46 protein-coding genes and 2 pseudogenes (2 of these 48 cut by a window edge) are annotated in these 57,671 nt (G+C 57.8%); 18 read left to right on the plus strand and 30 right to left on the minus strand.

Annotated features, from left to right (window positions below; translation table 11 throughout):
• Positions 1-413, minus strand: the 5' portion of a protein-coding gene (locus JFU37_RS29575; RefSeq protein ID WP_242485864.1) for a saccharopine dehydrogenase family protein. The gene continues 679 nt to the left of window position 1, outside the view; only the first 413 of its 1,092 coding nucleotides appear in the window; the start codon lies at positions 411-413; its stop codon lies off the left edge, out of view.
• Positions 410-1,636 carry a zinc-binding dehydrogenase gene (locus tag JFU37_RS29580; RefSeq protein WP_201120659.1) on the minus strand — a complete coding sequence of 409 codons (1,227 nt, stop codon included), beginning with the start codon at positions 1,634-1,636 and terminating at the stop codon, positions 410-412. The genes JFU37_RS29575 and JFU37_RS29580 overlap by 4 nt, the downstream gene beginning before the upstream one ends.
• Before the next feature lie 124 nt (positions 1,637-1,760).
• Here JFU37_RS29580 and JFU37_RS29585 point away from each other — a divergent pair, with 124 nt between their 5' ends.
• Positions 1,761-2,627, plus strand: a complete 867-nt coding sequence (locus JFU37_RS29585; protein ID WP_201120660.1) for an AraC family transcriptional regulator — start codon at positions 1,761-1,763, stop codon at positions 2,625-2,627.
• Here the strand turns inward: JFU37_RS29585 and JFU37_RS29590 are convergent.
• Positions 2,556-5,174 (minus strand): AAA family ATPase, encoded by a 2,619-nt coding sequence (locus JFU37_RS29590; protein ID WP_201120661.1) that lies wholly within the window; start codon positions 5,172-5,174, stop codon positions 2,556-2,558. The genes JFU37_RS29585 and JFU37_RS29590 overlap by 72 nt on opposite strands.
• Positions 5,171-6,943, minus strand: coding sequence for a hypothetical protein (locus JFU37_RS29595; RefSeq protein ID WP_201120662.1), 1,773 nt, complete (start codon positions 6,941-6,943; stop codon positions 5,171-5,173). Before JFU37_RS29595 ends, JFU37_RS29590 begins: the two co-directional genes overlap by 4 nt.
• A 465-nt stretch (positions 6,944-7,408) precedes the next feature.
• Between JFU37_RS29595 and JFU37_RS31435 the strand changes: the two are divergent.
• Positions 7,409-7,543 (plus strand): annotated as a pseudogene (locus JFU37_RS31435) (short-chain dehydrogenase/reductase); the annotation flags it as partial.
• Between the two features lie 245 nt (positions 7,544-7,788).
• Positions 7,789-8,238, plus strand: a complete 450-nt coding sequence (locus JFU37_RS29605; RefSeq protein ID WP_201120663.1) for an antitoxin Xre/MbcA/ParS toxin-binding domain-containing protein — start codon at positions 7,789-7,791, stop codon at positions 8,236-8,238.
• Between the two features lie 193 nt (positions 8,239-8,431).
• Here the strand turns inward: JFU37_RS29605 and JFU37_RS29610 are convergent, their stop codons facing one another.
• Complete coding sequence (locus tag JFU37_RS29610) at positions 8,432-8,716, minus strand: helix-turn-helix domain-containing protein (protein WP_019649822.1); 285 nt, start codon at positions 8,714-8,716, stop codon at positions 8,432-8,434.
• Positions 8,717-8,800: 84 nt separating this feature from the next.
• On the opposite strand from JFU37_RS29610, the gene JFU37_RS29615 reads away from it, so the two are divergent.
• The 4 genes from JFU37_RS29615 to JFU37_RS29630 all read left to right on the plus strand — a co-directional run bounded on the left by JFU37_RS29615 (position 8,801) and on the right by JFU37_RS29630 (position 11,404).
• A complete protein-coding gene (locus tag JFU37_RS29615) occupies positions 8,801-9,328 on the plus strand; it encodes a hypothetical protein (RefSeq protein ID WP_242485865.1) in 528 nt (175 codons plus the stop codon).
• Positions 9,329-9,521: 193 nt separating this feature from the next.
• On the plus strand, positions 9,522-9,695 hold the full coding sequence (locus JFU37_RS29620) for a hypothetical protein (protein WP_177333689.1): 174 nt from the start codon (positions 9,522-9,524) through the stop codon (positions 9,693-9,695).
• A gap of 164 nt (positions 9,696-9,859) precedes the next feature.
• Positions 9,860-10,678 carry an inositol monophosphatase family protein gene (locus JFU37_RS29625; RefSeq protein ID WP_201120664.1) on the plus strand — a complete coding sequence of 273 codons (819 nt, stop codon included), beginning with the start codon at positions 9,860-9,862 and terminating at the stop codon, positions 10,676-10,678.
• Between the two features lie 150 nt (positions 10,679-10,828).
• Positions 10,829-11,404 carry a hypothetical protein gene (locus JFU37_RS29630; RefSeq protein ID WP_201120665.1) on the plus strand — a complete coding sequence of 192 codons (576 nt, stop codon included), beginning with the start codon at positions 10,829-10,831 and terminating at the stop codon, positions 11,402-11,404.
• Between the two features lie 588 nt (positions 11,405-11,992).
• Here JFU37_RS29630 and JFU37_RS29635 read toward each other — a convergent pair.
• The 8 genes from JFU37_RS29635 to JFU37_RS29670 form a co-directional block, all read right to left on the minus strand.
• A complete protein-coding gene (locus JFU37_RS29635) occupies positions 11,993-12,403 on the minus strand; it encodes a hypothetical protein (RefSeq protein WP_201120666.1) in 411 nt (136 codons plus the stop codon).
• Positions 12,404-12,871: 468 nt separating this feature from the next.
• The gene (locus JFU37_RS29640; protein ID WP_201120667.1) at positions 12,872-14,356 is read right to left on the minus strand and encodes an amidohydrolase family protein; all 1,485 of its coding nucleotides are present in this window, start codon (positions 14,354-14,356) and stop codon (positions 12,872-12,874) included.
• 61 nt (positions 14,357-14,417) lie between these two features.
• The gene (locus tag JFU37_RS29645; protein ID WP_201120668.1) at positions 14,418-15,617 is read right to left on the minus strand and encodes an amidohydrolase family protein; all 1,200 of its coding nucleotides are present in this window, start codon (positions 15,615-15,617) and stop codon (positions 14,418-14,420) included.
• Positions 15,618-15,695: 78 nt separating this feature from the next.
• Positions 15,696-16,463 carry an ABC transporter ATP-binding protein gene (locus JFU37_RS29650; protein ID WP_201120669.1) on the minus strand — a complete coding sequence of 256 codons (768 nt, stop codon included), beginning with the start codon at positions 16,461-16,463 and terminating at the stop codon, positions 15,696-15,698.
• A gap of 25 nt (positions 16,464-16,488) precedes the next feature.
• A complete protein-coding gene (locus tag JFU37_RS29655; protein WP_201120670.1) occupies positions 16,489-17,202 on the minus strand; it encodes a histidine ABC transporter permease HisM in 714 nt (237 codons plus the stop codon).
• Positions 17,199-17,888 (minus strand): ABC transporter permease, encoded by a 690-nt coding sequence (locus tag JFU37_RS29660; protein WP_201120671.1) that lies wholly within the window; start codon positions 17,886-17,888, stop codon positions 17,199-17,201. The genes JFU37_RS29655 and JFU37_RS29660 overlap by 4 nt, the downstream gene beginning before the upstream one ends.
• Positions 17,889-17,999: 111 nt before the next feature.
• Positions 18,000-18,770, minus strand: coding sequence for an ABC transporter substrate-binding protein (locus JFU37_RS29665; protein WP_201120672.1), 771 nt, complete (start codon positions 18,768-18,770; stop codon positions 18,000-18,002).
• 57 nt (positions 18,771-18,827) lie between these two features.
• The gene (locus JFU37_RS29670) at positions 18,828-20,051 is read right to left on the minus strand and encodes a cyanate transporter (RefSeq protein ID WP_201120673.1); all 1,224 of its coding nucleotides are present in this window, start codon (positions 20,049-20,051) and stop codon (positions 18,828-18,830) included.
• A gap of 192 nt (positions 20,052-20,243) precedes the next feature.
• Between JFU37_RS29670 and JFU37_RS29675 the strand changes: the two genes are divergently transcribed.
• A complete protein-coding gene (locus JFU37_RS29675) occupies positions 20,244-21,116 on the plus strand; it encodes a LysR family transcriptional regulator (RefSeq protein ID WP_242485866.1) in 873 nt (290 codons plus the stop codon).
• A gap of 329 nt (positions 21,117-21,445) precedes the next feature.
• Here JFU37_RS29675 and JFU37_RS29680 read toward each other — a convergent pair whose 3' ends face one another.
• Positions 21,446-22,372, minus strand: coding sequence for a LysR family transcriptional regulator (locus JFU37_RS29680; RefSeq protein WP_201120674.1), 927 nt, complete (start codon positions 22,370-22,372; stop codon positions 21,446-21,448).
• A gap of 492 nt (positions 22,373-22,864) precedes the next feature.
• Between JFU37_RS29680 and speB the strand changes: the two genes are divergently transcribed.
• The 5 genes from speB (at position 22,865) to JFU37_RS29705 (ending at position 31,986) form a co-directional block, all read left to right on the plus strand.
• Positions 22,865-23,827: an agmatinase gene (gene speB / locus JFU37_RS29685; protein ID WP_242485874.1), complete on the plus strand. Its 963-nt coding sequence runs from the start codon at positions 22,865-22,867 to the stop codon at positions 23,825-23,827.
• Between the two features lie 401 nt (positions 23,828-24,228).
• The gene (locus JFU37_RS29690) at positions 24,229-25,515 is read left to right on the plus strand and encodes an efflux RND transporter periplasmic adaptor subunit (protein WP_242485867.1); all 1,287 of its coding nucleotides are present in this window, start codon (positions 24,229-24,231) and stop codon (positions 25,513-25,515) included.
• Complete coding sequence (locus tag JFU37_RS29695) at positions 25,512-28,721, plus strand: efflux RND transporter permease subunit (protein WP_201120675.1); 3,210 nt, start codon at positions 25,512-25,514, stop codon at positions 28,719-28,721. Before JFU37_RS29690 ends, JFU37_RS29695 begins: the two co-directional genes overlap by 4 nt.
• A 1-nt stretch (position 28,722) precedes the next feature.
• A complete protein-coding gene (locus JFU37_RS29700) occupies positions 28,723-30,159 on the plus strand; it encodes an efflux transporter outer membrane subunit (RefSeq protein WP_201120676.1) in 1,437 nt (478 codons plus the stop codon).
• A 114-nt stretch (positions 30,160-30,273) separates the two neighbouring features.
• The gene (locus tag JFU37_RS29705; RefSeq protein WP_201120677.1) at positions 30,274-31,986 is read left to right on the plus strand and encodes a cation:proton antiporter; all 1,713 of its coding nucleotides are present in this window, start codon (positions 30,274-30,276) and stop codon (positions 31,984-31,986) included.
• On the opposite strand, the gene JFU37_RS29710 is transcribed toward JFU37_RS29705, so the two are convergent.
• The 7 genes from JFU37_RS29710 to JFU37_RS29740 all read right to left on the minus strand — a co-directional run bounded on the left by JFU37_RS29710 (position 31,987) and on the right by JFU37_RS29740 (position 43,315).
• A complete protein-coding gene (locus tag JFU37_RS29710; protein WP_201120935.1) occupies positions 31,987-33,651 on the minus strand; it encodes a long-chain-fatty-acid--CoA ligase in 1,665 nt (554 codons plus the stop codon).
• 51 nt (positions 33,652-33,702) lie between these two features.
• A complete protein-coding gene (locus JFU37_RS29715) occupies positions 33,703-35,481 on the minus strand; it encodes an acyl-CoA dehydrogenase C-terminal domain-containing protein (RefSeq protein ID WP_201120678.1) in 1,779 nt (592 codons plus the stop codon).
• Positions 35,482-35,543: 62 nt separating this feature from the next.
• Positions 35,544-38,033, minus strand: coding sequence for an efflux RND transporter permease subunit (locus JFU37_RS29720; protein ID WP_201120679.1), 2,490 nt, complete (start codon positions 38,031-38,033; stop codon positions 35,544-35,546).
• Positions 38,034-38,064: 31 nt separating this feature from the next.
• On the minus strand, positions 38,065-39,138 hold the full coding sequence (locus JFU37_RS29725; RefSeq protein ID WP_201120680.1) for a WD40/YVTN/BNR-like repeat-containing protein: 1,074 nt from the start codon (positions 39,136-39,138) through the stop codon (positions 38,065-38,067).
• 66 nt (positions 39,139-39,204) lie between these two features.
• Positions 39,205-40,563 (minus strand): DUF1329 domain-containing protein, encoded by a 1,359-nt coding sequence (locus JFU37_RS29730; RefSeq protein ID WP_201120681.1) that lies wholly within the window; start codon positions 40,561-40,563, stop codon positions 39,205-39,207.
• Positions 40,564-40,602: 39 nt separating this feature from the next.
• Positions 40,603-42,618: a DUF1302 domain-containing protein gene (locus tag JFU37_RS29735; protein ID WP_201120682.1), complete on the minus strand. Its 2,016-nt coding sequence runs from the start codon at positions 42,616-42,618 to the stop codon at positions 40,603-40,605.
• Between the two features lie 130 nt (positions 42,619-42,748).
• Positions 42,749-43,315: an alpha/beta hydrolase gene (locus tag JFU37_RS29740; RefSeq protein ID WP_201120683.1), complete on the minus strand. Its 567-nt coding sequence runs from the start codon at positions 43,313-43,315 to the stop codon at positions 42,749-42,751.
• Between the two features lie 267 nt (positions 43,316-43,582).
• Here JFU37_RS29740 and JFU37_RS29745 point away from each other — a divergent pair, with 267 nt between their 5' ends.
• Positions 43,583-44,638 (plus strand): AraC family transcriptional regulator, encoded by a 1,056-nt coding sequence (locus JFU37_RS29745; protein WP_201120684.1) that lies wholly within the window; start codon positions 43,583-43,585, stop codon positions 44,636-44,638.
• Between the two features lie 334 nt (positions 44,639-44,972).
• On the opposite strand, the gene JFU37_RS29750 is transcribed toward JFU37_RS29745, so the two are convergent.
• The 7 genes from JFU37_RS29750 to JFU37_RS29780 all read right to left on the minus strand — a co-directional run bounded on the left by JFU37_RS29750 (position 44,973) and on the right by JFU37_RS29780 (position 51,354).
• Positions 44,973-45,983 (minus strand): YeiH family protein, encoded by a 1,011-nt coding sequence (locus JFU37_RS29750; protein WP_201120685.1) that lies wholly within the window; start codon positions 45,981-45,983, stop codon positions 44,973-44,975.
• Complete coding sequence (locus JFU37_RS29755) at positions 45,980-46,306, minus strand: Rieske (2Fe-2S) protein (protein WP_201120686.1); 327 nt, start codon at positions 46,304-46,306, stop codon at positions 45,980-45,982. The genes JFU37_RS29750 and JFU37_RS29755 overlap by 4 nt, the downstream gene beginning before the upstream one ends.
• Complete coding sequence (locus JFU37_RS29760) at positions 46,303-46,965, minus strand: DsbA family protein (RefSeq protein ID WP_201120687.1); 663 nt, start codon at positions 46,963-46,965, stop codon at positions 46,303-46,305. The genes JFU37_RS29755 and JFU37_RS29760 overlap by 4 nt, the downstream gene beginning before the upstream one ends.
• On the minus strand, positions 46,962-48,290 hold the full coding sequence (locus JFU37_RS29765; protein ID WP_201120688.1) for an MFS transporter: 1,329 nt from the start codon (positions 48,288-48,290) through the stop codon (positions 46,962-46,964). Before JFU37_RS29765 ends, JFU37_RS29760 begins: the two co-directional genes overlap by 4 nt.
• Positions 48,291-48,382: 92 nt before the next feature.
• Entirely contained in the window at positions 48,383-49,435 is a 1,053-nt protein-coding gene (locus JFU37_RS29770) for a 3-keto-5-aminohexanoate cleavage protein (protein WP_201120689.1), read from the minus strand.
• A gap of 76 nt (positions 49,436-49,511) precedes the next feature.
• Complete coding sequence (locus tag JFU37_RS29775; protein WP_201120690.1) at positions 49,512-50,360, minus strand: TauD/TfdA dioxygenase family protein; 849 nt, start codon at positions 50,358-50,360, stop codon at positions 49,512-49,514.
• 13 nt (positions 50,361-50,373) lie between these two features.
• A complete protein-coding gene (locus tag JFU37_RS29780) occupies positions 50,374-51,354 on the minus strand; it encodes a quinone oxidoreductase family protein (RefSeq protein ID WP_201120691.1) in 981 nt (326 codons plus the stop codon).
• 175 nt (positions 51,355-51,529) lie between these two features.
• Between JFU37_RS29780 and JFU37_RS29785 the strand changes: the two genes are divergently transcribed.
• From JFU37_RS29785 to JFU37_RS29795, 3 genes are read left to right on the plus strand one after another with little or no spacing between them, the layout of a single operon-like run.
• Positions 51,530-53,086 (plus strand): efflux transporter outer membrane subunit, encoded by a 1,557-nt coding sequence (locus tag JFU37_RS29785; protein ID WP_201120692.1) that lies wholly within the window; start codon positions 51,530-51,532, stop codon positions 53,084-53,086.
• A complete protein-coding gene (locus JFU37_RS29790) occupies positions 53,079-54,203 on the plus strand; it encodes an HlyD family secretion protein (RefSeq protein WP_201120693.1) in 1,125 nt (374 codons plus the stop codon). Before JFU37_RS29785 ends, JFU37_RS29790 begins: the two co-directional genes overlap by 8 nt.
• Complete coding sequence (locus JFU37_RS29795; protein ID WP_201120694.1) at positions 54,193-55,236, plus strand: DUF2955 domain-containing protein; 1,044 nt, start codon at positions 54,193-54,195, stop codon at positions 55,234-55,236. Before JFU37_RS29790 ends, JFU37_RS29795 begins: the two co-directional genes overlap by 11 nt.
• On the opposite strand, the gene JFU37_RS29800 is transcribed toward JFU37_RS29795, so the two are convergent.
• The gene (locus tag JFU37_RS29800) at positions 55,221-55,679 is read right to left on the minus strand and encodes a YMGG-like glycine zipper-containing protein (RefSeq protein WP_201120695.1); all 459 of its coding nucleotides are present in this window, start codon (positions 55,677-55,679) and stop codon (positions 55,221-55,223) included. The two genes, JFU37_RS29795 and JFU37_RS29800, sit on opposite strands and share 16 nt — an antisense overlap.
• Before the next feature lie 84 nt (positions 55,680-55,763).
• Positions 55,764-55,904 (minus strand): annotated as a pseudogene (locus JFU37_RS31000) (Rieske (2Fe-2S) protein); the annotation flags it as partial.
• 335 nt (positions 55,905-56,239) lie between these two features.
• Here JFU37_RS31000 and JFU37_RS29805 point away from each other — a divergent pair.
• Positions 56,240-57,671 carry the 5' portion of a DUF3772 domain-containing protein gene (locus tag JFU37_RS29805; protein WP_201120696.1) on the plus strand. 956 nt of this gene lie beyond the right edge of the window, so only the first 1,432 of its 2,388 coding nucleotides appear in the window; its start codon is at positions 56,240-56,242; its stop codon lies off the right edge, out of view.

Here is a 57,671-nt window from a genome sequence, read left to right on the forward strand (position 1 = left end):
AAACCGGCTCCGGTGATGACGGTGATGCCGGCATGTTTTGCAGCGGCATCGTGCGCCTGGGCGGCCAGGATTACATCCACTTCACCGGTCAGGTCTGCGTAATGACAGCCAACGGCGAGACAAGTGTCCAGCATGGGTTTGCTTGTCGCCGAATACGGACCTGCGCAATGGGCAACCACATTCATATCGCTTAGTGCTGCTTGACTGGCGGCAGTGTCGTCAAGGTTGAACGCACGCCACGGCAAACCCAACTCGGCACCCAGCAATTCCAGTGCGACGGCATTGCGTCCGGCCAACACCGGGAGCAGTCCACGTTTCTTGGCCATGCGAGCCAATCGCAGCCCGGTATAACCCGTGGCGCCATAGATCATCCAGGCACCACCGCTGTTTTGGGAGTCATTGGCCTTGTTCATTTCACGCTCCCGACAGATTGCGCGGCGCTTTTCAGGCAATCGGGTTCTGACGTGATTGCATTGCTGTTGTGAAGCGTGGCTGAAGTGGCGGGCGCTATCAGGATCTTGGCGTGCTGCTCGGGATCGCCCAGGGCGGTGAACGCTTGTTCAACGCCGTTCAGCCCCACAGTGCCGGTGATAAGCGGCGCACAATTGAGTTTCCCATCGGCGATCATGTGCAAGGCGTCACGAAACTCCAGCGGCGTGTAGCCGATCACAAAGCGTAAATCGATTTCCTTGTTGATGGCGATGGCGGGTTCCAGCGTGTCACTTTGCATGCAGATACCCACGACCACCACGCGCGAAAACAGCGGTGCGCCGTTGATCACATTCTGCAGCAGCCCTGGCACACCCACGCATTCAAAGATCACCGGGCGCGGCGGTTTCGCGCCGAGCGCTTCAGCCAGACGCCAAGTGTGCCACCAAGGCAGCGGCAACTTACCCAGCTTCTCGCGCGTTCCGACGGCCAATTCCAATGCGCCATTCAGTTCGCCTATATGACCCATGGCCTTCCAGGTGGCAAACGGCGAGTCGGTGGCCGGATCGAGCACAATGTCTGCTCCGCATTTGGCTGCCAACGCGCGACGGCCAGGCGAAAAATCACTGGCAACAATGGTTTTGATACCGCGCGCCTTCAGCACACAGATCACGGCCAGACCCACGGGTCCGCAACCGATGACAATGGCGATGTCCCGTTGTTTGAGTTCGCCACGGTTCACCGCGTGCAGGGCGACCGCCATCGGCTCGGTCAGGGCTGCCAGATCGGGCGACAAACCATTGGGCACCGGCATCATCATGCTTTCCTGTAGCAGCATATGTTCGGCATAACCGCCGCCGGCCTGTGCCGAAAAGCCCAGCATTTCGATAGCGGCTCCGTTGCGCAAGAGAGGTACCGTGCAGACCGCTGTGCCGGGTTTAATCTTCTTGTCACAGCCGGGACCGTGCTCGACCACTTCCGCACAGATTTCGTGGCCGAACACCACTTCCTGTCCTGGTCTCACGAAACCGTGGTAACCGCTACGCCGCATCAGATCGCCCCAATGACCGCAGTGCTGGCGCGCATGCAGATCGGAGCCACAGATCCCGCAACGCAGTACTTGCACAAGCACTTGACCGGTGGCTGGCGTGGGCAAATCGAGATCGCCCAGGCGCAATTGCTGATCCTTACAGATGACGGCTCGCATAGTTTTTATTGGTCCGTGGTTGAAACAAGGTTGGCAGCAATTGTGCGCCACCACCCGGATACAATATTGTCCTAAAGCGAAAGAGTTTTGTCCTGAGACGAAAGGCCATGAAGGAAAGCATTCGATGCAAGTGATGGTGCGGAGTGCGTCGTTGACCGGCTACCGGGCGCTCGTGAGCGACCTGGGCGGTGACCCGCTGCCATTGCTGGAACGGTTTCAGATCGCGCCGGCCACACTCGACGATGACGAGAGTATGGTGCCCTACAGCAGTGCTATCCGACTGTTACAGGCGACGGCCGACTGCTTGTCGTGCGCAGATTTCGGACTGAGGCTGGCCGAGCGGCAAGGGTTGCAAGTGCTTGGGCCGCTGGCCATCGTCGGGCAGGGGGCGAAGACGGTGGGCGAAGCCTTTGGCGTGATTGGTCGTTACTTGCAGTACCACAGTCCGGGCCTGCGCATAGCAGTAGAAACCGATGATACGCCGGATCTGCGCCGCATCGGATTCACTATCGATGTCGAGGATTGTCCACAACGCAATCAGGTGACGGAGCTCACGCTGGGGGTTGTACACAATGTGTTGAAATTGCTCGCGGGCGAAACGGTCCGTCCCGCGCTCGTGCTTCTGCGTCATGCGCCCAGCCTGCCAGAACGACGCTACCGCGATTGGTTCGGTTGCGAAGTGCGCTTCGGCGAAACGATCAATGCGCTGCTGATCCACGCCGATGTCCTGGCGCAGCAGATCGACCCGACTCAGCCAGGCCTGGTACGCATGGCGCAATCCTATGTCGAAAGCATCATTGGGCAGCGCCCGATGAGTCTCGCCGACCAGGTCGGAATCCTGGTCGAGCGTCTGCTGGGGGTCGTTTTTTGCCGGTCACGGCCACGCAGTCTGATGGTCAAATCCGTTGGAAATGACTGGTCAGGTCGAATGCAAATGGGTGGGCAAGTCTCTGCAATTATCCACTTGAAGCTCTTCGGCCCTGGCGTTTAGCTCGGAACGCGCATTTATCTCAGATTTCTCCGCATGTTGGGCGCGGTCAAAGGCGTTAATGGTGTCAGCGATTGCCTGCAAAATAGGCTCTAATGGTTGATCATCTGCCAAGGTAATTACCCGAGAAGCTTCACCGAGTAAATCCAAGACTGCGTCGTGCGCCCCCATCGCTCGTTGGATCGCAATGTCCATGTCCTTCGGAGAGGCTCCATCCGCAGGTAGCCCTACAGAGAGAGCAATTGCGTTCACCTCGGAGTTCATAACCGTCAAAGACTCACGCGCCTCAGATGCGGCTTTGTCTGCCGCCTCTGCATCTTTACGTATTGTTGCTATGCGTGAGTTCACCACCTGCAGATTTGAAAGGTCTTCCTCGGCTCCCAGCAATTTGAAAGCTGCCGCCTCTGCGTTGGGGTAGCCAGCCCAGTCTGCACCATACTGACCGAGCGAATACGTCGCTGATTCCAATCTTTCCAGCTCGGACATCGCGTCGATGAGCTCACGGTGTTTTAAAATCAATCGCTCATGAATTTCGCGAACAGTTGCTAAATCCTTTACATCATTTGCCTCGGCGAAGCGTTGAAGTACTTGCAGGGTAGCTAGTGCATCACGCTCTCGTTGCGCGCGATCTCTGGCTACCTGTGCAGCCTGATGAAGCCCATTGCTCAGACCCGCATTGTCCGTCGCGGTGAGTGCCTCAATTTTGTGCAGCAGTTCCCCGTCTAGGTGAGGCGTCGCGCAAACAGGGCAATGCAGTGTGTCGCCCGTACGATCGATTATTGCCTGCGCAAGCCCACGCAGATCTGAGCGAAGTGCAGTCAATGATTGGCCGATCCGCTCCTGTTGCACCAGGCTGTCTGAAGCTGACTTCTCTTGCTGCTCAGCAAGCGCGAGGCTTTCCGAGGCGATTTGGAAGGCAGCGGATAGCCCACGAATAGCGTACTCAGCAGGAACCTCATGGACATCGTCGAGGGATATTCCTGAGAGGGCGATCCGCGCATTTGAAGTCGCAAGCTTGGCTTGCTCAATCGATTTGGCAAGAGCCGGAGCATCCGCTTCGCAGTAAATCGACCAGACCCCCAAGTCAGACAGCATTGGCTGATAGGCCTCTATCTGCGCTTCATGCTCACGAAGCTTCTGCCGCTTACTCGTGTCAGCCTCTACCAGGTTCCGAATCTTATCGAGCGCAGCCAACAGCGACTGCGCTTGCTGGCGTAGCGTTGTGATTTTCGCAGGCGTGTCTTGCGCTAAAGCGATAGCTTGGCGTAACCCGCGTGAAAGCGATTCAAGTCGAGATCGGTCGGAAGGTGCGAGTGCTTCATTGCCGTCGTCCTGAGCCCAGGAACAGCCGAGTTCGTGCAAACTTGCACGATATGATTTTGTGAAAGCGGTCGACTCGGTTGGTGAATCTTGCAGCCGCTTGACCTCATTACCGAGCAATTCAGTCTGCTTTTGGAGCGAGGGAATGCGCTCGCTGAAGCTCGTACGCTTTGACATGGCGTCGTCACGAAGTTTGCAGAGATCGGTCCATAGCGATGAGGTTTCGGCCCCGACCAGCAATAGACTCAGATCCTTCTTAAGCTGGTCCGGTGTTGATTCGCCCGAAAGTCGGAATGCGGCATCAGTATCTAGGAAGTTGAACCGGGTGAATGACTGGCTGATTGCTCCAGCGTTTTGGTTCGACTGTCCGTACCATGCGAGATTGCGTGCCCTTATGATGGCAGGCACAGCCGTGCTTTTTACAGTTACTACTTCACCGGCTGGGGTGAAGACATCGGCTTCGATGTTCTCAAACGTTGCTTCACGATCATGACGAACACGTCCGCAGTACAGGGCTTCTATGGACTCGAGTAATGAAGTTTTGCCTACTCCGTTTGGGCCGAATATCAGGTTCACATCGCCAAACTGAAACTTCTTATCAGTGAGGGCTGCCCGAAATTTTCCTACCCGAAAACTACGAAGCAGACCGGTACTCAGCGGGTCAGACAGGGGATTAGGAAGCGCACGCGCTACCGGGACGGTGTCGACGGCAAAGGCTTCTCCCGTGCCTATCAGTTCTATTAATTGGGTTCGAGGGCGCTTCTCTAACAAGATACTGAGCGCTGCAGTTCGTAAAATCTCTTCCCATTGGACACTGGCGTCGGTAGCGACTTGCGCGCTGTGCTTCCGAATCGAGACGTCCTCAAAACGCTCTAAAAGATCCTCTTCAGTTAGGACAAATTTTCTCGCAAAATGCCTATCCCCCTCAATACGCGCCTTCGCTTTCAAAAAGCTTTCGTCGTTCTGAGAGTCGGGGCCTGCCCAAAAATACAGATAGCTATTCCAGCGCTGGTCGCCATCAGCTGTGAAGAATTCACTCCCCAGCAACTCTTCTTGAAATTTCGCCAGGTTCGCTGCCCGTTGGATAACGTTATCCGATAGGTCAATGTAGGCCGTAGCAAAGGTTTTACCCTGGTAGATGCGCTCCCCACGAAAAATATCGTTACCCAAATCTTGAACCCGAGTGAGCTTTTCCGTGATCGTTCGACGCAAGGCGGCTGAGTCAATCATAAGGCTTCCGTGGTATCGAGCGGAGTAACGGCAAGGAAATCGGTCTTGTCTTCTGCTGGGTCATCAAAGCGGGTCAGAGCATCAATGCCTGCAAATTTGAGTAGCCCAAACTCTCGGTACGCTATGCACAACCTCTTTTGATGCTGCCCGCCAGCTCTTCGCAGTAACTCGTAGAGTTTGTCCGCAATGTTTTCTATGTGGCGGGGCTGAGGTGACTCTCCTAAATACGCGATGAGAGTTGGCTGGTTGCCCGCGGTCAGCACGTTGAAATTCGGATTGGCATCATCCCACCGCAGGGTGGATGCTGCATCCACTCCACAAACCTGAGGAGGCCATTCAATCCTGTTCAAAATTTCATGGTGGATCTGAGCTGCAGTATTGAGTCGCTGATGACGAAAATCTTGACCCTCGCGATCTTGAGCGACAGTTAATCTGCGCACCACCTCGTCTGGTCCCATCCTGCAGGAATCAATTTCTTTGAGTGCGCGCCAATTCGATTGGCCGGTTATCTGGCCAGCGCTTAATGCCAATATTCGCTCAATGGCTAAGGGATTGTGAGCTGCGATAATGTGCTGCAGCGCTATTTTCGTCGGCGGGCTGGCAGCAACCAGGTCTGCAAACCCCGCTTCGGGCGCGCCTGCTATTACCCATTTATCATCATCAGCCTCCCAAACGTATCGTTGGACTGCAGTGGGGCCATTTCGATTGGCCATGATTGCGATGCCAACCGTTAATACTTTCGGTACTCGTAGCTCGAATACCGCTTCGTCATAGTGAAAAAGAAGAGCATGGCGCCGCTCTGTCATATAGGCATAGTAAAGGCCTAAATTATGATTCGGCATGACCACCGCATCGTCGGAGGAGCAATCTTCCGCAGAGCAGTACCAAGTCGATGCGGCGATGTTCCTCCATGGGTAAGGAGGTGTTCCTGGTGCGCCATGTTGGACGATGGACTGCGCCCAGTTCAGGCAGACGATATGGCAAATGCTGGATCGCGGGTCCGTATTGAATGTTGTGGTTCGATAGTGACGGTATGCAGTGTTCCGCGGACTTGGATTGAGTTGGATATGAATCAGCGTCGAGCGATCATTGAAGTCAGCTAGCCAATCATCTCCGACAGCGAAGGCGTCAGAGCATATGATTACAGCTGCCGAGAGACGTCTACTGCGCCCTTGAAACCGGTAGATCTGGGTACCCCGACGCAACCACCGCTCCTCCAGAAAGAACTCGTCTCTCGACGGAAACGTCTTGAACTGGACCAGCGCGACTAATTGGGATGAGCCGTCTTGATGCTTGGCCTGAAACATAAGCACCGCAGGATCAAAGAGATCGCGATCCTGGGCTAAGCCTTCCAATGGTTCGTGAACAACCAAGCAATGAACGCTAACGTCCCGCGTAAACTGCTCAAGTGCTTCTTGTGTGATGCTTTCACATCCCAGAACCCAAAGCGCATCTTCAGCTGGTGTGATGCCGGCTGTTATCGCTTCGCTCAGCGCGACCCATGGCATGAAATATTCAGGTGTTATCGCAAGATGCGCGCCTCTCTCGCGAGCTAATGTCAGGAACGATAGACTTTTAGCTGTCGCAGTAGCCACATCGAAGCTGCCAATGCGCTGCTCTGATGCAAAAATTGGCCCGCTAGGTTGCAATAGCAGAGTCGTATAACTTGCCACTGTCGGCCGCAGCATTTCCAGATCCGGTTCAGCAAGTCCGAAGGGAAAGAGGGCTAATGATACGTCTTGCGTCGGCATATTATTTTCATCTTCCATGAAGAATCCCAACAATAGCTGCAAAATGGTGGCTTTGGGGAGTCAGTCTAATGAAACATTTTAGTACCGAGCGCAGCGCTCACCTTTCACGCACGGCTCTAAACGAAGACGCATGACACATGACGCAAGCGCAGAAATTATTTCTGAGCAGCTCAGACTGGAAGGTTCAAGACAGGAGTAGCGATGCAGATCGCATTGAAGGTCTGCTGGAGGTCACGATGAGCTGGCTTGACCGCTCACTTCACAGTGCGGTCGAATCTGGCTATTGGAAGAAAGCATCCGACCTTCGAAACCTATGTGGCCATGGTGATTTCCAAGTTGGAGATCATGCACTCGACGCTGACCACCGTCCTGGCAGTGCGCTATGGTCGTACGCCGGGAATGATTCCGAAAGGGGAGACTTATCCTGAACGTCAGCTCCGGAGGTGGCGTAATGGGATACAGGCATAACGCGCCTATTGCGCGACGAAATACGCCGTCGAGGGGTTCAAGCGATCCGTGGCTGCGGAGGTCGAGCAGTTCGGGATCAAGTCGACCGTGGTCGAGCCTGGCATGTTCCGCACAGATTTGTTGGACGCCAAGAATGTCAGTTACACCTAGCCCTCCATTGCCGATTATACCCATGAGAAACCGGTGGCCAATACCTGGTCGCGGATCGGCAGTACTCAGGCGGGTGCCCCCGATAAGTTCGGTGCCGCAATTCTGAAGATAGCGGCACTGGAAGATCTGTCGAGGTTCTTTGCGGCTGGCCTCGATGTCCTAGGCATCATTCAGGACGTCACGGAGCTGCGCAGGAAGGATGCGGCCGAGTACGAACCACTGTCCCGCTCAACCAAGGGTGCCCTATGTTTACTGAAGTTCTGCGCGAGAATGCCTATGGTGCCTACCGGGTACGTCTGGAAGCACTTCTCCACATCTCCACGGACGCTTCAGATCAGGACATCCACGAACTGATCGAGACGGGTTTCTCGGCTGGTAGTGTCAAAGCCCTTTGCGACCTTGGCGCAATAAGCCCGCTAGAGCGCGACCAGATCATTCCGCTCAAAGCTCTCAAAACGAGGTTGGCGCGCGGCCAGCGATTGACGGTGGAGGAGAGCGATCGCCTTTTCCGTATTGCACACATCATGGCCATGGCCCAGACGCTCTTTGGGGACGACGAAAAGGCCAAGCACTGGCTCTCCAAGTCCAAGGATCGCTTTTCGGGCAAAAGCCCTATTGCGATGCTTTCCACCACCCAGGGCACCCGCCTGATTGAGGAGATGCTGATTCAGACAGCAGATGGGTTCGCATTTTGATCCTGTGACGCATCGGTACCTTTGCAGATATCACAGGCCGCGGGGGAAGGGCTGGTCAACGATAGGGGTATATCGCCGGAAAACCAATCGTTTACCTAGCCGGCATGCCATCAAGGCCATGCTGGAGACTTTCGTATACCTTGAGTACTGAATAGGGAACTCTCTGCAATAGTTCGACATCACCGGCCCTTAGCTAAGAGTTTTGGTCCGTATTGATCTCACGCCGAATTCGTTCAAGCAGCGAATCTAAATCTGTATCCGGATCGAGGAGCAAAAAGCTCTCAAGGAGGAGGGTGAGTGGATGCACCCCCATTCTGTCGGCAAGCTCCGATGCCTTTTCCAATGTAACGTTCTTAAGGCCGCGCTCAAGCGTACTGAGATACGTCCTGCTACTGACGATTCCAAAATCTTCTTGAGTCAAGCCCCGGCGAAGCCGCGTGTTACGTAACGCAATGGCGAACGCTTCCTTCAGTTCCATTTTGCTTAATCCACAAAAGGAACGATGAAGCCTTTTTGAACTCTATAGAGCTACAATCTATAGTGTTCATTTTGAGAGAGATTTATGCCTGCAGTTCAGATTAGCACCCGTCAGTTATCTGCGACGAGTAATGAGCACAGCCCTTCAACCATGCTGATGGTCGCGGTGGCGAACGTTGCTCAGCCGGAGCAGGGCATAGAGATAGTCAAACGCTTCTCCGGCCAACATCTGCTCGACCTGTTCAACGAAATGGATCGGCCTGATTCAGATAAGGCCATCGTTGGTGTCCTGCTGGCAATACCTCCAAAACTTAACGGCTCCCCGCGATGGATCGCTGAGAATGTGTTTGATTTTGGCCGAGTCGAGCTAAGGTTAGCGGATGACGCTTGCTTGGATACATACGCCTACCGGCTTGCTTCAAAAGCTGTATTCAGAGACAACTCTAAGGTCGACCCCGCAGATATCCTGGGCTGGAGATCACTCTATGAAACGTCCAATGCGGATGGTGACGTTGATCCAGAGCTTGTCACCCATCAAACTTGGTTGTCTATCGTCATCACTCGAATGGTCAACGCAGTAAATCTACCTGATGAGGAGGATACCCCTGAGTAGTTGTCGACGCTCCATTCGTACCGTAGCTCAATCCCAAAGGAGACCTTTTTGCAGATCAAACCGGGGAGGAGGGTACGGATACTTCTGGCTTTCAAACTTATCGACCTCCACGCTAATCATCGCTGCTGGCGGTAGGCCACGACGAGCGCGACGACGAAGCCCCCTTACCCAATAGTGTTCACGAGAGGCGGCCATGAAAGGAAGACGTAAAGTCAAAACGTCTAAGTGGTTTTTAAAGGCTCAATTTGAGGCCGAAGCTCAGCGCATGATGGCAAATAGATCTAATGAAGCAGCACATAGATTTCTTGATGCGGCCTCGCAATTTGGAATAGAACATGAACCTAATGGGCGCCTTGCCGGCGGCTAGCATAACCCTAATCCTCAAGGTGACCGCGGCTCCACACGCCTATTATCGACCCATTACATGTGGTCAGATAATGCCCCCTGGATGCATAGATAAATCTGAATTGCCTAGCTGACAGCCTAACCCTCATCAAGCGCCCCAGTATTTTTTCCGATATTGAGAGCCCCATGCACAAATCAGATCTTCCAATGCTACTCACTCAGACTATCGAAGTCGTTATCCGAGCGGGACAGCTACTTATTGCAGAATGGGCGAGGGTAAATGGACCACGAGGGAAGGGTGATAAGGCCATAGTAGACATAGAAATCGAACGCGTTCTACGCCAGCAACTTCTAGGACTTTTTTCTTGTGACTTCTGGGGCGAGGAAACCGGACATAGCCTCACGGGACATTCCTGGTGTTGGGTCGTCGATCCTAACGATGGTACGAGTGATTTTCTCAAAGGTCTCAAAGGGTCTGCCATTTCTGTCGGCCTTCTGCATAAGCAAATTCCGGTATTGGGGGTGGTCTACGCACCAGTCACTGTTGAGGGCTCGCCTGATTGCATCGCCTGGTCTGAGGGACTACCCGATTTGTTACGCAATGGACAGCCAGTAACAAGAAAGCTTTCTGGACTGGCGTTGTCGAGCAGCTCCTACGTGATGGTGAGTGCCGCCGCGATCATCAAGCCAGAGATCAATCGCGAGCTCTGCACCCCCAGCAGTTTTGTTGCGATGCCCTCAATTGCCTATAGACTTGCAAAAGTCGCCGCAGGAGATGGCGTCTGCGGAGTTTCTCTGTACGCGGTTTCTGCACATGACGTCGTTGCAGGACACGCGTTGTTGCGAGGTGCGGGTGGCATTTTGCTCAATGAAAATGGTGAGTCAATTTACTATTTAACAGAAGCAAACATGCAGACGGTCTCAAGACGCTGCTTCGGGGGATCAGAGATCGCGTGTCGGACATTGGTGGTTCGAGATTGGAATCGTATTTTCACAGCGGAGTAGAGCGAAGCTTAAACGGTAATCATTGACTTCGGCGCTTATAATCAAGCCATAGCAATGTTGACGCCTGAGGTGTCAGGCACCTCGCCAGCTGCTCACCAGCAGCGCGCTTCGTGCAGCAGGAGAATTGGAAGGTAACTGGGAGGCCAACCCATGACGATTGATCCCGATAAAGATGTCAAAGCTACCGCGATCGAGGCATTCAGTCGGGTCGAGAGCTCAGCTCCTGCGGGTAAACCACTAAAGGACCATGGAATAGACGTGTGTCCTCGTCCAGGGGCGGCGCCTGCAGGAAGAGATGAGAAGCGTCGGACTATCGAAGAAAGAGAAGAGGAGATGGTTGCCCTTGCCAGAGCTCATATTCTGACGTGCGGCGACTTCCTGCTAGTTCAGGACTTGGCTAACCATCTGGGTATTCACGTTGAGCTCCTGAGTCCCGCACTCAAGGAGTGGGAAGCGGACCACCGAATTTTCTCGATCGATCACGATGGCTGCAGCTCTTTTCCAATTTACGCGTTCCCATTGCAAGGCGGCGCCAGCCCGATTCCCGGCCTTAGCGATGTATTATCTGTTCTCTGTCCCATGAAAGATGGTTGGGGAGTTTCATTCTGGTTTATCTCTCCCAACGGATGGCTTGGAGGCAAGCGCCCACAGGACCTCCTTTCCACCGAGCCAAGCCGCGTGATTTCAGCTGCACACGAAGAAGCTAGCGGTGTCATGCATGGCTAGGTCCGCGAGGGCCTCGCAATAGGAAGTCACGTAGTCCAGCGGTATCCAGTCGCCGGAAGCCCAAGAACTAAATTTCTATGACGGTAAACTCTTCGCCGTGCTGTCTGGATCGCACGGTGAAAACGTGGGAACTGAAATTCAGAAACGGTAACGTCGATCCCAGTTTTGAATTTTACATGCTGAAAATTTCGAGAGTTAGTTCGGTGCACTGCTGCGGATTGGCTCAGGACCGAAGCGAAGTAATTTTCCGAAATGGGGAATAAATTCCCCGTTTCGCATAATTAGTACCTCGGATTTCGGAGAATTACTTCGGGGTACTGGTGCACTAGAGAGGACCTTGGAAGAAGTTCCACTCTGACACATCATTTAACATAATATACATTATGCGAACCGTACTATATGGGTGTGGGAGCGTCTGGTGGTCAGATTTGAAGCCTGACGCGACTTATCACACACGCCTGCGAGATATCCTTCATCTGTTGGCAGATACCCGATCTGGAATGAACGACCCCTCGTTCATCTGTGTTAACGCTCAGATTTGAACGCTAACGATCATGCTTGAGCTACCCTGGTTCACCAGAGAGCTACTTATTCATATTTACCCTTGCCGAGTTCAGCGGCCGAATCTACAAGGCGCATCAGCAACGGATGTTTACGCTCGAAGGATACGACATCCTTATAAGCCGCCGATCGAAGCTCCTCGCAGGCTCGAACATCTGCCAGGTGCTGTCTTGCAGTTCTTTCACCGTATTTTTGAATGCGCTGATCCCACGACAAGCCGGGATCAAAAACGTCTTCACGGGCTTGCTGCACGGCTGCCAACGCTGCTGAATCCTTCTCACGCAATACGTCATATTCAGCGCGAAGTGCCCGACGCTCATGAGGCGTGTAGAACTCAGCAGATAGTTGAATGGTGGCCAAAGCCTTCAGCGAACCTTGAATACCCTGTAGAGCCCCCAAAAGCTCCGAGTGCTGTTTTGCCTGTTGGTCATCTGCCACAAAACCTCTCCTTGTAGTGAATAGAATCAGGCACAGGGTAAACGAACATGAGGGGTTTACGAGCGAGAAAAAGAACGGAATCAAAATTCCATTAGATTATAACTAAACTAAATGTCTGTTTAGTTTAGTTATATGTCAGGGCTTTCCTGAATCCTTCGATGGCCACCCTTCACGTCCAGCAGCCGGCATAACTTCGTGCAGTAGATGCGAGCTTGCTGCCTGTCAGAGGCAAATATTCGCGGACGTGAGATAACTTTTCCGTAACCACCCTTCTCCATCTCTACCCATTCCAAATCCAGAATCAACGCGCTTGAAACAAACCCAATTCCAGCATTAGAAATCTGGCTGCCCCTATCAACAATCCAACTCAACGATCCGAGCTCCGATCATCACTTGAGCCCGAGGAAAATCAACGGCCCTGAGATAACGGATTCAAGAAAAATTGAGCCGGCATTTCAGTCGCATTACTCAACCTGCCGCGTGATACCGTGCCGCCCGCCAGAGGTTTTTCGATTCTTCTGTCAGATGGCGCAAGCCACTACGGTCCAGCATGCGTTCCGACTCCTCTTGCACCGCAGCCAGCACAGCAGCCTCGTCGACGGCGCGTACGACGTAGTCTTCCATCAGGATCTTGCCATCGACGATGGTGGTACATACGTCCCCGCCGTTGGCGAAACAAGTGACACGGTGGACCGGCATGTTCATCGGCATCAGGTGCGGTTTGAACAGGTCGATCAGAATGATGTCGGCTTTCTTGCCAACTTCCAGCGAGCCGATCTCATGTTCCATCGACAATGCCTTGGCGGCGTCGATAGTGACCATTTCCAGCACTTTGCCCTGCGGCAGGATGTCCGGATCGCGGAAATGGCGGCGGTGGTAGTGCATGCACTGGAACATGTGGCGGAACATGTCGTAACCGCGGTCCGGGGCGGCGCCGTCGGAGCCGAGGGCGACGGTGACATGGGCCTCGATCAGTTCCGGTACCGGGCAGCGACCCAGGATCGACATGATGGCGCTCGGGTTGTGCACGATCTTGGTCTGTGTCTCGCGGCACAGGGCGATGTCTTCCTCGGTCAGGTCAATGCAGTGCGACATGAAGGATGTCGGGCCGAGCAGGCCCAGTTCGCGGTGGGCCAGCGCCAGCGTACCGGCGCGGTGGCCATCCTGGGTGAATGTAAGGCCATAACGGTGGGCCAGCGCCAGGTAATCCTGTGCTTGCTGGCGGAACAGAGGTGCCAGTTCCCGATGGCTGGGCTCGTATTGTGGCGCGTACACCGGCAACGTGATGGCGATGCGCACCCGGCCGTCACCCATACCGTCGCAGCTCCTGGCGATTTCTTCGCAGACCTCGAACATGGTCTCGAAATTGACGTCGCGCCGAGTGGGCGGTTCGGTCGACCAGTCCAGGTAGGTGCGCGGCGCTGGTGGTCGCGACGGCCCGACGGCCACCACCGAACGAGTACCGATTTCGGCGATAGCCTGGGCGTGGCGTTGCGCGTAAACCGGGTCGTCGACCCGCATGATCGAATCGCCTCCGCCCAATAGCGACACGCCGGTGGTGGTGCCGCATTTCAGCCGCTCCAGCGCCGACAACCTGGCATCGACTTCCCAGAACTCGACACCGGAGGCCGAGGTGTAGATGGTCTGGCAAGCCTCCATCCAGGCATCGCCCTCCCCGCCGCCGATGGTTTTCAGCATCGCGTGGCCGGCATGGGCGTGGCTGTCGATCAAGCCTGGGAGCACCGCCTTGTTGCGTGCATCGATGATTTTTTCAGCAGTGAAGCGAGCCCGCAGTTCATCCGTGCGCCCCACCGCTACGATGCGGTTGCCGAGCACGGCCACTGCGCCGTCTTTAATTACACGCCGTTGCTCGTCCACGGTGATGACCACGCCGTGCTCGATCAGCAGGTCTACTTTGTTGAGGGGGGCGTTCACGTCGTAGTGGTGTGTCATACAGGGCATCCGGTTCAGACTGGGGGCAATTGGAAAAACATCCGTGGGCGCGTGTTTTGAGTCACAAGCGGCTCTGGAGCAAACTGCCATTTTTCGCCACGACGTTTCCGCGGCTGATCACCGTCCGCGCTAGCGGACGAGCCACAACGGCTTCACTCAGTGTCTCTGCAGGCAGCAACAACAAGTTGGCTGTTTGCCCCGTCGCCAATCCGTAATCACTTCGCCCAAGTGCCCGAGCCCCATTGCTGGCAGCGGCTTCGAACGCTGCGCAGATTTCAGGGTCCGTTCTCATGCCGCAGCGCAATGCGAGCAGCATCGCGCGTTCAAGCATGTCGCCATTTCCCATTGGGGTCCAAGCGTCCCGAATGCCATCTGAACCGAGGCAGACGTTTACCCCCGCCGAGAGCAGCTCAGCAAAGGGCGGTATGGCAATATCAGAGGGTGCCGTGGTCATGAGTGAAATTTGATTGGCAGCCAACCGTTCAGCCAACGGCACCACTTGAGCCCAGTTTTTCATGCCCAGGCAAAAGGCATGGCTGATCATGACTCGCCCCTGACGCTGATAGCGCTCGGTGAAATCAATGATACGAGCAATCTGCCAAAGCCCCAGCTCACCACCGTCATGCAGATGGATATCGATACCGCGATCAAACTTATCCGCGAGTTCGAACAGGATTGTGAGGTGCGCGATGGGATCATTGTCTATGCCGCAGGGGTCCAACCCCCCTACTACCTCAACCCCCATCTCCAGGGCTTCTCGCATCAATGCCTCAACCCCAGGGCGGTTAACCAGGCCAACCTGAGGGAAGGTGACGAACTCAATGTCAACCAGGTCGGCGTAGCGTTCGCGCAGCTCCAACATGGCTTCCACATGCTGGATACCCAACTCGGGATCGGCGTCTACATGACAGCGCAACATCAGCGAGCCGCGAGCGATGCATTGCTCCAGCAGAGCACCCGCTCGCTCTGCAATGGGTGATGTGAGCTCGCGCAGGATTTGGCGCTCATTCGCTATGCGCGCTTTAAGCGTCGGGCCTGCACTGTGCGGCCGCCATGGTTGCCCCCACAGGGTCTTATCCAGATGGATGTGGCTTTCTACCAGTGACGGAACGAGTAATTGACCTTGTCCGTCAAGGTCAGCGTCAGCGACTGGATTGCCACTGGCTGGCTGACGATCGCCGATACGACCCTCAATAACCTGTATGTCTTCAATGTCGCCGCCATAGGGGCGGACATTACGCAACCAGAACGATTTGATCATTTGAACCTCATCACTGTTCGAGCGAGCCCCGCCGCCACATAGCCAACGGGGATACTGTTTACGGAGTCACCCAAAGGGCTACTTCAAGTTGCCGGCAAGGAACTGCTTGAGGCGCTCACTCTTGGTGTGCTTGAACAGTTGCTCGGGGCTACCTTCTTCCTCGATCTTGCCCTGGTGCAGGAAGATCACGTGGTTGGACACCTCGCGGGCAAAGGCCATCTCGTGCGTCACCACCACCATGGTCCGCCCCTCTTCGGCCAAGGCCTGCATCACCTTCAGCACCTCGCCGACCAGCTCGGGGTCGAGCGCCGAGGTCGGCTCGTCGAACAGCATCACTTGCGGCTCCATCGCCAAGGCCCGGGCGATCGCCACACGCTGCTGCTGGCCGCCGGACAGGTGCGACGGGTACTTTTCCTCCATGCTGGCTGGCAGGCCGACTTTGGCCAGGTACTTGCGTGCGCGGGCCACCGCCTCATCGCGGCTGAGGCCGAGCGCATGCATCGGCGCCTCGATAACGTTTTCCAGCACTGACATGTGCGCCCACAGATTGAAGTGCTGAAACACCATGGACAGCTTGGTGCGCATGCTTTGCAGCTGCTTCTGATTGGCCACGCGCAGCCCACCGTTCTTATCCTTCTCGGTGCGGATTTCCTCGGCGTTCACCGTGATTCGCCCGGCGCACGGCTGCTCGAGGAAGTTGATGCAACGCAAGAAGGTACTCTTGCCCGAACCGGAGGAGCCGATGATGCTGATCACGTCGCCTGCCTTGGCCTTGATCGAAACGCCCTTGAGCACCTCGTGGTTGCCATAGTTCTTGTACAGATCGTCTACGGTCAGTTTGTACATGGGTTTGTCCCTACGTATGCGGCCTTCAGGCGGCCTGGGGTTTCAGGAAGGCCAGCCAGCGGGTTTCACCGCGACGAAATAGCCAGACAAGCGACAGCGCAATCACCGCGTACAACAGTGCGGCGATGAAGAAGGCCTCGAACGAGGCGTAGGTCGCCGAGTTGACGTCGCGGGCGACCTTCAGGATGTCGGGAACCGTGGCGGTAAACGCCACCGAGGTTGAATGCAGCATCATGATCACCTCGTTGCTGTAGTACGGCAGTGCGCGACGCAGCGCCGAGGGCAAGATGATGCGGCGATACAGGTTGAACTTCGACATGCCGAAGGCCCGGGCCGCCTCTACCTCGCCGAACTGCACCGACTTGATCGCGCCAGCGAAGACTTCCGTGGTGTAGGCGCAGGTATTGAGCGCGAACGCCAGCACCGTGCAGTTGAAGCCCTCGCGAAAGAACATGTCGAGGAACTCGTGCTCGCGCACCACGCTCAGGCTGTAAACACCGGTATAGATGATCAACAGTTGTATATAGAGCGGTGTGCCACGAAATATATAGGTGTAAAACCAGACTGGAAGTCGGATAAACCGGTTTTTTGACACGCGAGCCACGGCCAACGGCACTGACAGTACGAATCCGATCGCGACGGACAGCACCAGCAGCCACAAGGTGATTGCCAGGCCGGAAAAGCTGGCGCCGTCCGACCACAAATACGCTTGCCAATATTCCTGGATAATAGCGATCACAGTTCAGCCTCCCGAATTCCGACAGAGTAATGATGCTTAAGCCAGATCAAGACGCCGTTCGAAACAGTGGTAATGAAGAGATAAATCAGCGCACCGATCACGGTAAAATAAAACAGCTGCATGGAACTCTTTCCGGCATCCTGAGTGGCCCTGACGATATCGGACAGACCGATGATGGACACCAGCGCGGTTGCCTTGATCATGACCTGCCAGTTGTTGGCAATACCAGGCAAGGCGAAACGCATCATTTGCGGGAATAAAACACGATAGAACGCCTGCCATGGGCTGAGGCCATAGGCCATGGCCGCCTCTGTCTGGCCGCGTGGGACCGCCTGGAATGCACCGCGGAAGGTCTCGGTAAAGTAAGCACCGTAGATAAACGCGAGCGTCGCTACACCCGCGAGGAAGGGATCAATATCAATTTGATCCATTCCAAGCCCTTCGGTGACCTGGTTGAGGAGTATCTGAATGCTGTAGAAAAGCAACAGCATGGTCACCAGATCGGGAACACTGCGGATCATCGTGGTATAGAGCGTGGCGATATTGCGCAGCCACCGATTACCAGACAACTTGGCACTGGCGCCTGCCAATCCAATCAGTACCGAGGCCAGCAGCGATAATGTGGCCAGTTTTAGTGTCATCCAGGTGCCACTCGCGATCAGCGGCCCATAGTCTGCCAAGGACATTGCACTCTCCTTGAATACGATAGTTCAGCCGATGCTGCCTATCTTGTTCAATAGTATTTTTGTTGTTTTTGAATGCCGCAAAAACCTGGAGTCGTATACGACGTAAATCAATTAGTTGTAGACATCAAAGGAGAAATATTTATCGGAGATCGTCTGGTAAGTTCCATCCTTTATAATCTCGGCAAGCGCCCCATTGATCTGTTCGCGAAGTTCGTTGTCTTCCTTGCGCAAACCAATCCCTGCACCTACACCGAGGGTTTTTGGGTCGCGCAGCTCTGGGCCGGCAAAAGCAAAATCACGTCCGTTCTCGGTTTTCAAAAAACCCAGGTCGGCCTGGACTGAGGATTGCAGTGCTGCATCCAGGCGGCCGGCCATCAAGTCCTGGTAAACCAGGTCCTGGTTCTGGTACGTCGTGATGGTGACGCCTTTCTGTGCCCAGTAAGTCCTGGCATAGGTTTCCTGGGTGGAGCCCTGCTCGATCCCTACACGCTTGCCTTGAAGAGATTCGACTGTCGGCTGAAGTTCAGAGCCTTTCTTCGCAATGAGACGGGGCAGGACATTGCTGATCTTGTCGGAGAAGGCTATCTGCGCCTGACGCTTCTCAGTCACGCTCATGGAGGAAAGAATGCCGTCGAACTTCTTGGCTTTCAGCGCCGGGATGATGCCGTCGAAGGAGTTCTCAACCCATACACATTTGACCTTCAGCTTTTCGCAGATCGCGTTGCCAAGATCGATATCGAAGCCCACAAGCTTGCCATCGGGTGCCTTCGACTCGAACGGCGCGTAAGTGGGGTCAACGCCGAAGCGAATGACTTGCAAGTCTTTCGCGTATACGCCGCTGGCGGTCAAGGCCAGAACAACAGAAACTGCGAACTTCTTCATATTATTCTCCGTAAGCACAATGTACTGAGGTTTTAAAAGTGGTCGACCCGACCTGGGTTACACGTCTTGCATGCTGTGTCGATAGCTCGCCGGGGAAAACTTGATAGTCAGCACTGCCATCGCCGCGAGCACTCCAATGTGCAACCACCAGCCGGTGATGAAGCTCCCGCCGGAGTCGCGCAGCCAGCCGATTAACCAGGGAGCACTCGATGCGAGCAAGAAACCGACGCCCTGAACGAAGGCCGCCAAGGTCCCGGCCGCTTGCGCACCGGACAAGTGGTCGAGGCTGACAATCAGGCTGAGCGAGAAGAACCCGCCGAGACCAAACCCGACCAGTGCGACCCACAACCAAGGCGCTGCGTTAGGGGCAAGCGCGAAGCCGGCAAAGCCCGCGACCTGCAGCGCTATCGTCAACCATAAGGCACCGCGCCGGTCAGCGCTGCGGCGGGCAAGCATCGGCATCGCGAACGCCGCCGTCGCCTGAAACATCGCCAACCACGCGAGCAAGTTGCCCGAAGCCTGCAAGCCCATGTTCTGCTGCTGGTAGAAGGAAGGCAGCCACGCCACCAGACTTGAGTAGCCGCTGTTGGTCAGTCCAAAGTAGGCGGCCAACTGCCACGCACGCCGATTCTTGAAGAACCTGCCGGTCAAGACCGGTGCCGGTCCGCAAGCGGCTATCGGCGGTGTGCGTGGCGCGCACACCAGCCAAAGCAAGAGCACAGCCAGCGCTGGCAACGCCCACATGGAAAGCCCTAGCCTCCAGCCGCCATACGCATTCAGCCACGTGCTTGCCAGCGAGCCAAGCGCCCCGCCGCCGACCAGTGCCGCGGAATAGAGCCCCATCACCATCGCTATCCGTTCAGGAAACCACCGTTTGGCAACACCCGGAATCAAGGCCTGGATCACCGCCACGCCGGTGCCGGCGATGCCGGCGCCGACAATCAACTGAGCGCCGTCCCTGACCACGGCGCGTGACGCGCACCCGAGCATCAAGAGCAACAATGCGCCGGCCAGCGCCCGCCGCTCGCCGATACGACGGGCGACACCGATGCCAATAAAAGCAATCAGGCCCATCAGAACGAAGGGCAAGGTGGTCAGCATTGCGGCGGCGCGAAAATCGAGGCCAATGTCGGCGCGCACCAGATCGAGCACCGGCCCAACCGAAGTCAAGAATGGCCGCAAATTCAAGCCGAGTAGCACCAGGAGCACCAATGCGGCCAGTGACACCTCATCCTTGCTCGATACGCCGGAAGCGATGAAAACCGATCCGCGGTCAGTCATGGCGCGCACTTCTTTCCCGCCGGTGCGGGGGCGGGCTCGGCAGCATCTGCTGCATCAGCGTCTCGTCACTTGTCATCACATTTACCTTGGGGATTCTGGTCAACAGGCCGCATCAGCGGCTGTTCTGAAGATTAAGAGCAGGTGCTATTATTCGGAAATTAAATGTTCGAATAACAATTAGTGGGGAACGTAATGACGTCGACGCTGATCGATCCTTTGCTGCTCAAGAGTTTCGTCGCGGTGGTCGAGAGCGGCAGCTTCACCCGCGCTGGCGAGCGCGTGCACCTGAGCCAGTCAACCATCAGCCAACAGTTGAAGCGACTTGAAGAGCAACTCGGCTGCGAGCTGCTCAACCGCAGCGGGCGCTACGTTGTCACCACCGAGGACGGCGAGCGCTTGCTCGGCTATGCGCGCCGGATCCTGGGGCTGATGGAAGAGGTGGTGGAAGAGTTTCGCAAGGGCCATGCACAGGGCGAGGTGCACATCGGCGTGCCGGAAGACTTCGCGTCAGACTTGCTGACGCCGACGCTTGGCGCCTTCGCACGCGCGCACCCGTCGATAAGGCTTGAGATCAGCAGCGGGCTCAGCAACACGCTATGGCAACAGTTTTGTGCAGGCGACTACGACTTGGTGCTGGTCAAACAGCGCCCGGGACAGGTGGTGGGGCACGCCGCCTGGCCCGAACCGCTTGCCTGGTTCGACAGCCTCAGCGAGCCGACGTACGAGCGCGACCCGCTGCCACTGGTGGTGTTTCCGGTTGGCGGTTTGTATCGCGATGAAATGATCCACGCGCTCGAGAGCGCCGGCCGACGCTGGAGCATCGGCTACAGCAGCGCGAGCCTCGCGAGCGTCCGCTCGGCAGTCGCCGATGGTCTCGGCGTCAGCGTGCTCCCCTCGCGACTTGCACTGCCCGGCCACCGACGGTTGGGCGTGGACGAATCCTTCCCGGAACTGGCGGCACTGGAAATCGCGCTGCACCTACGCCCCGACGCACCACGCCGCGTGATCGATCTGGCCGAACAGCTGACAAGGCTATGCGCCCAGGTGACCGGCCACGTCGGCTGACGTGCCCAAAAAACACATTGGGGTGCGGCGTCCATAACGCAGGGCGATGCAGCCGCCACCCTGACTGCCCCCCCACTTCAGGTAGTGTTTTCAAACCTGCTGACTGACCATAATCGGGAACAGACAAGCCGTTGCTTGCACCCAATGCGCTCGGTAGATCCCGCTGATTGGCGGGGGTATACGCCTTTCGTAGGAGCAGACATTCTTTTGATGATGTGGGCGGTCACCCTCCTCTATCAAAAATTGTCTGCTGCTACTTTTTATTCTTTGCTTCGCCCGGTTGGGTGTTTACATCAAACGGTCTGGACAACTCAGTCCGGGCGTATAGATTATTGCCCGACAGAATCTTGTGCATTGAATTTGTCGACCAGCCCAAATGCAGTATCGATTTCTTCCCTGAAGGCCTGGATCAACGGCTCTCTCGATCTGCCATTTTTAACGATCAATGAAAACTCAGCTGTGTAGCCAAAATTTTCTGGAATTATCCGAAGCAACCGCCCCTCATCTTCCCATCGTTTAGCGAGGTGATCTGGTAAATAGCCAATATAGTTGCCTGATAAAATCAATATCAGCTCGGCTTCCATGCTATCAATTGTGGCTGAATAACGAGTGAAGCCATGCCGCATCCCCTCGGAGTTGGACCAGTAGCCACGCTTTATCAATGCGTACTCTGTGACTTGTTCAACTGAACACTCTTTCATTGAATAGAGAGGATGACGATCACTGCAGTAAAGCCAGTGCTGTTCGATATAGAGTGGCATGTATTTAAGCCCGCTCATCTTCGTGGGCAACGAACCAATAGCAAGGTCGATCTTCCCCTCCAGAACCTCTTTCTGTAACTCAAAAGGGCTTGAAATCTTCAGGTTGACGTGAATCTTATCGCTTTTTTGGCTGAAGCTCCCAAGAAGATCGGGTATGTTGAATTTCTCATCGGTCAGCATGGAGTCTAGAATGCCGAACGTTATAGTGCCGCGCAACTCACCGTTTAGTTCCGCTACATAGTTTTCAAAGTTGTCTATCTGGCCAACCAGCTTCTTTGCCTCTTCATAAACCAGCAACCCTTTACTGGTCAAACCGAATCCAGCTCGCCCACGATTGCATAGCTGCATGCCCAACTGGGATTCAAGTTGATTCATATAGGTGCTAATGGCAGAAGTTGACATGTTTAAATCTTGTTGCGCGGCGGAAAACCCTTGGTTGTCAGCAACCGTAAGGAAAATTCTTAAGAGGCGGATATTGTATAGCGACTCTTTCATCAGCTTACCCATAAGTGCTTTTAATAATTTTAATTCACCCAGTGAATTTTTAATTGAGCGTAGATAAGCTGAGATTATAGATGACTGAAATGAGGAATGGTAAAAAAAGTCCCGCGCTTATCTTGGCGTTTTTTGCCTGAGTTCAGCTTTTGAAAACGTTAAAATACGGCTTGCGATGTATTGGTTTGCGCGACCAACGGTCGTGAAGGCGTGCCGTGGGGCTCACCTCCGGGATAGTTCAAGGAATCTTGAACTATCAAATCGAAAAACATGGATTTTACATCTCGCCGCTTTAGGCTTAAATCTGTCTTCAACAGATCTTTATGTACCGATAGTTACTCGCTTAGTGGCGTAAATACGCCAGTTATACATCATGGCGTTTGGTTTAAATTAAAATCATGCCTCAACAAGCCACTGATGAACTATACGCATAATATTCAGAATAAAAGCGCAGCTCCTAAAGCCAGAGGGAAGGTCATGCCTGAATCCAATATGAAAAAAGACGTTATTAGTGGTGAATTTTACGACCCGCAAAAGCGACCTCGTTTCAATGAAATCGCCTCCTTTATGCGTGCCCCCGTCGCGGAGTCGCTGGACGATGTCGATATCGGCTTGATCGGCGTTCCGTTTGACGGCGGGACTTCCTTTAGACCCGGCGCCCGTTTTGGACCACGTGGCGTACGACAGCAATCGTGCTTGATGCGTACCAAAAGCCATTTCTCTGATATTGCTCCGTTTGAGCTCTCTAAAGTCAGAGACCTTGGCGATGTCTTTATTGATCGTATGTATAACATCGAAGACGCACACGCCTGCATCGAGCGTTACTACCAGGAAATAGGTGCGCGAAATATCATGCCCCTGACGGTGGGGGGTGATCACTCCATCACCTATCCGATTTTTAAAGCATTGGCGAAAGACGGGCCAATCGGCATGGTGCACTTTGACGCGCACACCGACACGTGGGATAGCCTGTACGGTTCGAAATTTTTCCATGGGGCGCCCTTCAGACGGGCCGTTGAAGATGGACTGCTAGACCCTCATTGCACCATTCAAATCGGCATTCGTGGGTCCGAACACTCGGGAACCCCTAATTTCAGTCTTGAATGCGGTATGCGAGTGATCTTCATCGATGAATTTGATGAGCTGGGTGTCGAAGGCGTATTGAAGGAAATCAAGCGCGTTGTGGGGGACGGTAAAACCTATATCTCGTTTGATGTCGATGGATTAGATCCTGCTTATGCCCCTGGCACCGGTACACCAGAGGCGGGCGGCATTACGATGCGTGAAGCGCTTCGGATGATCCGGGGGATGCGTGGCCTGAACCTGATTGGCGGCGATGTGGTTGAAGTAGCGCCCGAACTCGATCCGTCGGGCATTACAGCGCTCAATGCTGCAACGCTCATGTTTGAAATGTTGTGTATTCTTTCAGAAGCTCGATCTAAACAGGCAAGATGAGTATCAGTCTCTGTTAATCGCCTTTATAACAAAGCAGCGAAACATTACCCCCATTGCAGTAGACATCTCACACCGGGCTTCCTGGTCATTTGAAGTACGGCGAAGGAAAAGTATCCATAGCGGCTAATGCCGATCAATTAAGCCGCAATGCGATCTGTAGCAGCTGGCGAAGCCTGCGTTCGGCGGCAAAGCCGTCGTGAAATCAGCCGACGCGGTGCATCAGAAACACCCCGTGCACAGGTTTTACGACGGCTTTGCCGCCGAACGCAGGCTTCGCCAGCTGCTACAGGAAGCTGCCGTGCTCTCATTCCCGCGTCAGCTTTTCAATCAACTCAGCATGCTCGGGAAATATGCAGCATTAGTAGCTACGCTTCGTTGATCGAGTTTCAGGGAGCACGGCCATGGGCGTGAACATTGCCGGATGGATCGAAGGAAACTGGCGGCTTTCGCTGTTCGTTGCCCTTGGCAATAAAAGCGTCAAGTGTTCGAGCCGTTTCGGCTTGCCAATGGCCTGTGTTATGGGCGTTTCCATCCTGCTGGCCGGCTGCGGAAAAGAGCCTGACTCCCCGGCGCGTCGGCCTCCGGATGTGACTGTCATGACCGTCACCGCCCGCGATACCCCGGTCACCTTCGAATTCGTCGCCCAGACCCAGAGCTCCCGAGAGGTGGAAATCCGCGCGCGTGTTTCCGGGTTTCTGGATAAACGCCTGTACACCGAAGGCGACTTGGTGAAGGCCGGGCAAACGCTGTTCCAGATGGACCGCAAGCCTTTTGAGGCCGCTCTGCTGTCGGCTCAGGGTCAATTGGCCCAACAACAGGCGCGCTGGGAAGTGGCCAAGGCCACCCTCGCCCGCGTCCGTCCACTGGCGGCGCAAAACGCGGTCAGCAAGATGGACCTGGACAATGCCGTGGGCCAGGAACGAGAAACCCGGGCCGCGGTGTTGGCCGCAGAAGGCTCCGTGCACACTGAGCAATTGAACCTCAGTTACACCACGATCACCTCTCCCCTCACTGGCCTTTCGAGCTATGCCAAAAAGCAGGAAGGCAGTTATGTAACGCCGGGTGAGTCGGGACTGCTGACCTCCGTATCGCAGATGGACCCGATCTACATCAACTTCAGTCTCTCGGAAAACGAAACGCTGAAATACCGCGACGACATTGCTGCCGGACGTCTCAAATTTCCGCCGCGCAGCGACTTTGTGGTCGAAGTGGTGTTGGCTGACGGCACCGTGGCGCCTGACCACGGGCGGGTTAATTTTTTAGCCCCCTCCTTCAGCCAGGAAACAGGCACCTTTCTGGTCCGGGCAGTGTTGGCCAATCCGGCGGGCTTGCTGCGTCCCGGCCAGTTCGTGCGGGCCTTGGCCAAAGGCGCATCGCGACCGAACGCCATTCTCGTGCCCCAGAAAGCGGTCCTCGAGGGTGCCAAGAGTCATTTCGTGTGGGTCATCAATACCGAAGGCAAGCCTGAGCAACGGGTTGTCGAAGTCGGTGAATGGAACGGCGATGACTGGTTCATCAGCAAGGGCCTGCGTGCCGGCGAACGCATTGTGGTCGATGGCGCGATCAGGGTGACACCCGGAGGACCATTGAATATCGTCGAAGCACCTGGCGCCGCGCCGGCAGGTGCGACAACTGGACAACCGGCAAAGGCCAGCCCGTCGAGTGCTGGTAGCGGGAATACTCCATGAGCATTTCCCACTATTGTATTGATCGGCCCATCTTCGCCTCGGTGATCTCTATCATCATTACCCTGGCCGGTGCAGTGGCCATGCTCAAGCTGCCGGTCGCCCAGTACCCGGATATCACGCCGCCGCAAATTACCGTTGCAGCGACGTATCCGGGCGCCGATGCGCAGGTCGTGGCCAATAATGTGGCAGCGCCCATTGAGCAGCAGGTCAACGGCGCCGACAACATGATCTACATGAACTCGTCGAGCTCCGCGACGGGCAACATGACCCTCAACGTCTTCTTCGAGATTGGCACCGACCCTTCTCTTGCCCAGGTGGACGTGCAAAACCGGGTTAATCTGGCACTGCCGCAACTGCCCTCCGCGGTCCAGAGCCAGGGCATACAGGTGCAGAAGAAATCGTCGGCGTTCATGATGGTGCTCGCCGTGTACTCCGCCGGCGACCGCTATGACAGCACCTACGTGGCCAACTACGCCAACCTCTACATTCTGGATGCGATCAAGCGCATTCCGGGTGCCAACCAGGCCAGCATCTTCGGCACCCCGGACTACGCCATGCGGATCTGGCTCAAGCCAGACCGAATGGCCCAGTTGGGAATCACTGCCGCCGACGTGCAGAAAGCCGTGGCCAATCAGAACCAGCAGTTCGCGGTAGGCCGTGTTGGCCAATCCCCCACGGGGCAAGCCGTTGAACAGTCCTTTGCCGTGACCACCAAGGGACGACTCACCGAACCCGAGGAGTTCGAGAACATCATCTTGCGCGCCAGCAACGGTGGCGCCGCCATCGTACGTCTCAAAGATGTCGGCCGGGCCGAACTCGGACAAAAAGACTACTCACTGCGCAGCACCTACCAGGGCCGTCCGGCGACGCTGATTGCGGTGTATCAACAACCCGGCGCAAACGCGCTCGACGTTTCAGCCGCGGTCACGTCGACCCTGGCACAAATGAAAACGACCTTCCCCGAGGGCATCGAATACAAGATCGTGATGGACACTACCGCGTTTACCCGCGCTTCGATTTCCGAGGTGATACACACCTTCTTTGAAGCCCTGGTGCTGGTGGTCATCGTTGTTTACATCTTCCTGCAGAGCTTGCGTGCGACGTTGATCCCGGTGCTGGCAGTACCGGTATCGATCGTCGGCACCTTCATCGGCATGTCGGCCCTGGGATTTTCGGTGAACATGCTGACGCTGTTCGGCATGGTATTGGCCATCGGCATTGTGGTGGACGACGCCATCGTGGTGATCGAAAACGTCGAACGCAACATGCACGTCCACAAGATGACGCCCAAGGACGCGGCCAAACGGGCAATGGATGAAGTGGCCGGCCCGGTGGTGGCCATCGTGCTGGTGTTGTGTGCGGTGTTCATTCCTGTGGCATTCATGGGCGGTATCACCGGCCAACTCTACAAACAGTTCGCAATCACCATCGCCATTTCAGTGGTGATTTCCGGCCTGGTCGCTCTGACCCTGTCGCCCGCTCTGGCAGCGCTGCTGCTCAAGCCTCAGCACGGCGATAAAAACGCTTTTTTTCGCTGGTTCGAGCGCAGCTTCGAGCGCATGACCGAGGGCTATTCCCGCTCGGTGGCGTTCATGATCAAGCGCTTCGTGCTGGCGCTGTTGCTGTTTGCCGGCATGATCGTTCTGATTCTGTTGATGGCGCAGCGCATACCCAGCGCCTTCCTGCCACCGGAAGACCAAGGCTACCTGCTCGGCGCCGTGATCATGCCCGATGCCGCGAGCCTGGATCGCACCGGCGACGTTGGCAAAGTGGCCAGTGACTTCTTCATGAACGATGAGGCCGTCGAAGGCGTCGCCATCGTTAACGGCTACAGCTTGCTGGACGGCCAGAACAAGAACAACGCGGGTGCCTTCTTCGTCGGGTTCAAGGACTTCGAGGGGCGCTACAAGGACTCGGAAACGATCAAGCAACAAAGCGCCCCGGCGGTGATTCAGAAAGCGGCCCGTGCTTTTTCCACGGTACAGGGCGGGATCATACTGCCGGTCAATCCACCGTCGATTCCGGGCCTGGGCACCACCGGCGGCATGGAGGTATGGATTCAGAGCAAGGGCGACGCCAGCATCGGTCAACTGGCCGAAATGGTCGGCAATCTTGTGGCGAAGGCCAAACAGCGTCCGGAACTCGGCGCCATTACCTCCACCTTCAACGTGTTCTCACGACAATTGCTGGTCGACGTAGACCGGGAAAAAGCCGAGACCCTGGGTGTGCCGGTCGAAGACGTCTACAGCACCATGCAGACCATGTTCGGCTCGTTGTATGTCTCGCAATTCAACAAATTCAGTCGCCTGTGGCAGGTCATCCTGCAGGCCGAACCTGCCTATCGCCTCAAGGCCGAGGATCTGCAACAGATCTACGTGCGCAGTAAAAACCTTGAGATGGTGCCGCTCAAAGCCCTGTTGACCACTCGCTATGTCACCGGGCCTGACCTGTTGACCCGCTTCAACAACTTCCCGGCGGTTAAGCTCACCGCCAACCCGGCCCCCGGCTACAGTTCGGGGCAAGCGCTCAAGGCTCTCGAGGAAGTCAGTGCTGAAATCATGACCAACGACTATGCGCTGGCGTTGAGTGGCGAGGCGTTCGAGGAGAAAAAAAGCGGCGGTGCTTCCTCCCAGGTGTTCATTTTTGGCCTGGTGATGGTGTTCCTGATCCTGGCGGCTCAGTACGAAAAATGGTCCCTGCCCATCGGCGTGCTGCTAGCGGTGCCCTTTGCATTGTTCGGCGCGCTGCTTGCCGTACTGATACGGGGGTTGAGCAATGACGTCTACTTCCAGATCGGCTTGACGATGCTGGTGGCCCTGGCCGCCAAGAACGCCATCCTGATTTTCGAGTTTGCGGTACTGAACCGGGAAAACGGCATGTCCGCCTACGATGCCGCGATGACGGCGGCGAAGGAGCGTTTGCGGCCTATCGTGATGACGTCGCTGGCGTTCATTCTGGGGTGTGTCCCGCTGGCCATTGCCGTCGGCGCCTCCGAAAACAGTCGCCACTCCATTGGTACAGGGGTGATCGGCGGGATGCTCGCAGCGACAGTGATCGCGATCTTTTTCATCCCCTTGTTCTACTACCTGGTGGAGCGAATGTTCGGGGAAAAGGACGGCGCCCAAAAGGCCCTTCCACCGGGAGAATCGATAGGGCCTGCACAGATTCCCGACGGTGCGGCGCAACACAGACATGAGGGGGATTGAGATGCGCAAGCCCCCTCTCCCCCTATTGCTGTGCCTGGGCCTGGTTGGCTGCATGGTGGGCCCGGACTACCAGCACCCTGAAATTCAAACCCCCGCGGCCTATCGGTATGCCGACAAGGAAGCAAAGAACCTATCCAATACGCTCTGGTGGGAGCAGTTCCAGGATCCCGTCCTGAATGACCTGATCCGGACCGCGTTGCTCGAGAACAAAGACATCAAGATTGCCGCCGCACGGGTCGAAGAATTCCAGGGTCGTTATGGCGTAGTGCACTCCGGGTTGTTTCCACAAGTCGGGCTCAACGCGCAAGGTCAGCGGACCCGATCGCCCCGAGACAACGGTCCTGTGCCCCTGGATCCGTCCGTCGATCCGGTGTTCAACAACTACCAGGCGATCCTCAGTGTGAACTGGGAGCTGGATGTCTGGGGACGCTTGCGGCGTCTCAACGAATCCGCCCGCGCTGATCTGCTGGCTTCGGAAGAGGGTCGCCGGAGCGTCATACTGAGCCTGGTATCGTCGGTAGCGTCGAGTTACGTGACGCTGCGCGATCTTGACCGGCAACTGGAAATTGCCCGCACTACGGCCAAGGCGCGGGGTGATTCATACGAAATATTCAAACTGCGCTATGGCGCCGGCACCATTTCAGAAATGGAATTGGCCCAGAACCAATCCGAGTACGAACGGACCCGAGCGGCGGTCGCGGCGTTAGAACCCCAGGTTGCACAACAGGAAAACGCGCTGGCCGTACTGCTGGGTCGCAACCCGGGCCCCATCATCAGAGGACGCGACCTGGCACAGTTGGCCTTGCCGTCGGTGCCCGCCGGGTTACCGTCAGACTTGCTGGAACGCCGCCCCGATCTGCGTCAGGCGGAGCTGAACCTGATCGCGGCAAATGCCCGTATCGGGGCAGCCAAGGCCCTGTATTTCCCGACCATTTCCCTGACCGGGCTGCTTGGCTCCGTCAGCAATCAACTCTCGAACTTGTTCACCGGCCCCGCCGCCACCTGGTCTTATGGCGTCGCGGCGAGCATGCCGATCTTCACGGCCGGTGGTATTGCCGGTGAGGTTCAACAAGCAGAAGCGTTTCAACAGCAAACGCTCCTGACTTACCAGCAAGCGATTCAGTCGGCCTTCCGGGATGTGGAAAATGCCCTGGTCGCGTCCAGCAAGTCCCGAGAGCAAATGGCCTACCAGGAACGGCAGGTCGAGGCATTGCGCACTTACGCCCGTTACGCGCGGCTACGCTATGACAACGGTTACACCAGCTACATTGAAGTCCTCGACGCTGAACGCACCCTGTTTGACGCCGAGTTGAATTACACCCAGACCCGCGGCGCTGTGTTCACCACCATGATCGATCTGTACAAGGCGACCGGCGGAGGTTGGGTGACCGAGGCGGACAAGCTGACGGCGACTGATGGGCCGGGAGTCCAACGATGATCAAGCACTTGATCCCCTGGGCAGGGCTGTCATTGCCATTGTCATCCTGATCCAGCGGATCGTCCCGTCCTTGGCGACACCGTTGCGCCCTGCCAAGACCGCCACGGAGTTTTTATGTTCGTCAGCCTGTTGATCATCTTCACCGCCTCCCTGGTCGTCATCGCCCTGTTCCATCGCCTGCGATTGCCGCCAGTGCTGGGCTACCTCTGTGTGGGGCTGATCGTCGGGCCGACGGCGTTCAACTGGGTGAACGACAGTGACGCGTTGCCACTGCTCGCCGAGTTGGGTGTGGTGTTTTTGCTGTTCTCCCTGGGGCTGGAGTTTTCGCTGTCAAAAATGATAGCGCTGCGTCGGGTGGTCTTTGGCCTCGGCAGCCTTCAAGTGATTGTATCCGGGGCAGTGCTTGGCGCTCTGCTGATGATGTTTGGCGTACCGACCACTTCTGCGTTTCTACTCGGTGCCGGCCTGGCACTCTCTTCCACCGCGATTGTCAGCAAGGAACTCGGCAGCCTCGGCGAGATTTTCAGCAGCCATGGCCAGAATGCCATTGGTGTGTTGCTGTTCCAGGACGTAGTGGCAGTGTTGTTGCTGACCCTGGTGCCAGTGTTCGCCGGCACCAGCGATCAGGCCTGGTATTGGGCGCTTCCCATAACGCTGGGCAAAACCGTCGTGCTGTTCGTCGGGCTGTCCCTGGCCAGTCGCTGGTTATTGCCACGCCTGTTTCATGAAGTGGCCGCGTCCCGTTCCGCAGAGCTATTCGTGCTGCTGACGCTGGTGATTGTTTTGCTGACGGCCGTGTTAACCCACTTGCTTGGTCTCTCCCCGGCGCTGGGTGCCTTTCTCGCCGGCATGCTGCTGGGGGAAAGCCACTACCGACATCAGATTGAGGCCGACATTCGCCCGTTCCGCGACATCCTGCTCGGGCTGTTTTTCGTCAGTATCGGCATGCTGATCGATTTGCGATTGTTTGCCAGCCACGGCCTGCTGATCCTCGGCCTGACCCTGGGGTTGCTGGCGATCAAAGGGTGCGTGGTCGCGTTGCTGGTCAAATGGCGCGGCAGCGACGGTGAAACCGCTTGGCGCAGCGGCCTGGCATTGGCCCAGGGCGGGGAGTTCTGTTTCGCACTGATGACGCAGATGCAGCAAAACCAACTGATGCCTGCCAATCTCGGCGGCCTGCTGCTGGCCGCAACCTTTTGCTCAATGGTGGTCACGCCGTCGTTGCTGCGCGCCGCCCCTCACATTGCCGCACGCTTGCACCGCAAACCCAACGAAGAAGCACGACTTGAGGAAATCAGTGCACTCAACGCGCAAGTGCAGGGGCATGTGGTGATTTGTGGTTACGGTCGTGTGGGGCAATCGATCGGGCGCATTTTGCTCAATGCCCAGCAGCCCTACATCGCCCTGGATAACGACCCGGTGAGGATTCAGGAAGCAGCGGTCGGTGAAAGCCATGTTCACTACGGTGATTCACATCGCGGTGATCTGCTGGTCGCGGTCGGGCTGGAGCGCGCCAGCCTGCTGGTGATCGCCGTGGACAAAGCTGACATCGCACTGCTTATCCTCAAGGAAGCACGCCGAATCAACCCGAGCGTGCCGATCCTGGTGCGCACTCGGGACGACAGTCAGGGGCCCGAGCTGAAGGCGGCCGGTGCCAGCGAAGTCGTGCCCGAGTTGCTGGAATCCAGCCTGATGCTCGCCGCTCATGCACTGGTCCTGCTGGGTTTCCCCGAGCAGCAGGTGCAGGACCGGGTCGACCAGATACGCCATGACCGCTACCGCCTGCTGCACGGTTTCTACCCCGGTGCTGAAGATGAGGAACTCTGATCAGCAGATGTCCAGTGCCTGTCGGCTCAGTTCCTGTTCGCGAATCAGCCGCTTGTTGATTTTCCCGACACTGGTTTTAGGGATCTCGGTAACGATCCTGATCTGCTTGGGAATCGCCCACTTGTTGATACGGCCACTCTCGACATATTGATGCAGATGGGCCACCAGCTTTTCAGGCGTGATGCCTTCTACTACCGCGCAAACGACCAGGGCCACGGGGCGCTCACCCCACTGCAGGTCGGGAATGCCGACGACCGCCACAGACGTGACGGCGGGATGCTCGCTGATAAGACTTTCCAGTTCCAACGAGCTGATCCACTCCCCTCCCGTCTTGATGACGTCTTTGATCCGGTCCTTGATCTCCACGACGCCCAAGGCGTCGATAGAGCCGATGTCACCGGTATGCATCCACCCGTTTTCCCACAGCTGCGCGCCCTGCTCAGGTTCCTTCAGGTAACCCTGGGTCAACCAGGGCGCGCGTACCACGATCTCACCCAGCGCCTCGCCATCCTGAGGCGCCTCGTTGCCGCTGGCATCGATGATTTTCAAGTCCACCATCGGCACCGCCACCCCGGTCTTGATGCGAGCGGCCACCTGCGCCGGCGCCGGTTGTTCAAGCTCGGCCTCAGTCAGGTGAGTCAAACACAGCAATGGACAGGTCTCGGACATCCCGTATCCGCTATGCACGCGCATGCCCCGTGCGGTCGCCTGGGCCGCCAGCCCGTGGGTCAATGCACTGCCGCCCAGGAGCATTTTCCAGCCGCTGAAGTCAGTGTCGGTCGCTTCGTCGCACTGCAGGATCATTTGCAGAATCGTGGGCACGCAATGGGAGAAACTGACCTTTTCCTCGCGGTACAACCTGACCAGGCTATTGGGTTCATAGCGACCCGGGTAAACCTGCTTGATCCCCATCAACGTCGCAACATATGGCACGCCCCAGGCATGCACATGAAACATGGGCGTGATGGGCATGTACACATCGTCGGAACGTAACAACGGCAAGCCCTGGTACACGCCCAGGGTGCCAACCGCATTCAGTGTATGCAGCACCAGTTGGCGGTGGGTGAAGTAAACGCCCTTGGGATTTCCGGTGGTGCCGGTGGTGTAGAAAATCGTCGCCACCGAGTTCTCATCAAAGTCCGGGAAATCGAAGTGAGGCTCCGCGTCCGTCAACAGACTTTCGTATTCACCCAGCACGGGCAGCGCGGCTGATGGTGCGCCGACGTCACTGAGTTGGATGTAGCTTTTGACGGTCGTCAGCTGATCCTGAATCTGCTCTATCAAGGGCAGGAAATCGTCATGCACCAACACCAGGTCATCCTCGGCGTGGTTCATGGTGTAGAGAATCTGCTCCGCCGAGAGACGGATATTGACCGTGTGCAACACGGCGCCAATCATCGGCACGGCAAAAAAGCATTCCAGATACCGATGGCTGTCCCAATCCAGCAACGCCACGGTGTCCCCGGCCTTGACGCCGGCTTTCGTCAGCGCGTTGGCCAATTGCTTGATGCGGTCATTCAGCGTTCGATAGCTGTAGCGCAGCTTGTCCGCGTAGACGATTTCCTGATCGGGCGCATAGCGCGCGCCCGAGAGCAACAGGCTCTTGATCAACAGTGGGTAGGTGTATGCGCCTTGCGCGGGGGAGATTATTTTTGTGGTTACCACGGTGAAGTCTTCCTGATTCTGTTGGTTGTAGATCATCTCCAGTTCACTGGATCAGAACTGCGTTGCATCGAGCAGGTAAAGCGAGTCGCTACCGGCCCGGACCGACGCCGCCAACGAATGGACACGCGGTAACAGACGAGCAAAAAAGAAACGTGCGGTGCCCATTTTGCTGGCGTAGAAATCGTCCTGCGTTTCCTTGCCGAAGGCGGCCTGGGCCATCAACGCCCACATGTAGGCGTAGGCGGTGTAACCGAAGACGTGCAGATACTCGACCGCGGCAGCGCCGATTTCATTCGGGTTGTTTTGCGCACGGTCCAGCAACCACGCGGTGAGTTCGTCGAGGTTGTCCAGTGCGCTGTTCAGCGGCTGGGTGAACTCAGCCAGCTCAGCACTGGCGGTGGCGGTAAAATGGCGGATCTCGTCAGCAAACAGTTGGTACAGCGCACCTCCCGTGCCGACCACTTTGCGTCCGACCAGGTCCAGCGCCTGAATGCCGTTAGTGCCCTCGTAGATCTGGGTAATACGCACATCGCGCACCAGTTGCTCCTGGCCCCATTCGCGAATGTAGCCGTGACCGCCAAATACCTGCTGGCCATGCACAGTGGATTCCAGGCCCAGGTCAGTCAGAAAGGCTTTGGCCACCGGCGTCAACAATGCCACCAGTGCCTCGGCGCGTTTGCGTGCGCTTGGGTCGTCACTGAACTTGGCCGTGTCGAGTTGCATCGCGACGTAGGTCGAAAACGCACGACTGCCTTCATTGCACGCTTTCATGGTCAGCAACATGCGGCGAACGTCGGGGTGCACGATGATCGGATCCGCGACCTTGTCGGTGGCTTGCGGGCCGCTCGGCGAACGACTTTGCAAACGGTCGCGGGCATAGGCGAGCGCATTTTGGTAAGAGCGTTCAGCCGTGGCCAGCCCCTGAATGCCGACACCCAGGCGCTCGTAATTCATCATGGTGAACATTGCCGCCAGGCCCTTGTTGGGTGCATCGACGATCCAGCCGGTGGCACCGTCGAAGTTCATCACGCAGGTGGCTGAGGCCTTGATCCCCATCTTGTGTTCGATTGAACCACAGGACAGCGCGTTCCTCTGACCAAGGCTGCCATCGGCGTTGACCAGGACTTTGGGCACCAAAAACAACGAGATGCCTTTGGGGCCTGCGGGCGCGTCAGGTAGGCGGGCCAGGACCAGGTGGATGATGTTCTCGGTCAGGTCGTGCTCGCCGCCGGTGATGAAAATCTTGGTGCCGCTGACTTTGTAAGAACCGTCGGCCTGAGGTTCGGCCTTGGTGCGGATGATCCCCAGATCCGTGCCGGCGTGTGGTTCGGTCAGGCACATGGAACCGGCCCAGACGCCGGCATACAGGTTTGGCAGGTACGTCGCTTTCAGCGTTTCACTGGCATGAGCGTTGAGGGCCAGGCAGGCGCCGGCGGTCAGCATCGGATACAAGCCAAACGACAGGTTGGCCCCGTTGACCATTTCCTCGACCTGGGCGCCGATCACTTTGGGCATGCCCATGCCACCGTATGCCGGTTCTCCGCCCACGCCGGTCCAGCCACCCTCGGCAAAGGCGCGATAGGCGTCCGCAAAGCCGTTTGGCGTGGAAACCTGCCCGTCGTTCCAGGAACAGCCCTGCTCGTCACCACTGCGGTTGAGCGGTGCGATCAGCTCTGCGCTGATCTTGCCGGCTTCTTCGAGCACGGCATTGGCGGTGTCTTCATCCACCACCTCGGCCAGGGCCGGCATGGCGGCCCACAGCCGGGAAACGTTGAAAACTTCGTTGAGTACGAACCGAATGTCGCGCAGCGGCGCTTTGTAGTCAGACATGTTTGAAATACTCAGGCAATGTCAGGGCATGGAACATGCCCTGGTCAGTGGAAGTGCAACCCTTATGGGTGTGCGCCAACAAGTTCCGCCGGGCGTTCGGTGGACTTTGCAGGAATGGGAGTGATGTTTCGCAGCAGGAAACAGGACAACGCCGGTATTAGAATCAGCGCACCGAGCATGTTCCAGATGAACATGAAGGTCAGCAGGATGCCCATGTCGGCCTGGAACTTGATCGGCGACCAGGCCCAGCACACAACGCCTGCCGCCAGGGTGATGCCGACCAGTCCGACGACTCGACCGGTGAAAGACACCGCGTTACGGTAGGCCTGTGCCAATGGCAGGCCTTGGCGCTGGAAGTGCAGCTGCACGCTGAGCAAGTACAACGCGTAATCCACACCGATCCCTACCCCCAGCGCGATCACCGGCAATGTCGCCACTTTGACGCCGATGCCCATGACCACCATCAACGCCTCGCAGAGGATCGACGTCAGCACCAGCGGCAGCAGCGCCACCAGCGTCGCGCGCCAACTGCGGAAGGTAATCAGGCAGAACAGCGTCACTGCCGCGTACACGTAAAGCAGCATCGTGTGGTTGGCTTCACGCACCACGATGTTGGTCGCCGCTTCAATGCCGGCAGTGCCGGCGGCCAACAGAAACTGGCGATCGTCGGTGCTGTTTTCCTTGGCGAATTTGTCGGCGATAGCGACCACGGCGTCCAGCGTTTCGGCTTTGTGATCCTTGAGGAAGGCGATCACCGGCATCACCGAACAATCGGTATTGAACAATTCCGGTGCATTGACCGACGCCTGCTGCGCGGCATAGTTCAGTACGTTCTGGTTGCGCTGGATGCTGTTGAGCTTGGGGTTGCCTTCGAACGAGCCAGCGGTGATCTGACGTACCGCATTGACCAGCGATGAAGTCGCTTGCACACCGGGGTATTGCTGGAGCTCCCAGGCCAGGCGATCGGCCAGAATCAACGTCTGATAATTCAGGCACCCTTCAGGCGGCGTCTTGATCATCACCGCGAACAGGTCGCTGGACAGCGCGTAGTGGCTGGTGATGTAGGCGTTGTCACGGTTGTAGCGCGAGTCCGCGCGCAGCTCCGGGGCGCCACTGTCGAGGTCGCCAATTTGCAGGCGTTGACTGACCACGAAACCTGCGATGCCCAACACCACCGCCCCGAGCACGATACCCGTGGCCCACTTGCGCGTGGTGAAACGGTCGAGGAAATCCCACAGTTTGCCGAACCCCCGACTCTGCGCGGCGCGAGTGTCGATCTTCAGCGCACGCTCTGCAGCCTTGGCGCCAACGCCGATGTAGGACAGGGCCACCGGCATCAACAACAGCGAGGTGAAGATCAGCACGGCGACGCCGATACTGGCGGTAATGGCCAGGTCCTGAATCACCGGAATGTCGATCAGCATCAACACGGCAAAACCGACCGCATCGGCCAGCAACGCGGTGACGCCAGCGATAAACAGACGACGGAAGGTGTACCGCGCCGCCACCAGTTTATGGGTGCCACGGGCGATGTCCTGCATGATGCCGTTCATCTTCTGCGCCGCGTGGGATACACCGATGGCGAAAATCAGGAACGGCACCAGAACCGAGTAGGGATCGATGGCATAACCCAGCCAGGCGACAATGCCCAACTGCCAGACCACAGCGGTCAGCGAACAAAAGATCACCAACAGCGTGCTGCGCAGGCAACGGGTGTAGAGATAGATGATGACGAACGAGGTGACCACGGCCAGACCGAAGAACATCATCACCTGAATCAGGCCGTCGATCAGATCGCCGATCAACTTGGCAAAACCGATCACGCGGACCTTGTACTTGCCTTTGCCCTCCGCCCCGGCCTTGCGTGCCTTGCTATCGCCGGCAAATTCGATTTTGTCTCGCAGCTGTTCTTCGAGCATCTGCGCGAACGAGTAGTAATTGATGCTGTGACCGGTCGCCGACGTTTTGTCCAGCAGCGGCACGATCAACATGGTCGACCTGAAGTCGCTGGCCACCAGGCTGCCGACAATGCCGGCGCGGTTGATGTTCTGGCGCAACTGTTCGATGTCTGCGGGTGAACCCTGGTACGCATCGGGCATCACCGGGCCACCCTGGAAGCCTTCTTCGGTGACTTCATTCCAGCGCACCGCCGGGCTCCACAGAGACTTCATCCAGGCACGGTCGACGCCTTCCGTGAGGAACAAGTCATCATTGACCTGTTTGAGTACGGCCAGGTATTGGGGGTCGAAAATGTCGCCCTGGGTGTTCTCCACCACCACCCGCACCGAACTGCCCAGGCCACGCAACGATTTGCGGTTCTCCAGGAAGTTCTGGATATAGGGCTGGCTCTGCGGAATCATCTTCTCAAAGCTGGGGCGCAGCTCCAGGCGGGTGGCCGCCATATAACCCAGCACCAGCGTGACCAACGCCATGACCAACACAAACAGCGGACGGTGGTTGAACACCCAGCGTTCCAGGCGGTTGCCGGAGTGCCGATCGAAGTCACGCAAGTGGCGGATCACCGGCATGGTGTCTTGCTTGATGTTGCCCATGTCAGGGTACTCGCTCTAATGGATCCAGTTCTTATTTGACGTTCTGTACGCGTGCACCACGGCTGCCGACCAACACCAGGCTGCCGTCGGGTGCTCGGGTGGCGCCGGCTGACGGGGACAGATTTTGTTGAGGCACCAACGTCAGTCGGGTGCTGTCGTCGCCGCGGACCAGCATTTGTCCTGCCTGGCTAAACAGCAGGTAACGACCCTTGGCGTCCACCGTGGCGGCCGTGATGCTGACCTGCAGACCCGTGCTGAGCGGGGTCCAGCTGGAACCGCCATCGATGCTTCGAAACACATGCCCGCGCAGACCGTACACCAGCACTTCGCCGGGCCTGCCGATCACGCCGAAGAAACTGCCCTGATAGGGCGACTCGAGCACCACGAAACGCTGCCCTGCCTCATCCCACTTGAGCAGCAATCCCTGTTCGCCAACGATGTAGAGCGCATCCCCCGTGGACGCGATTGCATTGAGGTGCAAACCTTGCGTGTTATCAGTGCGGTCCTGGAACGGCACCCAGTGTTCACCGCCATCTTCGGTACGCAGAATCAGGTTGAACACACCGACCACAAAGCCGACTTTTTCGTTGGCGAACCAAACGTCGAGCAGCGGCTTGTCAGCGCCCTCCTCGACCAGTCGCTCGCCATCAGCGGCGAGCTTCGCCCAGTGTTCGTTGGCGGGTTCACGAGTGGCCAACGCACGGTAATGCTTGACCAGCAAGGCGCCGATCTGGCGACCGTCCAGTTGTTTGTTCCAGGTCACGCCGGCATCGCTGGTGTGCAGTACCACGCCGTCGTTGCCGACCGCCCACCCTTGCGTGGCTGAAGGGAAGTTCACGGCATTAAGGTCGGCACTGACCGGCACAGCCGCCTGCTGCCAGTCTTTGCCGCTATCATCGGAATAAAGGATGTGGCCACGTTGTCCGACGACGATTAGTCGCTCACCTGCGCGAGCCGCGCCGAGCAAAGGGCTGCGAACCGCCAGGGCGCTGGCCTTGGCCGGCAGATCCAGCACGTCGACGTAGCTGGCCGCCTGAGTGAGGCCTTGCAGCAAAGCAAGCGTGATGCCCAGCGCGACCTGCAGGTACTTCGTGTACGAACACATACGGCGTCCCTCTTGAAAAAAAGCGCCGGGCGCACGTCGAGTGCACCCGGCGTTGAACCCCGGCGCTTAGCGAATGCCGGCGCCCGCCAGGGACTCCGGCGACCACTGCGCCTTGGACAGCGAGTCGATGTAGCGAATGCCGCCGTAAGGCCCTACGACACCATTGATGTTGTAGGAACCGCCGACCAGGTCGTAGATCATGAACGGCGTGGAGTCCGGCACCTGCTTGTCATAGCTCTGGCTGAGGAAGGCGAACGAGCCACGGTAGAGCTGACCGCGTGCGTCGTATTGATCGGAAGCCAGAGCGGCCCAGCTGTCTTCATCGAGGTAGAAGCGGCGCTTCTGGTACACGTGACGTGCACCCGCCTTGAGGTTGCCCTCGACGACCCAGACGCGGTGTTTTTCCCAGCGCACGAAATCGGGTGCGAGGTGATTAGCGGTGGTCAGGCTTTTGGGGTCCTGGGCATAGGTCAGCTTGTAGGTGTTGTACGGCACGATCATTTCTTGCTTGCCGACCAGCTTCCAGTCGTAGCGATCCAGTGCGCCGTTGAACACGAACACATCGTCGTAAGTGCCCGCTCCGGCCGTACCGGGATTAGGCGTGTCGTAAGCGAGGTTGGGCGCCAGCTTGACGCGACGTTGTCCCGGCAGGTACTGCCATGCGCGACGTGGCTGCTCCAGCGGGTTGGCGGCATCTTTGAGCATGATCGATTCGCCGGCACGACGCGCCGGCCCCGTGTAGTACAGCTTCATCTGGTAGTACACATCGGAACTGCTGATGGGCTGCGACAGGTTTTCGTAGATCGGGTACGTGATGAACGCCTGCCCGGTGGTCGCCAGGCTCGGTACACCGGCCGAGTCGACGTTCCAGGAGTCGTACTTGGAGTTGATGTTGACGCCCTGATACCGCAGCAGGAAGTTCCACATCGCCTCGCTGCCCGATTGCGGAATCGGAAACGGTACGCCGGGTAATACGTTGTCGATGGCCAGGCCGCCTTCAAGGGACTTGGCACCGATGGCGTTTTTCACGCCGTTGTCCAGCACCGTCTGCGGCAGGGCCACGGTGCGGTGGGTCGGGTAAACATCAACATGGAATGTCGCGAAGCGCTTGGCCAGTTCCACCGTGGTGGCACTAAGCATGCCTTTGTACTGATCAACGTTTTTACCATCGATCACCAGCACCGGTTTTTCGCTGGCAAACGGATCCGGGCGCATGCTGTCGCCGGCCTTGAAACTGGCCGGGGCTGTGGTCAGCCCACCGGCATAGGCGGGAATCGAGCCATCGGCATTGGCGGCTTTTTCGGCGCCCACCAGGGTCAGGCTGCTGCCCAGTTTGGCGGCCTCTTGAGGCGAAACGGCTGCCTGCGCATGGGCGCCAATGGCCATGGCCAGAGACGCGGCCAACAGAGTTTGCACAAATTTCATGGGGTCATACTCCTGCTTAGTGACTAAGCATTGGGTGAATCAGAAGGTGGTTTTCAGCGTCAGGTAGAGGGCGCCACGGTCTTCAGTGGTCGCACCGCCGCCCGAGAAGGCCGAATAGCCACCGGCGTAGCACGCGTAGTTTTCGTTACCGCTGAAGGCGTTCGGCGTAGAGCCGTCGCCACTTCCGGCGTTGGCTGCGCCGGTGCTGTTGCCGCTGACATTGCACTTGTCAGTCTTGCCGAAGGAATCCACGTACTTGAGGTCGACGAAGTACTTGTTGTAAACGATGGCGCCGACGCCCACGGCATAGTTGCCGGTGTCTTTCGCACCGCCGCCCGATACCGGTGAAACGCCCGCAAGTCCAACGTTGACGGAGGTTGGCATGGTCATGTCCACGCCAGGGAATACCTGGTACCAGGTCGGTGTGAAGTTGACCGCGATACCCCAGTTGTCGCGGGTCGGCGCATCGATACCGCGATAAGTGCTCTTGCCCTTGTAGAGCGCCTCATTCTTGCTATCGAGCTTGAGCAGGTTGCTGTAATAGAGTTCGGCCAACAGCGAAGCCGAATCGAACACCGGTGTCTTGGGCAAGGCCATCAGACCGTTGAGCGTCCAGTGCAGCGTGTCGCCTGTGGCACTCATGCTGTCGCCATCGTGCGGGGTGTCGTAGATGATGCCGGTGGCCGCCGTACGTGGCGGCAACAGGCCCAGACCTTGCCCGAGCCCGAGCGGGCTGTTGGTACTGACGATCGCCGGGATACTGGCCAGCGGCATGTTGTGGCGGATGTTCAGGTCACTGCCGACGCTGATGCCGCCGACATCCTTGGACAGGCTCAAGCCGAAGATGTCGATCTTGTCGGAATACGCCAGCTGATAGGTGGTGGTGCTCAACGAGTTCAGTGTGTTGACGACCGCTGGCACCTGGCCCGCTGGCCGCGTGCCGTTAGGATTGGCCGAGCTCAACCCTCTGGCGTCGAGCCAGGCCTGAGGCAAGATGTCCGAAGTCTGGCGATAGTAGAAGCCGAGCGTGCCGTCCAGCCACGCCGGCGACCATTTCGCCATAACGCCCCAATCGCCCGAATTGCGCGGTGTCAGATCATCGCCACGGCGCACGTTGGTCAGCGCATTGCAAGGTGCCAGGCCACAACCGAGAGGGCTGCCGGGGGTGATGGAGTTGGTGTTGCCCAGCAGGAACGACTGCGCACCGAAGCCCACCAGATCGGAACCGCCATAGTAAGTCCCCGCTTCTGGCAGTCGTGCGGCATCCCAATCCAGGAAATACTGGGCACCTACGGTCAACTCAGGATTGAGGGTGAAGGTCATCGAGAGCTGATTTCGCGGAACGAACAACTCCTTGGCCTCGGTACCCGGCGACGCCGCCAGCTTCGCCAGATCCAGGCCGGACTGGCCGTAGCTGATCGAGTGAACCGGGTTCAGGATGGTTTCACCCCAGAACACGTTGTGTTGCCCGGCCTTGACACTGAACATCGACTCTTCGCCCACTTCGGTGCTGTAGAACACGAAGGCATCGAGGATTTCGCCGGAGGGTCCGGTGTAGTAGCGCTGGGCGTAGTTGCTCAGGTGGGAGCTGCCATTACCGACATTGTCGCGAGTAACGGGGGCAAGACGCGGATCATTGGCGACCAGGCCCGAGGTACTGCCATTACCGTTGACGAACGGATTGGAATTGGAACCGGTGTTTTCATACGCCTTGTCGTACCAACTCGCGGCACTGACACGAAACCCCATATGGTCCTTGTAGACCACATCCATCTCGGTCAACAGGTCAACCCGGTTGGTGATGTTGGTCCCGGCCTTGCGAAAGTTGTAGTCACCGTCATTGTTGTTCGGCGTCCCCAACATGCGTTTGTCGGCGTTTTCGGTGCGCACACCGTAGTTGTACTTCACGGTGTTATCAAAACGCATGGCCCAGTCAGGGTTGCCGGTATCCAGTTCGACGGCGTGGGCGACCGGCATGGACGCCGCCAGAATGGCCAGGGCCAACAAACTGCGACGCGGGGGTAGTGTGAGGCCATGACTCTTATTGTTATGCATTACGTTGTCTCCGCCATGTTGTACTTATTTTTAAGCGCAGGTTCCCTTGCACAGGCCCGGGTGAAAGGCCTGCGTTTTTTTCACACGTTAGAGCAATTGCCGGCCACGTTACGACCGGGCAGGTGCCTGACTAGCGATCCAGTTCCAGAATGAGTGCTTCGGCTTGTGGCCAGTGGCCAAAGCCCGATGCCGGGTTGAGGTGGCCGACTTCGCCGAGGTTGATCAGTTCGCTGCCCCAGCCGTGGGCCATACGGGTGACAGCCTCGAGGCTGGCCAGGTGATCGTTGGTGCTGCCCGCCACAATGCTGCGAAAAGGCAGCACGCGGGTGGGCAGAGGCGCCCAGCCATTGGCTCGAAGGGTGTCAGGGGACGGATAGCCTTGCGGCCAGGGGGCATTAAGATCAGGCGGTGCAGCCAGTAGAGCGCCCTTGATCGAGCCGCTGTGCCGGGTTGCCCAGTGCGCAACCATCAGCACACCGGCGCTGTGAGCGACAAGAATCACCGGCCCGTCGATTTGCTCCAGTTCATGCTGGATCGCCCGGACCCGTGCAGCGCAGTCAAGTTTGTCGGTTTCCAGCGGCGGGACGCTGCGCACGTTGCTTAACCGGGCCTCCAGCAGTGTTTGCCAATGTTCGGCAACGTGGTCGCGCAGACCCGGTACGATCAGAACGGTTGCAGCAGTTTGCAGTTTGTCCACTTGAACACCTTCGCCTTCACGGTGACTCGACTGGCTGTGTCGCCAGAATCTTTTTGTAGTACCGACAATAAAGAGCCCCCACCCGCGATGCTTTACATTTGACGTCAGCTACTTTTCTTTTGATGACACGTTTGCAGTTGTTTCGATGAACTTCCGAGCACAAAAAAGTATTGGAAGCCTCTGTTCAAAACTTTTCATTTCATGACTTGCCGGACGTAGCCGGTCACGTTAATTTCGATCGCAATCACTACAAGAAAAAGGTCCTGCATGACCAAGCTCGTACGCGCCGCCGTTTTGACTAACTACCTGGAAGTGGCGCAACACCTGGGATTGAACCCACAGACCATGCTGGTCGACGTCGGTTTGAACAAAGCCGTGTTGCAAACCCCAGAACACCGTATTCCTATCGATGCGGCGGTGCGCCTGCTGGAAAACTCCTCCACTGCCAGCGGTTGCCAGTACTTTGGCTTGAGCATGGCCGAGTCACGCCAGCTTTCCGATTTTGGTGTCGTCAGCTTGTTGCTCACCCATCAGCGAACACTGCGTGATGCGTTACAAGTGCTGGTGCACTACCGCCACCTGATGAACGACTCGTTGGCGATCTTCGTCGAGGAAGCGGGCAGGATGGTGATCATCCGCGAAGAGGTGGTCCCCGAGTCGCCGATGCCCTGTCGGCAAGCCAATGAGCTGGCAATCGGTGTGATGTTTCGTCTCTGCGCCGCCCTGCTCGGTGCCCACTGGCAACCCTACAGCGTCAACTTCACCCACCAGCCCCCCGACAACCTGCAACTCCATCGCCGGCTGTTTGGGTGCAAGCTGGAGTTCGGCAGTGAGTTCAATGGCATCGTCTGCCCTGACGCCAACCTTGACATGACCAATCCCCATGCCGATCCGGGTATGGCGCGCTACGCCCAACGTTATCTCGATTCGCTGCAAAGCAACGACGGGCCTTCGACCCTGTTCGAGGTACGCAAAGCCATCTACTTGCTGCTGCCCATGGGCCGCGCCACCATCGAGCAGATCGCCCAGAGCCAGGGCATGAACGTGCGGACGTTGCAGCGCCGTCTGAAAGAAGACGACTGCACCTTCAATGACCTGATCAACGATGTGCGCCGCGATCTGGTGTTGCGCTACCTGGAAAACCCGAGCTATTCGTTAAGCCAGGTCGCCGACATGCTGGGCTACTCCATGGCGAGTTCGTTTACGCGTTGGTTCATCAGCCAGTTCGACATGCCGCCGGCCGTATGGCGCAACACGCACAAGCCTGGCAGCCCAAAAGCCCCGACGGACAGCACTACCCTCCCAGATTCGAACAAACCCTGAGCCGGCGAAGATCAAACCGTAGGATCTGGCTTGCCCGCGAAAGCGGCCTGACATCCAACCAATCGCTTGCAGATATACCTGTAGGAGCTGCCGAAGGCTGCGATCTTTTGATCTTTCCTTAGCGCGCCCTTCAAGATCAAAAGATCGCAGCCTTCGGCAGCTCCTACAGGTATATCTGCAAGCAAGTGCCTGATCGCAAACGAAAAAAAAACGGCGACTGTGGGTACAGTCGCCGCAAAAGAACCGGAGCTTATGACGCCGGTCGAGTGCCACTTTGCATCGGAGTAAACGCAATGCGGCGCTGCTTGCAAGGCGGTGCTGCTTGCAGCCGGGCTTACATCCCCCAGTGCAACAACAGCAACACAAGAACGGCAAGGAAAACGGTTTCCCCGACCATCAACAAAATGGGCTTGATGCCGACGGCGGCCAGTTCCTTGAGCTGGGTTTTCATGCCCAAGGCACTGATCGAAACCACCAGGCACCAGCGTGACAGCTCATTGACTGAACCCTGCACCACCGGGGCGATCCAGCCAGTGCTGTTGATGCACGCGAGCGCCAGGAAGCCGACGGCAAACCATGGCAGCAGTGGCGGCCGTTTACCGGTCGGGTCGGCGCCTTGCAGGCGCGTGATCATGGTCGCGCAGACAATCACCGGCAGCAGCATTGCCACCCGCATCAACTTGACCACCGTGGCCGTGTCACCCGTCTCGGTCGATAGGCTGTAGCCAGCACCGACCACCTGCGCCACATCGTGAATAGTGCCGCCGAGGAACATCCCGGCGACTTGCGGTGATAGCCCAAGCCATTTACAGATCATCGGATAAACAATCATCGCCGCCGTCGACAGCGCCGAGACCCCGATCACCGTAAACAGTGTGGCGCGTTCCTTCTGTGGGTGGTTGGGCAGTGCTGCCGCCAGCGCCAGTGCCGCCGAGGCGCCACAGATTGCGGTGGCGCCGCCGGTGAGCATGCCGAACAAGCGTGAGAAGCCCAGGGCCTTGGCCGCCACCACCGACACACTGATGGTCACCACCACAAGAATCACCACCAGGGCCAATGGTTTCCAGCCCAGCCCTACGATCTGCTCCAGGGTAATGCGCATCCCCAGCAGGGCGACACCGATTCGCAACACCGAGCGCGCGGTGAATTCGATCCCGGCCTTGCAGCTGCCTTCACCGGAGAGGAAGTTCAGCGCCATGCCCAGCAGCAGAGCGAACAGCATGACCGGCGCACCGTAGTGTTCGGACAGGAAACTGGCTGCTGCCGCGACGATCAGACTGACGATAAACCCCGGCGCCAATTCGCGGGTGCGGCTGTGGATACGGGTGAGAGCAATGGCGCTCATGGCGCGGACTCCTCGGGGACGATGATGATAAATGCCTGGCCGTCGATGACATCGACCGGGTAGCTGGCAACTTTGAGTTTGTTTGAATTGAGCAGGTAGCCGCTGACCAGATCGAAGCGCAGTCCATGGGCACAGCATTGAATCACCCGCCCGTCGAGACGCCCGCCGCACAGCGAGGCGCCCTGATGCGGGCAGCTGTCGTCGATGGCATAGAGCTGTCCTTCCACGTTGAACAACGCAATGCTCCGACCATCGAATTCGAACAGCGCACGTCCTCCGGCCTGCGGGTTTTTTCCGGCCGGTACAGGTACACGCGAATTCATGACGGCTGCCGCTCGCCGGTACTTTCCAGCAAGACTTCTTGCATGGCGCCAAACAGCGACTCGGCAGGATGCGCACCCACCACCGTCAGTCGACGGTCGAACTGAAAACAAGGCACGCCGCCGATAGCCCCGGGGCTGCCAATGAAGGGCCGGCCGTCGCCATACAGGCAGTCAGTCACGGTGCCCGCGTCGAAGCCACACGACTGGGCGATGGCGATCAACGTCTCGGGGCAACCCAGATCCTCTCCGCGGTGGAAGTACGCGGCGAAAAGCCGCTCAAGCAACGCGTCACGCTGGAGGGTATTGCCCAGCACGCTGACCCGCTCCAGCAGACGATGGGCATCCGCGGTATTGGGCATTGTTGCGATGCGACTCAAGTCGATGGGCTCTCCCACCGCCATGGCGGCCTGTTGCACCTGGGCCTGGCGCATGATCACTGAATCGGCATTGCCCAGACGCTTGAGATAAAAGTCAGTGAACGGTTCACCCTGTGCCGGTAGCTGTGGCAGAAGCTGCACCCCGTGCCAAACCGTCTTGAGCTCCACATCCGGCTCCTTGGTGCGCAGCAAGTTTATTGCGCGCTCCAATTGGCGCTTGCCGATCAGACACCAGGGGCAGATGAAATCGAAAAACACATCAATACGTAAACGACCACTCACAACTTCACCTCTAACGCTGCTTCGCTGACGGAGTCAGGCACGCTCTGGCCCGTGAGTCGGGCAATGTCTTTGTGGTAATGGCACTTGGCATAAAAGAACACGGCCGCGGCGGCGATGCTGATCAGCGGGACCAATTGGAACGCAGCATGCAGGCCAATGAGGTCGGATACCTTGCCGGTGATAAACGGACCCGGCGCCAACCCCAGCATGTTGTTGGCCAGGGTCAGCGTGGCGAAGGCTGTGCCGTGGACTGAGTAATGGGTCAGGTTGGCAACCATTGCCCCGGCTGGGCCAGTGGTGCCTGCGGCAATCAGCATGCCCAGGCAGATCAATGCCAGTTGCAGCGGTCCTGCCGGCAGGGCGAACGCCGCTGACAGCAGCAGGCAGCTGCCCAGGCAGTAAGCGATGGCCAGGGCCACCTTGCGCTCCGGCGAGTGGCGGCACAGTCGGTCGCTGAGCATGCCGCACAGAATCATCCCGGCACCGCTGCACAACACGATGATCGCCGCGACGCCGCCGGCCTTGTCAGTGGCCATGTCGTAATATCGATTGAGGTAGCTGGGCATCCACACAATCACGGTGCCACCGACGAATAATTGCAAGCCGCTACCGATATAGGTCGCAACCACCGAGCGAGTGGAAAACAGTGTGCTTAACGGGCGCTTGACCGCCGCGGCGGCCTTGTTCGCAGCCTGGACGGCCCGTTGTGGGGCGATGCGCGCTTCTTTGACGATGAGCGGATAAAGCACTGCCAGCAGCAGACCGAACAACGCCATACCGGCGAACGACCAGCGCCAGCCCAGCTTCGCAGCGAGTGCGCCGCCCATTGCCATTCCCAATACCGATCCGAACATGCCGCCCGCCATGAAGGCGCTGGCCAGCGTGGCACGCATGTGTTTGGGGAAAACGGAGATCACGACAGCGATGCCGACGCTGCCATAAGCCGCTTCGCCGACGCCCACCATGAAACGTGCAATGAACATCTGCTGGTAGTCCTGCGCCAATGCGCAGCCCAGCGTCGCCAGACTCCACAGCAGCGCCATCAGCGCCAGGCTTTTTACCCGACCGAAGCGATCAGCCATCAGCGACAGCGGAAACGTCAGCAGGCCGACCATCAAGGCGACAATGCCGCTGAGCAGGCCGAGCTGGCCGTCGCTCAATGCCCACTCGCCTTTGAGCAGCGGGAACACGGCATTGAGCACCTGCCGCGACATGTAATCGGAAATCAACAGACCGAACGTCAGTGCGAAGACTATCCAGGCGTATTTGCGCGCAACACCGACGGCACAGTCGTCATCGTCTGCGGCAATTGGGTGAAAGGCCATGTAGCCTCCTCGAAACATTGTTTTATTTGTTGTTATCGAGCTTGTTGCAATGCAGCGGGCGAGAAGCTGTCACTCCCCGCCCCTGCTATCGGTCAACCGCGTTGCGGGATGCCTTTTTGTCCCGCCTTGCGGTTGGGTGCCATGCCGTTGGCCAACAGGGTTTCTTCGATGCTTTGGTACTTCACACCGATGCGGTAGATCTCACGGGCTTCTTTGCCGGTGGCAATTTCGCGACCCAGTTCATGAGCGATGCGCACGGTTTGCTTGATCTGCGCAACCGAGCCGAAACGATCGCCCTTGTGATCAATGATAGTGTCTTCATTGCCCACACGCGGGTGCATGCCCATGGCCATCGACATGGTGTTGAACGGCATTACGTTCTTGAGCAGCGACTCGGAGGTCAGCGTGCAGCCGTCCGGTGCGCGGTGGATGAAGTTGAAGAAGTTGAACGGATTAGGGCCGTCGAAACCGCCGCCAATGCCGATCCAGGTCAGGTTCAGCGGGCCCATGTACACGCCCCTACGCACCAGGCGTTCGAGGGTTTCCATGGCATGCATGCCGGTCAGCTGGAAGTGCGGCTGGATGTCGTTGTCCATCAGTCGCTTGAGGTGTTCGGCAACCCAGGCTGGGCCGGCCGGTACGGTCATCTCGCTGTAAGCTGCCTGAAAAGCCGGATTGGCCAGGGAGGTGCCTTCCAGGTATTCCGGATACAGCAGCTCCATGATGTTCATCTGGGTGGTGTTGATCGCAACGGTAACCTGATCCGGTTTTGGCGTCAGCTCAGCCAGCATGTGGCGGGTATCGTCGGACAGCCACTTGGCCGCTTCGCCATCGCTTTCCGGGGCGAAGGAAATCGAGCCGCCAACCTGGATGATCATGTCTGGCACGGCTTCGCGCACACCGGCGATCAGCTCGTTGAATTTGGACAGGCGCTTGGAGCCCTTGCCGTCCAGTTCCCGCACGTGCAGGTGCAAGACGGTTGCACCGGCTTCGTAGCAATCGACCGCCTTCTGCACCTGCTCATCCATGGTCAGGGGGATGTCTTCGGGAAAATCTTCCGGCATCCATTCAGGGCCGTATGGGGCGACGGTGATCACCACCTTTTCCATGTTTTCCGGGTGCAGCGAATCGTCGAAGAATTGCATGAGTGACTCCTATTATTATGATTGCGGACCCGGCGGGCGATGCCGGGCAAGCGGATATACGAGTACGAAAGGCTGATCAGTAGGTCTTGTCGCCGATGATGCCGGCACGATCCATCTTGCGATGGCATGGCGGGTAATCCATGACGGCGTAGTGCTGAGTACTGCGGTTGTCCCAGATGGCAATGCTGTTCGGCTTCCAACGCCAGCGCACCTGATACTCGGGGATGTAGGCCTGGCTGATCAGGTAGCGCAACAGCTCGCCGGCACCCGGGTTGGCGTCCTGGCCGAAGCGCACCCGCCCAGCGGTGTGGTAGTTGCTGAAATGGGTGGTGAACGCGTTGACGAACAGCACCTTTTCGCCGGTTTCCGGGTGGGTACGCACCACCGGGTGCTCGGGGTCCGGGTACATCGCCTTGAGCGCCAGACGCTTGTCGATCGGCATGGCCGCACCGAAGCTGGCCTCGATGCTGTGCCGGGCACGCAAGTCGGCAATCTTCGCCTTCACGTCATCGGGCAGACGTTCATAAGCCACCACCATATTCGCCCACATGGTGTCGCCCCCTACGGGCGGGCACTCCACGCAACGCAACACGCAACCCATCGGCGGTGCCTCGCGCCAGGTGGCATCGGTGTGCCAGGCGTTTTCGTAGCGGTCAATCGGTTGGTCCGGATTTTTGTAGATACGCACCAACCCCGGGTGATCCGGGTCACTGCCCGCTACCGGATGGTCCTCCAGCTCGCCAAAGCGACGGGCGAATGCCACGTGCTCGGCGCGACTGATGTCCTGGTCACGCAAAAACACCACTCGGTGCTTGAGCAACTGGGCACGAATCTCGGCAAAAAGACCGTCGTCATGGATCGCGTCGGCGAGGTTGACGCCGACTATTTCCGCGCCGATGTTGCAGGTCAATTGTTCGACTTTCATGGCAGGGACTCCCTTAAATGACGAAAATCGACGAGCCTGTGGTCTTGCGCGATTCCAGGTCACGATGGGCCTGCACGGCATCCTGCAAGGCATAGTGCTGGTTGATCTCGATCTTGATTCGACCGCTGCCGACGTGGTCGAACAATTCGCCAGCCAGTGCGGCTTTTTCCGCAGGGGCGGCGATGTAATCGGCCAAGGCCGGGCGAGTCAGGAACAACGAGCCTTTCATCGCCAGCAGTACCGGATCGAACGCCGGGATCGGGCCGGATGCCGTGCCCACGCAGACCATCAGGCCACGGCGTTTGAGCGAATCCAGCGAGCCCATGAAGGTATTCTTGCCGACGCTGTCGAACACCACGTTAACGCCGACACCGTCAGTCAGTTCGCGAACGCGTTGGGCGACGTCTTCATGGCTGTAATTGATGACATGGTCGCAGCCGTGCGCCCGGGCGATTTCGCCCTTCACATCGGTGGACACCGTGCCGATGACCGTCAGGCCCAGCAGCTTGGCCCACTGCGAAACGATCAGACCGACACCACCGGCGGCTGCATGCAGCAAAATGCTGTCGCCCACCTTGAAATCATAAATGCGCCGCATCAGATACGACGACGTCAAGCCCCGCATGGTCATCGCAGCGGCGGTCTCGAAACTGATGGTTTCCGGGAGTTTGATCAGCGGCGCGGCCGAGATCAGGCGTTCAGTGCTGTAGGCACCCAGGGTGTTGAGAAAACCGGTGTAGGTGACGCGATCACCGACTTGTACGTTGGTCACACCCTCGCCGACGGCCTGGACCACACCGGAAGCCTCGACGCCCATGCCGTTGGGCATCGGGATCGGATAAGTGCCGTTGCGAAAATAGGTGTCGGCGTAGTTGAGGCCGACGGCCACATGGCGCAGACGAACCTGGCCGGGACCCGGCTCGCCGACCTCGACGTCTTCATAGCGCAAGACTTCGGGACCACCTGTTTCGTTGAAACGTACGGCTTTGGCCATGCTTTTTATTCTCCAGTCTGCAATATTTTGGCGTTTTGCGTTGATTGGACTTTAGGTCAGCACGCTGACTGATCGCTTTTCATCAGACGACAATGACTTTTCATTTCATGACAAAGGTGCCTGGCTGCTCTAGCCGTCTATGCTCCCACTGATCATCCTTTGTGGATCCCCAGTGATGCATTCACGCACCGCCAAGCTGATACGGTCGGGCTCATTTCTTCTGTTTGGGGGACTCGCCCTCAGCGGTTGCGTGCGGCTGGGGCCGGACTTCCAGCCACCGGGTGAAGAATGGAGCAAACACTGGGACTCCCCTGCCCTCGAACAATCCAGCCGACGGGGCCCGAACCCGGACATCCGTCAGTGGTGGAACGTGTTTGCAGATCCGGTGCTCGACCGCCTGATTGCCGAATCGGATGCGCACAATTCCAGCCTGAAAATCGCCGGTCTGCGCGTCATGGAAGCCCGTGCACAACTGGGCATTGCCCAGGCCGGGCTTTACCCGCAACTGCAGCAGGCCAGCGCCGACAGCCTCTACGTCAACCGCAGGCAATCCGGTGGGAGTAATCCTCAGGACAGCCATTTCTGGCAATACAGCGCGGGGTTTGATATCGGTTGGGAACTGGATTTCTGGGGGCGCTTCAGTCGCGCCATCGAGTCGTCGGATGCCAGCTATTTCGCGGCACAGGCCAACTACGAAGACGTCCTCGTACTGCTGCGGGCGCAGGTGGCCGATACCTATTTTTCGTTGCGCACCACCGAAGCCCGTCTACGCGTCGCCCGGGAAAACGCCAGGCAACAAAAGCGTAACTTCGAGATTACCGAAAAGCTGTTCAACAGCGGCCAGCAAGCCGAACTCGACCTGCAACAAGCGAAGACCCAATACCTGGGCACGCTGAGCACCATCCCTGACCTTGAGGACCAGATACATCGCACCCGCAATGCCTTGGCTGTATTGATTGGTCAGCCTCCAGGCGGACTGCCGCAGTTGCTCGAAAATGAAGGACTGATCCCGCTGGTCGACCGCGCTGTACTCCAGGATGTGCCGGCCAATCTACTGCAGCGTCGTCCAGATGTTCGCGCCGCCGAGTTGAATGTCGCCGCGCAGTCGGCGCTAATCGGTGTCGCCGAAAGCGATTTCTATCCGTCACTGACGTTGCTAGGCAGCATCGTCTGGTCGGCGGACACACTCAATGGTACTTCCAGGACGCTGGATTTGATCGGCGGTCCCAGCGTGCGCTGGAACGTGTTCGATCACGGTCAGATCAGCAACAACGTGCGTGTCCAGGATGCGCGTTTGCAGCAGCTGATCGAGGCCTATCGGGACCAGGTCCGTCAGGCTGCACGCGAGGCTGACGATGCCGCCAGCGGCCTGATCAAATCCCTGGAGCGCGAACGCATCCTGCGTGAGGCCTCAGTGGCGGCCAAGCGTTCGCTGGTGTTGGCCAGCGTCCAGTATCGGGAAGGCTATTCGGATTTCCAGCGGGTACTGGATGCGCAGCGAGCGTTACTCGATCAACAAGACAACTACCTGATTGCCCGCGGCAATGCCGTGAGCAATGTGATTGCCTTATACAAAGCATTGGGCGGTGGATGGTACAGCGGCCAGCCCAAAGTGGATCAGGCCACCCGCCAGCAAATGGAAAAACGCACGGACTGGGGCGGTTTACTGGAAGAACCCGCCGCTGCACAGCCAGCCTTTCCTCTCCCGCAGAAGGTAAAAGAAGATGAGTGACACCGAGCAGCCTTCTCCCGAGCCACCAGCGCCGGCCACCGATCCTTCAAAAAAAGGCCTGCAGTGGGTGTTGGCGCTGATTTTCCTCAGCCTGGTCTGGTACTTGCTGGCTGACCGCTTTACGCCTTACACGCAACAGGCTCGGGTGGGTGCCTTCGTCATTCCGGTGGCCTCGGAGGTAGCGGGCCGGGTGACCCGCGTGAACGTGCGCAACAACCAGGACGTCAAGGCGGGCGATGTGCTGTTTGAGGTGGACCCGCAGCCCTATCAAATCGCCGTCGACCGAGCGCGCGCGGACCTTGAATCGACACGCCGTCAGATCGGCGCCAGTACCGCCGGCATTGCCTCGGCACAAGCCTCGCTGCGAGCGGCCCAAGCCAATGAACTCAAGGCGAAACAGGACAATCAGCGTCTTGAAGGCTTGTACCGCGAGGACCCTGGAACCATTTCCGTGCGGCTGCTTGAGGTGTCTCGCGCCAACCGCGAACAGGCCACCAGTCAGGTGGCCGCCGCCCGTGCCGAGGTGCAGCGGGCGCGCGAACAAGAAGGCGGCAGTGACGAAGACAACGCCAAGCTGCGCAGCGCGGCCACGGCGTTATCCAAAGCCGAACTGGACTTGTCCAACACGCAGATACGCGCACGTTCAGCAGGGCTGATTACCGATCTTCGCACCGACGCCGGACAATTCGCTGCAGCGGGCAGCCCGGTGATGACCCTGATCGCGATCCACGATGTGTGGATCAGTGCGGACATGACCGAGAACAACCTGGGGCTGGTCGCCGTCGGCACACCGGTGCGGATTGTGCTCGACGCGTTGCCGGGCGACACGTTCGAGGGCCGCGTGCGCAGTGTCGGCTTTGGTGTCAGTGTCGGTCAGCCAACCCCGCCCGGCAGCCTGCCGAGCGTACAGAACAGCCGTGACTGGCTGCGTCCGGCACAGCGCTTTCCGGTGATTATCGAATTTTCCGAAGACTCGATGAACACGCTGCGCGACAGTCGCGCCATCCGGGCTGGCGGGCAGGCCGAAGTCATGGCCTTCCCGACTCAGGGCAACCCGTTGAATGTGCTAGGCCGCGTGTTTTTCGGGTTCATGAGCTGGCTGAGCTATGCCTATTAATCGCCGGCCTGATGAGCACAATCCCCGGGCTCAGCGCGCGCTGCGTCTGGCCGCAGGCACGGCACTGTGCCTCGCTGTCAGTTACGGCCTGGGGTTGCCGATCCCGTTTCTTGCACCGGTACTGTGTGTGTTGTTGCTGGGCACGCTCAATCGGCCGCTGCCGTTCAAGGTTGGACTGGTGCTCGCACTGGCCGCGATGTTGATCACGGGCGTCGGCTTGATGTTGATTCCAGTCCTGCGCTACTACCCCTTCACGGGTGTGCTGCTGATCGGCGTCAGCTTATTCCTGGCCTTTGGTTTTGGGCTGCGCGGCGGTAACAACTTGCTCGTGACCTTTCTGGTGATTGGTTTGACCATGATTTCTTCGGCAGGCGTGGCCGATTTTGACCTGGCGATGATGGTGATTGGTGCACTGGTCAAGGGGCTGCTCCTTGCCGTCATGGTGGTGGCTTTAAGTCATCGGCTGTTTCCAGAACCGGCCAATGCCCCGTCGCCACCGCCCGCCCCGGCCCTGTCGCCTGACGAGGTGACCAGGATTGCGCTGCGTGCCACCCTGATTGTGTTGCCAACGTTCCTGCTGGCGTTGATCGACCCCGCCAGCTATCTGCCGATTATCCTGAAGGCCGTCAGCCTGGGTCAGCAAAGCGAAACAACGACTGCCCGCAACGCCGGTCGCGAGCTGATCGGATCGACGTTGCTCGGTGGGCTGTTGGCCATCCTGTTCTGGTGCGCCCTCAGTCTGTTTGTCCATCTGTGGATGTTCTTTCTGTGGATGCTGCTGTTCGGCCTGGTGCTGGCGCGCAAGCTCTATGCCTTGACCCCGACGCGACAAACCCCTGGGTTCTGGCTCAACACCCTGATTACGCTGATTATCCTGCTGGGCCAGTCGGTTCAGGACAGCGCGGCGGGAAAAGACGTGTACACCGCTTTTGCAGTGCGCATGGGGTTGTTCATCTTCGTGACGCTCTACGCCTGCCTGATGGTCCATTTGCTCGATCAGCGTCAGCAAAAAGACGTTCAAGGGTTGACCTGATACCCCTTCCCTTGCAGGCAACTGGAATAGGCTGTCGAGCTGGTCGCGGCACTGGTTTTCTGCTGCGCCCGGCGCTCTTGACGCTGGCGGGCGCCACCGACCACCGCGCCCGCCGCTGCGGTGCCTTTTGCCTGGTTCTGGCGGTAGTCCTGCTTGGTGTCATCATTGGCGCGATCATAAAACTCGTCATGTTGACGTCCGCGCACCTCGGCCCCCGCCGCCCCGGCAGCGGCCCCCACCGCGGCCCCCTTCAGCCTCCCACCGGCAGGAGGCGCCGCCGTCGTCGAGGCACTCTGACTGGCCGCGATGTTGTGGCAATCGGTGATGTCCGCCTGGGTTTGTTGTGAACTCTGCCCTTTCATCGGCACCACCGTTTCGGCCCATCCCTGGACACTGAATACCGACAATGCGACGAACAGACTGATGGGCGATAACCTTTTCATGATGATCTCCGGATGAGCGTGGTTCTCACCCTGAAAGATTGTAGATCACCCTGCCTCCCCCACCCGTTGATGATCGGCGTCGCGCTACACCTCCATCACCAATCGGTCTTCGACCCATCGCACCGACACTGGCTCCAGGTGCGCGCCCTTACAGGGCCCGTCGATGCAGTGGCCGTCTTCGAAACGAAACATCGCGCTGTGATGAGCGCACATCAGGACCGTGCCGCAGGGTTGCTGCACAGACCCATGCACGAATACTCATACCTGCCTTCCTTATTTTTATTAGGCGCCAGACCCTCGAGAGGGCGGAAGTCCGAAAGCAAGGTATGACGTTGAAATGTCTGACTTGATGAGCCCTGGCTTGGGGCTCCACCCGACCGCTGGCGGATCGTAGTGTTCGGCGTAATGGAGGCTACAAGCCCGTCACCACGCCAACAATTCCATTCTCGGCGACTTCAGTGTTTGCGTATTCAGAACAATCACCCCCATTGGGGAACTATTTTTCGCATCGGCACCCGCCATGGCCTAACCTCAATGGCTAAAGTCGCTGGAGCATGCCCATGCGTCCTGCATTGAAATTATTCCTGATTGTCGTCATTGGACTGTGGGGCGCGAGCGTCGGTGAGCTGTCGGCTGCGGACATCGCAGCCACTTCAACCTCCACGCCAGGCACTTCGTCTTTCGCAGTGTCCCAGAGTGATCTGCAAGGACTTCAAACTCGGCTTGACCGGATCAAACAAACGGTTTCGTTGGCGAATAGCCTCCCCCAGATGGTGGGCCTGCAAGATACCGTGCAGTTGTTTATTAGCGATGTGGACAACCTGCAGTCATCGCTGTTGCCCGAACAGAAGCAATTACAAGCTCAACTTGATGTGTTGGGCCCTGTATCCCCTGGTGATCTCTCGCCAGAAAAATCGGATATTGCAACGCAAAGAGCCTTTTTTTCCGAGCAAAAGAGTGCCGTCGATTCCAACTTGAAAACCCTGGCAACGCTTAAACAAAGTGGTGCCGACCTCCTCGCTCAAATTGCTGCGATTCGACGCAGCCTTCTGGAGTCCGAAGTAACGCTTCGCAGCGGCAGCATTCTGGGGCCGGAGTTTTGGGCACCGTTGTTTAACCCGCTATTGGAGGACCGTCAGCGGCTGCACGACTTCATCGAGCAGGCCGGTCATTCAATTGAAATAGCCTGGCAGCCCGGCCAGCGCCTGTTTGCCGTCACACTGATTGTTCTGGCGCTGGTCATTTGGACATGGGGCCGAAGCGTCGCGGAACGTGGGTTGACCTGGGTGTGCATTCATCGAATGCCCGAAGGGCGTTTGCGTCGTAGTACGCTTGCACTGGCGTCAGTGGTGGCGACGGTATTGACCACCGGCTTCGCCATGCACCTGCTGTTTTATGCACTGACTCGACAACTTCCGTTGTCGTCCATGATGCAGAACTTTGCCGATGAATTTGAAAAGCTGATTTATACCTGTGTACTGATTACCGGTTTAAGCCGGGCAATGCTCTCGACCCAACATCCCTCCTGGCGGCTACCGGCTATCTCCGATTCCGTCGCCCTGGCGATGAAACCCTTTCCCAGGCTACTGGCCGGCACACTTCTGGTGCTGGTGGGGCTGGCGCAAATTGCCAATGTCTCCGGCATGAGCACCCCAGCCGTGCTTTTTGGTCGAGGCTTGATTGCGTTCGTTGTCACGCTGATTTTCGGTACGTTATTCCGGCGTGTCAGCAACGCCCGGAGGGCCGTGGCAGCCAGCGGTGAAGCCCCCGAATCGAGTACCACCCTGGCCGGCCTGGTTTATTCCTTCGCCGGCATTGCGATTTTTGTTGCGCTACTTGCCCTGCTGATCGGCTACGTCTCCCTGGCCCGATTCATCACCTACGAACTGGTATGGGGATTCATCATCCTGTCCGGTTTTTACTTGCTCACGCAGTTGTTCAAAGACAGCTGTGAATACCTGTTCTCACCCAAGAGTCCCAGCGGAAAATCGT

The organism is Pseudomonas sp. TH41, from assembly GCF_016650695.1.
Classification (GTDB): Bacteria; Pseudomonadota; Gammaproteobacteria; order Pseudomonadales; family Pseudomonadaceae; genus Aquipseudomonas.

Bases quoted from the DNA above. Each gene is read 5' to 3' on its own strand.
- JFU37_RS29770 (WP_201120689.1), bottom strand. From the start codon at position 49,435: ATGCAATTCTTCGACGATTCGCTGCACCCGGAAAACATGGAAAAGGTG.
- JFU37_RS29690 (WP_242485867.1), top strand. From the start codon at position 24,229: ATGGGCGTGAACATTGCCGGATGGATCGAAGGAAACTGGCGGCTTTCG.
- JFU37_RS29785 (WP_201120692.1), top strand. From the start codon at position 51,530: ATGCATTCACGCACCGCCAAGCTGATACGGTCGGGCTCATTTCTTCTG.
- JFU37_RS29735 (WP_201120682.1), bottom strand. From the start codon at position 42,618: ATGCATAACAATAAGAGTCATGGCCTCACACTACCCCCGCGTCGCAGT.
- speB (WP_242485874.1), top strand. From the start codon at position 22,865: ATGAAAAAAGACGTTATTAGTGGTGAATTTTACGACCCGCAAAAGCGA.
- JFU37_RS29725 (WP_201120680.1), bottom strand. From the start codon at position 39,138: ATGTGTTCGTACACGAAGTACCTGCAGGTCGCGCTGGGCATCACGCTT.
- JFU37_RS29765 (WP_201120688.1), bottom strand. From the start codon at position 48,290: ATGGCCTTTCACCCAATTGCCGCAGACGATGACGACTGTGCCGTCGGT.
- JFU37_RS29605 (WP_201120663.1), top strand. From the start codon at position 7,789: ATGTTTACTGAAGTTCTGCGCGAGAATGCCTATGGTGCCTACCGGGTA.
- JFU37_RS29645 (WP_201120668.1), bottom strand. From the start codon at position 15,617: ATGATCAAATCGTTCTGGTTGCGTAATGTCCGCCCCTATGGCGGCGAC.
- JFU37_RS29585 (WP_201120660.1), top strand. From the start codon at position 1,761: ATGCAAGTGATGGTGCGGAGTGCGTCGTTGACCGGCTACCGGGCGCTC.
- JFU37_RS29750 (WP_201120685.1), bottom strand. From the start codon at position 45,983: ATGAGCGCCATTGCTCTCACCCGTATCCACAGCCGCACCCGCGAATTG.
- JFU37_RS29775 (WP_201120690.1), bottom strand. From the start codon at position 50,360: ATGAAAGTCGAACAATTGACCTGCAACATCGGCGCGGAAATAGTCGGC.
- JFU37_RS29665 (WP_201120672.1), bottom strand. From the start codon at position 18,770: ATGAAGAAGTTCGCAGTTTCTGTTGTTCTGGCCTTGACCGCCAGCGGC.
- JFU37_RS29625 (WP_201120664.1), top strand. From the start codon at position 9,860: ATGCACAAATCAGATCTTCCAATGCTACTCACTCAGACTATCGAAGTC.
- JFU37_RS29660 (WP_201120671.1), bottom strand. From the start codon at position 17,888: ATGTCCTTGGCAGACTATGGGCCGCTGATCGCGAGTGGCACCTGGATG.
- JFU37_RS29640 (WP_201120667.1), bottom strand. From the start codon at position 14,356: ATGACACACCACTACGACGTGAACGCCCCCCTCAACAAAGTAGACCTG.
- JFU37_RS29705 (WP_201120677.1), top strand. From the start codon at position 30,274: ATGTTCGTCAGCCTGTTGATCATCTTCACCGCCTCCCTGGTCGTCATC.
- JFU37_RS29670 (WP_201120673.1), bottom strand. From the start codon at position 20,051: ATGACTGACCGCGGATCGGTTTTCATCGCTTCCGGCGTATCGAGCAAG.
- JFU37_RS29800 (WP_201120695.1), bottom strand. From the start codon at position 55,679: ATGAAAAGGTTATCGCCCATCAGTCTGTTCGTCGCATTGTCGGTATTC.
- JFU37_RS29590 (WP_201120661.1), bottom strand. From the start codon at position 5,174: ATGATTGACTCAGCCGCCTTGCGTCGAACGATCACGGAAAAGCTCACT.
- JFU37_RS29755 (WP_201120686.1), bottom strand. From the start codon at position 46,306: ATGAATTCGCGTGTACCTGTACCGGCCGGAAAAAACCCGCAGGCCGGA.
- JFU37_RS29790 (WP_201120693.1), top strand. From the start codon at position 53,079: ATGAGTGACACCGAGCAGCCTTCTCCCGAGCCACCAGCGCCGGCCACC.
- JFU37_RS29580 (WP_201120659.1), bottom strand. From the start codon at position 1,636: ATGCGAGCCGTCATCTGTAAGGATCAGCAATTGCGCCTGGGCGATCTC.
- JFU37_RS29630 (WP_201120665.1), top strand. From the start codon at position 10,829: ATGACGATTGATCCCGATAAAGATGTCAAAGCTACCGCGATCGAGGCA.
- JFU37_RS29615 (WP_242485865.1), top strand. From the start codon at position 8,801: ATGCCTGCAGTTCAGATTAGCACCCGTCAGTTATCTGCGACGAGTAAT.
- JFU37_RS29700 (WP_201120676.1), top strand. From the start codon at position 28,723: ATGCGCAAGCCCCCTCTCCCCCTATTGCTGTGCCTGGGCCTGGTTGGC.
- JFU37_RS29715 (WP_201120678.1), bottom strand. From the start codon at position 35,481: ATGTCTGACTACAAAGCGCCGCTGCGCGACATTCGGTTCGTACTCAAC.
- JFU37_RS29720 (WP_201120679.1), bottom strand. From the start codon at position 38,033: ATGGGCAACATCAAGCAAGACACCATGCCGGTGATCCGCCACTTGCGT.
- JFU37_RS29730 (WP_201120681.1), bottom strand. From the start codon at position 40,563: ATGAAATTTGTGCAAACTCTGTTGGCCGCGTCTCTGGCCATGGCCATT.
- JFU37_RS29780 (WP_201120691.1), bottom strand. From the start codon at position 51,354: ATGGCCAAAGCCGTACGTTTCAACGAAACAGGTGGTCCCGAAGTCTTG.
- JFU37_RS29675 (WP_242485866.1), top strand. From the start codon at position 20,244: ATGACGTCGACGCTGATCGATCCTTTGCTGCTCAAGAGTTTCGTCGCG.
- JFU37_RS29610 (WP_019649822.1), bottom strand. From the start codon at position 8,716: ATGGAACTGAAGGAAGCGTTCGCCATTGCGTTACGTAACACGCGGCTT.
- JFU37_RS29745 (WP_201120684.1), top strand. From the start codon at position 43,583: ATGACCAAGCTCGTACGCGCCGCCGTTTTGACTAACTACCTGGAAGTG.
- JFU37_RS29795 (WP_201120694.1), top strand. From the start codon at position 54,193: ATGCCTATTAATCGCCGGCCTGATGAGCACAATCCCCGGGCTCAGCGC.
- JFU37_RS29620 (WP_177333689.1), top strand. From the start codon at position 9,522: ATGAAAGGAAGACGTAAAGTCAAAACGTCTAAGTGGTTTTTAAAGGCT.
- JFU37_RS29650 (WP_201120669.1), bottom strand. From the start codon at position 16,463: ATGTACAAACTGACCGTAGACGATCTGTACAAGAACTATGGCAACCAC.
- JFU37_RS29595 (WP_201120662.1), bottom strand. From the start codon at position 6,943: ATGGAAGATGAAAATAATATGCCGACGCAAGACGTATCATTAGCCCTC.
- JFU37_RS29680 (WP_201120674.1), bottom strand. From the start codon at position 22,372: ATGAAAGAGTCGCTATACAATATCCGCCTCTTAAGAATTTTCCTTACG.
- JFU37_RS29695 (WP_201120675.1), top strand. From the start codon at position 25,512: ATGAGCATTTCCCACTATTGTATTGATCGGCCCATCTTCGCCTCGGTG.